Source organism: Xanthomonas euvesicatoria pv. euvesicatoria, from assembly GCF_020880415.1.
Taxonomy (GTDB): Bacteria; Pseudomonadota; Gammaproteobacteria; order Xanthomonadales; family Xanthomonadaceae; genus Xanthomonas; species Xanthomonas euvesicatoria.
On record NZ_JAJIUJ010000098.1, the window covers coordinates 1 to 47,852 of the forward strand.

At 64.9% G+C, this 47,852-nt stretch carries 38 protein-coding genes, 1 tRNA gene and 2 pseudogenes; 15 read left to right on the forward strand and 26 right to left on the reverse strand.

The window, feature by feature from the left end:
• Positions 1 to 272: 272 nt before the first annotated feature.
• From LN450_RS15925 to LN450_RS15965, 9 genes and pseudogenes are all read right to left on the reverse strand, one after another.
• The gene (locus LN450_RS15925) at positions 273 to 998 is read right to left on the reverse strand and encodes a YiaD family glycine zipper/OmpA-like lipoprotein (RefSeq protein WP_007966703.1); all 726 of its coding nucleotides are present in this window, start codon (positions 996 to 998) and stop codon (positions 273 to 275) included.
• A 272-nt stretch (positions 999 to 1,270) separates the two neighbouring features.
• A complete protein-coding gene (locus LN450_RS15930; RefSeq protein ID WP_041855040.1) occupies positions 1,271 to 2,689 on the reverse strand; it encodes a cryptochrome/photolyase family protein in 1,419 nt (472 codons plus the stop codon).
• Between the two features lie 105 nt (positions 2,690 to 2,794).
• Positions 2,795 to 4,225 carry a replicative DNA helicase gene (locus LN450_RS15935; RefSeq protein WP_003483586.1) on the reverse strand — a complete coding sequence of 477 codons (1,431 nt, stop codon included), beginning with the start codon at positions 4,223 to 4,225 and terminating at the stop codon, positions 2,795 to 2,797.
• 221 nt (positions 4,226 to 4,446) lie between these two features.
• The gene (locus LN450_RS15940) at positions 4,447 to 5,001 is read right to left on the reverse strand and encodes an NADPH-dependent FMN reductase (protein ID WP_011346938.1); all 555 of its coding nucleotides are present in this window, start codon (positions 4,999 to 5,001) and stop codon (positions 4,447 to 4,449) included.
• 170 nt (positions 5,002 to 5,171) lie between these two features.
• Positions 5,172 to 7,112, reverse strand: coding sequence for an asparagine synthase (glutamine-hydrolyzing) (gene asnB / locus LN450_RS15945; protein ID WP_011346937.1), 1,941 nt, complete (start codon positions 7,110 to 7,112; stop codon positions 5,172 to 5,174).
• A 184-nt stretch (positions 7,113 to 7,296) separates the two neighbouring features.
• Positions 7,297 to 7,935: a glutathione S-transferase family protein gene (locus LN450_RS15950; protein ID WP_011346936.1), complete on the reverse strand. Its 639-nt coding sequence runs from the start codon at positions 7,933 to 7,935 to the stop codon at positions 7,297 to 7,299.
• 126 nt (positions 7,936 to 8,061) lie between these two features.
• Positions 8,062 to 10,625 (reverse strand): annotated as a pseudogene (locus LN450_RS15955) (DUF3857 domain-containing protein).
• A gap of 61 nt (positions 10,626 to 10,686) precedes the next feature.
• Complete coding sequence (locus tag LN450_RS15960; RefSeq protein ID WP_011346933.1) at positions 10,687 to 11,862, reverse strand: acyl-CoA dehydrogenase family protein; 1,176 nt, start codon at positions 11,860 to 11,862, stop codon at positions 10,687 to 10,689.
• Positions 11,863 to 12,005: 143 nt separating this feature from the next.
• Positions 12,006 to 12,797 carry a glycine zipper 2TM domain-containing protein gene (locus LN450_RS15965; protein WP_011346932.1) on the reverse strand — a complete coding sequence of 264 codons (792 nt, stop codon included), beginning with the start codon at positions 12,795 to 12,797 and terminating at the stop codon, positions 12,006 to 12,008.
• Between the two features lie 145 nt (positions 12,798 to 12,942).
• Here LN450_RS15965 and LN450_RS15970 point away from each other — a divergent pair, with 145 nt between their 5' ends.
• Both LN450_RS15970 and LN450_RS15975 read left to right on the forward strand, forming a co-directional pair.
• Positions 12,943 to 13,158, forward strand: a complete 216-nt coding sequence (locus tag LN450_RS15970) for a DUF6116 family protein (RefSeq protein WP_011346931.1) — start codon at positions 12,943 to 12,945, stop codon at positions 13,156 to 13,158.
• Positions 13,158 to 13,925: a TatD family hydrolase gene (locus LN450_RS15975; protein WP_011346930.1), complete on the forward strand. Its 768-nt coding sequence runs from the start codon at positions 13,158 to 13,160 to the stop codon at positions 13,923 to 13,925. Before LN450_RS15970 ends, LN450_RS15975 begins: the two co-directional genes overlap by 1 nt.
• Before the next feature lie 56 nt (positions 13,926 to 13,981).
• On the opposite strand, the gene LN450_RS15980 is transcribed toward LN450_RS15975, so the two are convergent.
• Positions 13,982 to 14,812 (reverse strand): tRNA threonylcarbamoyladenosine dehydratase, encoded by an 831-nt coding sequence (locus LN450_RS15980; RefSeq protein ID WP_011346929.1) that lies wholly within the window; start codon positions 14,810 to 14,812, stop codon positions 13,982 to 13,984.
• Positions 14,813 to 14,886: 74 nt separating this feature from the next.
• On the opposite strand from LN450_RS15980, the gene LN450_RS15985 reads away from it, so the two are divergent.
• Together LN450_RS15985 and LN450_RS15990 are read left to right on the forward strand one after the other, a co-directional pair.
• Positions 14,887 to 15,315 (forward strand): cytochrome c, encoded by a 429-nt coding sequence (locus tag LN450_RS15985; protein WP_011346928.1) that lies wholly within the window; start codon positions 14,887 to 14,889, stop codon positions 15,313 to 15,315.
• Positions 15,316 to 15,447: 132 nt separating this feature from the next.
• Complete coding sequence (locus LN450_RS15990) at positions 15,448 to 15,927, forward strand: glycine zipper 2TM domain-containing protein (RefSeq protein WP_007966687.1); 480 nt, start codon at positions 15,448 to 15,450, stop codon at positions 15,925 to 15,927.
• Positions 15,928 to 16,065: 138 nt separating this feature from the next.
• Here LN450_RS15990 and LN450_RS15995 read toward each other — a convergent pair whose 3' ends face one another.
• The gene (locus LN450_RS15995) at positions 16,066 to 16,281 is read right to left on the reverse strand and encodes a cold-shock protein (protein ID WP_003483561.1); all 216 of its coding nucleotides are present in this window, start codon (positions 16,279 to 16,281) and stop codon (positions 16,066 to 16,068) included.
• 227 nt (positions 16,282 to 16,508) lie between these two features.
• On the opposite strand from LN450_RS15995, the gene LN450_RS16000 reads away from it, so the two are divergent.
• Together LN450_RS16000 and LN450_RS16005 are read left to right on the forward strand one after the other, a co-directional pair.
• Complete coding sequence (locus LN450_RS16000; protein ID WP_011346927.1) at positions 16,509 to 16,994, forward strand: DUF456 domain-containing protein; 486 nt, start codon at positions 16,509 to 16,511, stop codon at positions 16,992 to 16,994.
• Positions 16,995 to 17,252: 258 nt separating this feature from the next.
• Positions 17,253 to 18,386: a phospholipase A gene (locus LN450_RS16005; protein ID WP_039418084.1), complete on the forward strand. Its 1,134-nt coding sequence runs from the start codon at positions 17,253 to 17,255 to the stop codon at positions 18,384 to 18,386.
• Between the two features lie 381 nt (positions 18,387 to 18,767).
• On the opposite strand, the gene LN450_RS16010 is transcribed toward LN450_RS16005, so the two are convergent.
• The 3 genes from LN450_RS16010 to LN450_RS16025 all read right to left on the reverse strand — a co-directional run bounded on the left by LN450_RS16010 (position 18,768) and on the right by LN450_RS16025 (position 21,988).
• Positions 18,768 to 19,406 (reverse strand): carbonic anhydrase, encoded by a 639-nt coding sequence (locus tag LN450_RS16010; protein ID WP_029819060.1) that lies wholly within the window; start codon positions 19,404 to 19,406, stop codon positions 18,768 to 18,770.
• 187 nt (positions 19,407 to 19,593) lie between these two features.
• The gene (locus tag LN450_RS16015; RefSeq protein WP_011346924.1) at positions 19,594 to 20,229 is read right to left on the reverse strand and encodes a glutathione S-transferase family protein; all 636 of its coding nucleotides are present in this window, start codon (positions 20,227 to 20,229) and stop codon (positions 19,594 to 19,596) included.
• A 241-nt stretch (positions 20,230 to 20,470) separates the two neighbouring features.
• Positions 20,471 to 21,988: a fumarate hydratase gene (locus LN450_RS16025; RefSeq protein WP_008571413.1), complete on the reverse strand. Its 1,518-nt coding sequence runs from the start codon at positions 21,986 to 21,988 to the stop codon at positions 20,471 to 20,473.
• A gap of 298 nt (positions 21,989 to 22,286) precedes the next feature.
• Between LN450_RS16025 and LN450_RS16030 the strand changes: the two genes are divergently transcribed.
• Positions 22,287 to 24,167, forward strand: a complete 1,881-nt coding sequence (locus LN450_RS16030) for an ABC transporter ATP-binding protein (protein ID WP_011346923.1) — start codon at positions 22,287 to 22,289, stop codon at positions 24,165 to 24,167.
• A gap of 198 nt (positions 24,168 to 24,365) precedes the next feature.
• A complete protein-coding gene (locus LN450_RS16035; RefSeq protein WP_008571411.1) occupies positions 24,366 to 25,145 on the forward strand; it encodes a ferredoxin--NADP reductase in 780 nt (259 codons plus the stop codon).
• A gap of 147 nt (positions 25,146 to 25,292) precedes the next feature.
• On the opposite strand, the gene LN450_RS16040 is transcribed toward LN450_RS16035, so the two are convergent.
• Positions 25,293 to 25,778, reverse strand: coding sequence for a glutathione peroxidase (locus tag LN450_RS16040; protein WP_008571409.1), 486 nt, complete (start codon positions 25,776 to 25,778; stop codon positions 25,293 to 25,295).
• A gap of 373 nt (positions 25,779 to 26,151) precedes the next feature.
• On the opposite strand from LN450_RS16040, the gene LN450_RS16045 reads away from it, so the two are divergent.
• On the forward strand, positions 26,152 to 28,350 hold the full coding sequence (locus LN450_RS16045; protein ID WP_039417603.1) for a M3 family metallopeptidase: 2,199 nt from the start codon (positions 26,152 to 26,154) through the stop codon (positions 28,348 to 28,350).
• Positions 28,351 to 28,582: 232 nt separating this feature from the next.
• On the opposite strand, the gene LN450_RS16050 is transcribed toward LN450_RS16045, so the two are convergent.
• The 3 genes from LN450_RS16050 to LN450_RS16060 form a co-directional block, all read right to left on the reverse strand.
• Positions 28,583 to 29,083 (reverse strand): MarR family winged helix-turn-helix transcriptional regulator, encoded by a 501-nt coding sequence (locus LN450_RS16050; protein WP_008571407.1) that lies wholly within the window; start codon positions 29,081 to 29,083, stop codon positions 28,583 to 28,585.
• A 66-nt stretch (positions 29,084 to 29,149) separates the two neighbouring features.
• Positions 29,150 to 29,995: a DUF3298 and DUF4163 domain-containing protein gene (locus LN450_RS16055; RefSeq protein ID WP_011346921.1), complete on the reverse strand. Its 846-nt coding sequence runs from the start codon at positions 29,993 to 29,995 to the stop codon at positions 29,150 to 29,152.
• Positions 29,996 to 30,046: 51 nt separating this feature from the next.
• A complete protein-coding gene (locus LN450_RS16060) occupies positions 30,047 to 30,316 on the reverse strand; it encodes a GNAT family N-acetyltransferase (protein WP_011346920.1) in 270 nt (89 codons plus the stop codon).
• A 227-nt stretch (positions 30,317 to 30,543) separates the two neighbouring features.
• Between LN450_RS16060 and LN450_RS16065 the strand changes: the two genes are divergently transcribed.
• Positions 30,544 to 30,732, forward strand: a complete 189-nt coding sequence (locus LN450_RS16065; RefSeq protein WP_005911777.1) for a hypothetical protein — start codon at positions 30,544 to 30,546, stop codon at positions 30,730 to 30,732.
• A 308-nt stretch (positions 30,733 to 31,040) separates the two neighbouring features.
• Here the strand turns inward: LN450_RS16065 and LN450_RS16070 are convergent, their stop codons facing one another.
• Together LN450_RS16070 and LN450_RS16075 are read right to left on the reverse strand one after the other, a co-directional pair.
• Positions 31,041 to 31,649, reverse strand: coding sequence for a rhomboid family intramembrane serine protease (locus LN450_RS16070; protein ID WP_003483519.1), 609 nt, complete (start codon positions 31,647 to 31,649; stop codon positions 31,041 to 31,043).
• A 7-nt stretch (positions 31,650 to 31,656) separates the two neighbouring features.
• Positions 31,657 to 33,222, reverse strand: a complete 1,566-nt coding sequence (locus LN450_RS16075; RefSeq protein ID WP_039417601.1) for a POT-type proton-dependent oligopeptide transporter — start codon at positions 33,220 to 33,222, stop codon at positions 31,657 to 31,659.
• Between the two features lie 358 nt (positions 33,223 to 33,580).
• Between LN450_RS16075 and LN450_RS16080 the strand changes: the two genes are divergently transcribed.
• The 3 genes from LN450_RS16080 (at position 33,581) to LN450_RS16090 (ending at position 37,945) form a co-directional block, all read left to right on the forward strand.
• Positions 33,581 to 35,350 (forward strand): M14 family metallopeptidase, encoded by a 1,770-nt coding sequence (locus tag LN450_RS16080; protein WP_011346918.1) that lies wholly within the window; start codon positions 33,581 to 33,583, stop codon positions 35,348 to 35,350.
• A gap of 178 nt (positions 35,351 to 35,528) precedes the next feature.
• Positions 35,529 to 37,718: a beta-glucosidase family protein gene (locus tag LN450_RS16085; RefSeq protein ID WP_039417599.1), complete on the forward strand. Its 2,190-nt coding sequence runs from the start codon at positions 35,529 to 35,531 to the stop codon at positions 37,716 to 37,718.
• A gap of 140 nt (positions 37,719 to 37,858) precedes the next feature.
• Positions 37,859 to 37,945, forward strand: a tRNA-Leu gene (locus LN450_RS16090).
• Positions 37,946 to 38,075: 130 nt separating this feature from the next.
• Here the strand turns inward: LN450_RS16090 and LN450_RS16095 are convergent.
• The 6 genes and pseudogenes from LN450_RS16095 to LN450_RS16120 form a co-directional block, all read right to left on the reverse strand.
• Entirely contained in the window at positions 38,076 to 38,495 is a 420-nt protein-coding gene (locus tag LN450_RS16095) for an STY0301 family protein (RefSeq protein ID WP_309136597.1), read from the reverse strand.
• A 155-nt stretch (positions 38,496 to 38,650) separates the two neighbouring features.
• Positions 38,651 to 39,112: a hypothetical protein gene (locus LN450_RS16100; RefSeq protein WP_011346915.1), complete on the reverse strand. Its 462-nt coding sequence runs from the start codon at positions 39,110 to 39,112 to the stop codon at positions 38,651 to 38,653.
• A gap of 510 nt (positions 39,113 to 39,622) precedes the next feature.
• On the reverse strand, positions 39,623 to 41,203 hold the full coding sequence (locus tag LN450_RS16105) for a DHA2 family efflux MFS transporter permease subunit (RefSeq protein WP_011346914.1): 1,581 nt from the start codon (positions 41,201 to 41,203) through the stop codon (positions 39,623 to 39,625).
• A 6-nt stretch (positions 41,204 to 41,209) separates the two neighbouring features.
• On the reverse strand, positions 41,210 to 42,403 hold the full coding sequence (locus LN450_RS16110; protein WP_011346913.1) for an HlyD/EmrA/EmrK family protein: 1,194 nt from the start codon (positions 42,401 to 42,403) through the stop codon (positions 41,210 to 41,212).
• A 10-nt stretch (positions 42,404 to 42,413) separates the two neighbouring features.
• Positions 42,414 to 43,902: pseudogene (locus LN450_RS16115) on the reverse strand (AdeC/AdeK/OprM family multidrug efflux complex outer membrane factor).
• Between the two features lie 23 nt (positions 43,903 to 43,925).
• The gene (locus LN450_RS16120; protein ID WP_014089765.1) at positions 43,926 to 44,366 is read right to left on the reverse strand and encodes a MarR family winged helix-turn-helix transcriptional regulator; all 441 of its coding nucleotides are present in this window, start codon (positions 44,364 to 44,366) and stop codon (positions 43,926 to 43,928) included.
• A 122-nt stretch (positions 44,367 to 44,488) separates the two neighbouring features.
• On the opposite strand from LN450_RS16120, the gene LN450_RS16125 reads away from it, so the two are divergent.
• Positions 44,489 to 45,340 carry an AraC family transcriptional regulator gene (locus LN450_RS16125; protein WP_011346911.1) on the forward strand — a complete coding sequence of 284 codons (852 nt, stop codon included), beginning with the start codon at positions 44,489 to 44,491 and terminating at the stop codon, positions 45,338 to 45,340.
• 61 nt (positions 45,341 to 45,401) lie between these two features.
• Positions 45,402 to 47,645: a DNA topoisomerase IV subunit A gene (parC, locus tag LN450_RS16130; RefSeq protein ID WP_011346910.1), complete on the forward strand. Its 2,244-nt coding sequence runs from the start codon at positions 45,402 to 45,404 to the stop codon at positions 47,643 to 47,645.
• Positions 47,646 to 47,852 lie beyond the last annotated feature (207 nt).

Genomic DNA, 47,852 nt, shown 5'->3' on the forward strand with positions numbered 1-47,852 from the left:
TATCCCGCGATGGTGAGCGAGCAAGGGCCCTGCAGCAACGCTCAGATCCGCGCTTCGAAGTTCCACAGTTACGCCGACACATTCGCGCCGATGACGTGAGAAAGATCGAGACCTCAAAGCCGTGCAGACCAGCCGTTCTAGACCCAAGCGATTGGTTCGCTGGTCTTGATCACACCATGCAGCAAAAAAACAGGCCGCTTTCGCGGCCTGTGTTGCATACATCAGCACATCGCAGGTGAGTCATCCGACCCGCCACGATTCACTGCATCCCCTCAACGCATGCCGGTGTTGCTGGCCGCGCCTTCGGCACGCAACGGAATCAGGCGGATTTCGACGCGACGGTTCTTGGCGCGGCCGGCATCGGTGGTGTTGTCGGCAATCGGATAACGCTTGCCGGCGCCCATGGTTTCCATGCGCTCGCGCTGCACACCTTGTGCGGTCAGGTATTGCGCTACCGCGCTGGCGCGCTCTTCGGACAGGCGCTGATTCACCGCATCGCTACCGACGCTATCGGTATGCCCCACCACTTCCACCATGGTCTGGTTGTACTCGCGCAAGGTGGAGGCCACGCCGTTGAGCGCAGTGTAGAACTGCGGCTTCAATGCCGACTTGCCGAAGTCGAAGGTGATGCCATCGGGCAGGTTCAGGCTGATGTTGTCGCCCTGGCGTTGTACTTCGATACCGGTGTTGGCGGTGCGCTCACGCAGCGCGCGCTCCTGGCGGTCCTGGTACTGGCCGATTGCTGCGCCGCTCAGTGCACCGATGCCAGCGCCGACCATTGCGTGCTGACGACGCTCGGTGGCGCTGTCGCCGGTGAGCAGGCCTGCAGCCACACCAATGGCGGTACCGATCAGCGCATTGCGGCCGGTCCGATTCTGCTGTTGCGTCTGCTCGCCGTATTGGTCGCGCTGCACATACGAGCCGCCGGTGGCGCACGCGGACAGCGCAATGGCGCTGGCCAATGCAACGGCAAGACTCTTGGTGGCTGCTGGGGACATGGTGCTCTCCTATGGCCGGACCATCCGGCGCTCAATCGTGTGCGCGAGGATAAACAGGCCCACGCGACTGGCGCATGATGAAAACTGCCGCAACCCACGTGTAACGGGTGTGCCATTCAGGAAAACGTTTTCGGCGATGACGCGTACACGTGCGCCGCCACATCAGCCAGCGCACGCCAGTACACAGCGCGCATTCCATGCCCTGTTTCGCTCCTCAGACAGCGTTGCGTGCACCGTCCAGAAACAGGCACACGCGCATCGATCAGCAGCGACTAGGCGCGCGATTTCGCATACGCCGCCAACGCCGCATCGCGGCCCTCGGCCAAGCCGATGATCGGATTGCGCGGATACTCCGGTGCAAAGCGAGCCAGCGCCAATGGATGCAACCATGGCGCGAAGCGTTCCTTCACCGCGAGCTTGCCCAGCTCGGGCACCCAGCGCGTGATGTAGGTCGCATGCGGGTCGAATTTTTCTGCCTGCGTCACTGGATTGAACACGCGGAAATAGGGCGCCGCATCGGCGCCGGTACCGGCCACCCACTGCCAGCCCAGCGTGTTGTTGGCCAGGTCCGCATCGACCAGCGTGTCCCAGAACCAGCGCGCGCCTTCGATCCAGTGGATACGCAGATGCTTGCACAAAAAACTGGCGACGATCATGCGCACGCGGTTGTGCATCCAGCCGGTATGCCAGAGCTGACGCATGCCGGCATCGACGATCGGAATGCCGGTGCGGCCGCGTTGCCAGGCCTGCAATGCAACCGGATCGACCGTTGCCCAATCGAATCCTGCAAAGCGCGGGTTGAGATTCTGGTTGGTGGTGTCCGGGAAGTGATGCAGCAAGTGATACGCAAAGTCGCGCCAGCCCAGCTGCCGGATATAGCCATCGATTTCCGCGCCATTGCGCGCAGTGCGATGCGCCTCCAGGGTACTGGCAATCCGCCACGGCGCAATCTCGCCGAAGTGCAGATGCGGCGACAGTTGCGAGGTACCGACGCGATCGGGGCGATCGCGGTTTTCGCGATATCCCGACAACGCGCCGTCGATAAAGATCTCCAGCATTTCGTGCGCGCCGGCTTCGCCGGGCTGCCAGTGCTCCCAGAAGCCCTGGTCCCACTGCAGGCCCGGCACCAACTGCAGCGTGTCGAGCGCATCGGTCTTCAGGCTCGCAGGCAGCGGCGGCAGGCGACGCGGCGCATCCATGGCGGCGGGCAATTGCAGCTGCGTCAGCGCATTGCGCCAGAACGGGGTAAACACCTTGTAGGGGCCGCCCTGCTGCGTGGACAACTGCCATGGTTCGAATAGCAGCGCGGCATTGCAGCTCTGCACCTCGATGCCGCGCTCGCGCAGGTCGCGCTTGATCTGCGCGTCGCGCGGCTGCGTGGCCGGCTCGTATTTGCGGTTCCAGTACACCGCCACCGCACCGGTCTGCGCGATCACCTCATCGAGCACCTGCGCGCTGTCACCGGAGCGAATGACCAACCCACTGCCGAGCGCGCGCAGGGCACCGTCCAGCGCTGCAAGCGAGCGATGCCGCCAGGTGCGCGACGCGGCGCCAGGCGTCCATTCGCCCTCTTCGTGCGGCGCATCGATGTACAACGGAATCGGGTGATGCCCAGCATCGAGTGCGGCGCGCAAGGCCGGGTTGTCTTCCAGACGCAGATCGCGACGGAACCAGACGATGGCGTATGACATACGAGCTCGGCAGCAAACGGTGAGGCTGCGCAGCATAAGCCAGCGGGCGCAACGATGGCGCGATGCCGGGCGGTGGATGACCACCCGGCCGTTCCCCGGCAGCGCTTACTCGAAACTGCCCACCGAGTCGTGCGCCAGGTTGTCGAAGCGGGTGTACTCGCCGAAGAACTTCAGCTTGCACGAGCCGGTCGGTCCGCCGCGGTGCTTGCCGATGATGATTTCGGCCAGGCCCTTGTCCGGCGAATTTTCCTTGTTGTAGTAATCGTCGCGGTAGATGAAGACGATCATGTCCGCGTCCTGCTCGATAGCGCCCGACTCGCGCAAGTCCGCCATCACCGGGCGCTTGTCGGTGCGCGTTTCCAACGAGCGGTTGAGCTGCGACAACGCAATCACCGGCACGTTGAGCTCCTTGGCCAGGCCTTTCAGCGAGCGCGAGATTTCCGAAATTTCGGTCGCGCGGTTTTCGCTGTTGCCCGGCACCGACATCAGCTGCAGGTAGTCGATGACGATCAGGCCCAGGTCGTGTTCGCGCTTGAGCCGGCGGCACTTGGAACGCAGCACTTCCGGCGACACGCCCGGGGTGTCGTCGATGAAGATCTTGGTTTCCTTGAGCATCTTGATCGCGCCGGTCACGCGCGCCCAATCCTCGTCTTCCAGCGCACCGGTACGCAGGCGCTGCGCATTGATGCGGCCATTGGAGGAAATCAGGCGCATGGCCAACTGCGAGGCCGACATTTCCATCGAAAACACCGCCACGCCCTTCTTGGACTTGATCGCGGCGTATTCGGCAATGTTCAGCGCAAAGGTGGTCTTGCCCATCGCCGGACGCGCCGCCAGGATGATCAGGTCGGTCGGCTGCAGGCCGGCGGTCATCGCATCGAAATCGGTGTAGCCGGTCGGCAGGCCAGTGATGTTGCCGCCGTTTTCGAAGCGGTTGCGCAGCTCTTCGAAGGCATCCTTCAATGCCCCGGGCATGGCCACGAAGTCGGTGCGCCCACGCGCGCCTGCCTCGGCGATCTTGAACACGGCCTTCTCGGCCGAGGACAGCAACTCGACGCTGTCGCGCCCTTCCGGCTGAAAGCCGTCGTTGACGATGGTGGTGCCCACTTCGATCAACTGCCGCAGCACTGCCTTGTCGCGCACGATTTCCGCATACGCGGCGATGTTGGCCGCCGACGGTGTGGTGCTGGCCAGCTCGATCAGGTACGCACCATCGCCCACCTGCTCCAGCTTGCCCTGCGACTCGAACCATTCGCCCAGGGTCACTGCATCGAACGGGCGGTCCTTCTCGTTCAGTTCGCGAATCGCGCGGTAGATCAGCCGATGGTCGCGCCGGTAGAAGTCGTTTTCGGTGAGCTGGTCGTTGACGCGGTCGAACGCGTCCGGCGCCAGCATCAGGCCACCCAACACCGCCTGCTCGGCCTCGACCGAATGCGGCGGTACCCGCAACTGGTCCAGACGCGGCTCGGGACGATCGTAATCGTCGTCGTCGCGATCGCGACTGCGCTTGGAACGGAAACCAGGACGAGCGGACATGGACAAACAAACCTGACGCAGGGAGACGAGGGCAGGAAGCATAGTCATCGGCGCGGCCGGCGACCATGCACAACTCTGTGGATAACTGGTGTATAGCCGGTGCATCCACGTGCTACGCGCCGGCCGTCGCAGATGCCGAGACCCTTGCGCCGCTTGGGTTTCCGCCCTCGCCCAGGGCCCAACGGGGCGCCGCATTGACGTGCGGCGCCGCTGTGGTCAACTCAGCGCTTGAGGTGCCCGATCAGGCCCAGGAACTGGTCGATGAAGCCCTGCAGGAACTTGCGGCTGTCGGCGTTGGCGATCTGGTCGTCGGGCCCGAACAGGCCGTCCTTGTATTGCAGGAACACTTCCGGCTGGCCGAGCACCTGCATATCCAGATACGCCAGCACGTTACGCAAATGCTGCTGCGCGGTGGCAGTACCGATCGCGCCGACCGAGATGCCCACCACCGCCGCCGGCTTGCCGGCAAACGCGCTATCGCCGTAGGGACGCGAGCCGGTGTCGATGGCGTTCTTGAGCACGCCGGGAATGGAGCGGTTGTATTCGGGGGTGACAAACAGCACCGCATCGGCAGCGCGGATCTGCTGCTTCAGCCGCGTGCCTTCGGCGGGATAATCGCCGTCGCGGTCCTGGTTGTAGAGCGGGATATCGCCGATCTCCAGGTACTCGAACACGGCCTTGTCGCCGGCCAGGTGCTCCAGCGCGCGTGCCAGCTGGCGGTTATACGACTCGGCGCGCAGGCTGCCGACCAGCACGGCAATGGTGGGCTTGCTCATGGGGAATGCTCCGTGGAAACAGGGCCCCACCCTACCCAGCCGGATGCTCAGGGCCGGTGAAACGCCGCCGGCGTCTGTAGCGCAAGCGGCGGTGCGTGCACGCGAGCGCGGCACCGTCCAGAGGGGATTTCGCCCACGCCGGCCCGTGTGCAGACCACAACCTACAGGTGTCAGCGCACCACGGCCGCACGCTGTTCGCGCCAGTGTGCCTGCCATGCCTGGAACATCAGCACCGTCCATAGATGCGTATGCCATTTGCGCTCGCCACCGTTGAAGTCGCGCCACAGGCGGGCCACGCTGTCGGCGGCGAACACGCCTTCGCGCTGCAGGGCGCCGTGCGCCAGCAGATCGTCCGCCCAGCCGTGCAGGTCGCCACGCAGCCATGCGCTGACCGGGGCGCCGAAGCCGCGCTTGCCGCGGTACACCATTGCGTCCGGCAGGTAGCGGCACAGCACGCGCTTGAGCAGATACTTGCTCACTCCATCGCGATATTTCAGCGACAGCGGCAGCGACCACGCGAATTCGGCCACGCGCCAGTCCAGCAGCGGCGCGCGCGCTTCCAGCCCCACCGCCATGGTGGTGCGGTCCACCTTGCACAGCAGATCGTCCGGCAGGTAGGCGGCAAAATCGGCCAGCATCATCGCATCGGCCGGGGTGCCGGACCCATGCAGCGGGTCGGCCAGGCTGTAGAAACTGTCGGGCTCGGTGGCACCGAGCACCACCGCGGCCGGATCGCGCCAGCGCGAAATGCGGTTGCGGTAGATGTCGCCGATGCCACGTGCACCGGCCTCGGCCACCAGCGCGGCCAGGCCGCCAGTGCGCGAAGATTCGCCATTGCGACGCGCTGCCACCGCCATCAGGCGACGCAGCGGGCCCGGCACCAGGCCATGCATGCGCCAATTGCGCAGTGCGCGCTGATACCGTCCATAGCCGAAGAACAATTCGTCGCCACCATCGCCTGACAGCGCCACCGTGACCCCGCCGCGCGCCAGCCGTGCGACCAACGCCGTCGGCACTTGCGAGGCATCGGCGAAGGGTTCGTCGAACATGTCCGGCAGGCCCGGCACCACTGCCAGCGCATCGGCGCCGCTGACATACAGTTCGGTGTGGTCGGTGCGCAGATGCGTGGCCACTTCGCGCGCCAGCGGCGCTTCGTCGTGATGCGAACCTTCGAAGCCGATGCTGAAGGTGTGCACCGGCTGCGCGCTTTGTGCCTGCATCATCGCAGTGACGATGGACGAGTCGGTGCCGCCGGAGAGAAACACGCCCACCGGCACATCGGCCACCATGCGCAAGGCCACCGCATCGCGCAGTACGCTATCCAACTGCTCTTCGGCCTGCGCGTCGGTACCGGTGAACGGCGTCGCCAGCGCGCGCTGCATCGCCTCGCGGGCGTTCCAGAACGGTTGCTGCGCCTGATCGGGACGATGCGCGGCCGCGCCGGCTGCAACGGCTTGTGCATCCATGCGCAGCACGCGGCCGGGCATCAGCTTGAAGGTGTGCTCGTGGATGCAGGCCGGCGCCGGGATATAGCCCAGCCGCAGCAGCAGCGTGAGCGCATCGCGATCCACGCCGTTGTCGAAATCCGGATGCTGCCACAAGGCCTTGAGTTCGGAACCGAACACCAAGGTGTCGCCGGCCCACCCGTAGTACAGCGGCTTCTTGCCGACGCGGTCGCGGGCCAGGAACAGGCAGTTGTCGCGCTCGTCCCACAACGCAATGGCGAACATGCCGTTGCAGCGGGTCAACGTCTCGTCCAGGCCCCACTCCACCACGGCCGCCAGCAGCACTTCGGTATCGGAGTGGCCGCGGAAGCGATGCCCAAGCGCGGACAGCGCTGCGCGCAACTGCGCGAAGTTATAGACCTCGCCGTTGTAGGCCAGCACGTAGCGGCCGTCTGCCGAGCGCATCGGCTGATGGCCGAGCGGCGACAGGTCCAGAATGCTCAAGCGCTGATGCGCCAGCGCTACGCCGGCCTGTGCATCGCACCAGGTGCCGGCATCGTCGGGGCCGCGGTGGCGCAAGGCGGCCCCCATCGGCCGCACCAGCGCATCGAGCTGTTCGCCATGCAGGCGCGGCGAGGCCAGCAACATTCCTGCCAATCCGCACATCGTCAGCGCTCCTGCCGGCCGGCCACGGGTAAACGGGCGGCGCAGGCACGCGTGACGCCTTGGATCCGCGCAAGCAGGCGCACGGCGAATGGCGATGACGATGGCGATGCAAGAGAGCAGAGACAAGCGTCTGCCCGGCACGCAGCGGTATGGCCATCAGCCACGTGCAGATCGCGCAGACAGCTCATGCCGCCACCGATGCAGCTGCCGGCATCGGCACGAAACGCGGTAAGCCCTGCACGCGTTGTATCCACGCACCAATCGCGGGCAAGCGCTCCAGATCGAAACCGCCGTCTTCGGCGCAATGGGTGTAGGCAAACAGTGCGATATCGGCGATGCCGTAGTCGCTGCCGGTGAACCAGGTGTGCTGCTGCAGATGCTGCTCCATCACCGCCAGCGCCTGCTCGCCCCGCGCGCGCAGCTGCGGCAACTCGGCGCGGCGTGCGGCATCGCGCGGCGTCCACAGGCTGATGAACCGCGCCACTGCCACATATGGCTCATGGCTGTATTGCTCGAAGAACATCCAGCTCAATGCCTGCGCGCGCTGCCACGCATCGGTGGGCAGATACGGCGTGCCTTCGGCCAGCCAGAACAGGATCGCGTTGGATTCGGTCAACACGCGGCCATCGTCGCGCTCGACCATCGGCACCTTGCCGTTGGGGTTCTTGGCCAGATATTCGGGCGTGCGGGTCTGCCCGGCCACGCTGTCCACCTCGACCCAGTGATAGCGGCTACCCAACTGTTCCAGCAGCAGGCGCACCTTGTAGCAATTGCCGGAACTGGACATGCCATGGACGGTCAACGGGGGACGCACGCTCGACATCTGGCTGGCTCCGCGGCAGCAACGAGGGGGCTGGCAGTGTCACAGCCCCGCGTGCCTTTGCAAAGCCCTGCACGCAGCAGCGGCGCACCGATGCCAGGGTTGCGTGCACTGCCGCGCCGACCTGCGTCAGGTCAAGGCCACCACCGCCACCGGCACACTCAACACCGCGATCAGGACGCCCAGTGCCGCCACCGTCAGCGCCCAGGCGCCGAACGCACGCGTGCGCGCACAGCCGGCAGCGGCGGCAACGGCCTGCACCGAGCAGACCGACCACCACAGCGCCCCCAGCATCAGCAGCAAGATGCATGTCGCCAGTTGCGCCATGCCGGCCGGATCGGTCGCGCCGGTGCGCAGCAATGCAACCTGGCCCTTGAGCGCGACCACGGCCGCCAGCAGGCATACCAACCACGGCAAGGCGCAGCCGGCCATCGCCGGCAACACCTGCCCAAGCTGGGCGCCGCTGCCCATCCACCGCAGGATCTGCTTGAGCAGCACGCATCCCAGCAAGGCGATTGCAACCACGACAATGACCCCACCGGCCTTGGCCCATAGCGGCAGCGCGTGCAGCCACACCCATGCCGACAGCAGCGTGGTCGCCGCAAACACCGCCCAGGCGCTCCAGCGCAACCGCGCATGCTGCGGCATCCGGGCCACGGTGGCATGTGGATCGAACATGATTCCGCCCAGGCCACCGCCGCGCCACCAGAAAAAGCACGCCACCAGCAACGACACCAGGGCCACCAAGCCGGCCAGCGGGTAGCCGAGCGCGCGCCAATCGGGAGGCTGCGTGCGCCGCTGCGGCCTGAGATCGTGATTGAAGTACAGCAGGTCGCGCGCGCGTTCCATGTCGGCAGCCGCGCGCGTCACGCCGTTGGCCGGAATACGGTCGGTGAAGCGCTGCCACTCGCCCACGATGACCAGCTTTCCCTCGCGCATCGCGATGCTGCGCGAAAAGCGGAACCACGGATTGGCGACCACTTGGGTGTCTGCCTCCACCTGGGTCGCCGGGTCGCTGTGCACGCGCACGGTCTGCCGCGCCAGCCGCGGTCCGCCCAGTGCCAGCGGGCTCTTGCGCGCCTCTTTCGGTAACGCATCCATCCATTCGCCAAGCTGGAACAACGGGAAACCCAGCTCATCGCCCTCCTTCGCTGGCCACTCCAGCCGGTAGGCCTCGTGCGTGCGCACATTCAGCGGGTCGGCAGCGTCGATGCGCTTGGCACGCTCACCTGGGTCAGCGCGGTGTAGTACTGCTGCATGAATTCCAGATAGTGCTCGCCCACCGTCTGCGCACCATCGTCGTCGAAGCTACCGGCGACACGCTCGCCGCGGCCCTGGCGATAGATGGTGTCCACCGTGAAGCTTGCCCAGCGCTGCGGCTTGCGCAGCGAAATGGAGATTTCTTCGTTCACTTCGATCTGCGGCAACGCGGGCATCGGCGCAGGCACTTCAACCAATGTGTCCTGCCCTGCAATCACGGGCAATCCGCGCACGAACGGCAGTGGCCGCCGCTGTGCCAACGGGCCCTCTTCGCGATCGCGCGTGGCATCCACCCACACCTCGCCCTGCGGCAGATGCGCACGCACCACCACATGATCGAAGGCGTACGGACTGGGCAACCGCTTCTCCAGCCCATGCCCCTTGTCGCTGTTGACCAGCACCGGCTCGGCGCGGATGCCGGCCAGCTGCAATAGTGCGATCAGCAGCGTCGCCTTGTCTTTGCAGTCGCCGTAGCGGTTGCGCAGCGTTACTTCGGGCGCGTGCGGGGCGTGCGAGTTTTCGCCCATGTCCAGGCCGACGTAACGGATCTCGCCCTGCACAAACGCCACGGCGCGCAACAACGCGCCCTGCGGGTCGTCGCTGCGCAACCCCAGGCTCTGCGCCATCTTGGCGGCCACCTGCGTCTGGTTGAATGCACGCGGATACAGCTGCGCCGCCCAGGCCGCCACCGCACCCCAACTGCCGGCGGTGGACACTTCGATCACGCCATATGGGTCCACATCGTCGGGCGCGTCTTTTTCTTCCTGCACTGCGGCGATGTTGCTGGCCCCGATATCCAGTTGCGTCACCCCATCGAGCGTGCGCACGTTCCGGCCAAACCCCGGCGCGCTGATGCGCCACTGCAGCGGCATGTCGGCCCGATAGCGCACACGTACCCGGCGCTCGCCCAGCGGCACGCCGTAGCGCGCTTCGAACACGTCGTAATAGCCTTTGCCGAACACCGGATTGCTGCCACTGATGGTCACGCCATAGTCAACGCGATCGCCCACGCGCAGATCCGGCAAGGTGATCGACAGCGTCAGCGCACCATCGATCAGGCCGTTCTCCAGCCCGCTTTCGCGCCGCAATCTGGCGTAGTGCGCCTGCGTGCGCATATCGATACGCTTGCCGGCGCGCCAGACCTCCAGGCTGTTGAGTTCCAGCTGCTGGTACTGCGGCTGGTAGTCGATGGAAATCTGCCCGGCTTCCTCCAGGCTTTTGGCCCGTTGCACGGTGTAGCTGAGCCGGCGGTAAGCCTGCGGCACGCGGCCGGTCAGATTGATCTGGTCGGACACCAGTTCATAGCGCAGCCCGGCAGCGCCAGGCACGCTATCGGGAACGGCGTCGGCCACCACCCAGCCCGGCGTGGGCGCCATACGTGGCGCCTCATTGGCCCGTGCTGGCACGATCCCGGCGCCGGCCAACAACCACATCGTGCAGAAGACGCCGCACAGGCGTCGCATCACATCCCTGCTGATCAAGCCCCACTCCTCGTCAAAACGCATTGAGTCCTGTCAGCGCACGGCCCACCACCAGTTGATGCACGGTTTCGGTGCCTTCGTAGGTGATCACCGATTCCAGGTTCAGCGCATGCCGGATCGCCACATGCTCGGTGGTGATGCCGGCCGCGCCCAGCAGGTCGCGGCATTCGCGCGCCACATCCAGCGCCATGCGGCAATTATTCCATTTTGCCAGCGAGATCTGCTCCGGCTGCAGCGTCCCGGCGTCCTTCAAGCGCCCGAGCTGCAAGGCGAGCAGCTGGGCGGTGGCAATCCGCCGCGCCATGTCGGCCAGTTTGATCTGCGCGCTTTGCGTGGCGGCCAGCGGCCGGCCGAACAGGATGCGCTCGCCGGCATAGGCCAGCGCCTCGCGCAGGCAGGCCATCGCCGCCCCGATCGCGCCCCAGGCAATGCCGTAGCGTGCCTGGTTGAGGCAACTCAGTGGCGCCTTCAAACCGGCCGCCCGCGGCAACCGCATCTGCTCGGGCACGAACACATTGTCCAGGAACAGGCCCGAGGTGACCGACGCACGCAGGCTCATCTTGTGGCTGATGTCGTGCGCGCTGAAGCCGGCGCTGTCGGTCTTGACCAGAAAGCCGCGCACGCCATCGTCGGTATGCGCCCAGATGATTGCCAGCCCCGCGATGCTGCCGTTGGTGATCCACAGCTTGGCGCCATTCAAGCGCCAGCCATCGCCCTCGCGCACCGCGCGGGTGGTCATCGCAGCTGGGTCCGACCCGCCCTGCGCCTCACTGAGGCCGAAACAACCGATGACCCGGCCGGCGGCCATTTCCGGCAGCCAGCGCTGCCGCTGTTCGTCGCTGCCGTAGGCGTGGATGGGGTACATGCACAACGACGATTGCACGCTGACGAAGCTGCGCAGGCCGCTATCGCCGCGCTCCAGTTCCTGGCAGATCAGTCCGTAGCACACCGCGCCCAGGCCTGCACCGCCGTCGCGCGGCGGCAGGCTGGCACCCAGCAACCCCAGTTCCGCCAGTTCCGGGATCCACTCGCGCGGAAAGCGTCCGGCATCGAAGGCATCGCCGATGGCCGGCACCACCCGCGTATCGGTAAAGCGCGCGACAGCGTCCTGCACCGCCCGCTCTTCGTCGGTGAGCAGCGCGCGTACATCGAACAGGTCATCGGGGCGCACCGGCATGTTGGCTTCCATCGCAAGCTGAAAGCTCGATTATCTGCCAGTTGCCGGCCGAACATGGCAGTGCACCCGTGCGGCAATGGCGCAAACGAAAAGAGCCGGCATTGCCGGCTCTTTTCTCACTGCTGCGCTGACTGCGCGGCGCGGCGGCTTACACGTTACTGCCGGGTGCTCAAGCCGTCCTGGCGCACGTTGGAATCGCCCGCCGTCGATGCCATCTGGGTCACCAGTTGGCCATCGACCACCGGCAGCCGGTCGCTGGTGGGCTTATCGTTCATGCGCACGGTCTTTTCAAATCCGTCGTAGCGGTAGGTGACGTCATAGGCCACCACGTTGTCGGCGTCGCCCAGCGAGATGCGTTCGCCCGGCTTGCTGTCCATGCGCATGGTGCCGGTGGTGCCGTCGGCATTGCGATAGGTCACGTCGTAGCCCACCACGCGCGAGGACTGCGAGTTGGCATTTTCAGTATGGCATTGACGCTCGGTGCGATCGACGACCCGGCCACCGACGTGGTTGCGGTCGATGCGGTTACCGATGAAGCCGCCGCCCACCGCGCCTGCGGCAGTCGCCAGCTTGCGGCCGTTGCCGCCACCGACCTGGTTGCCGATCAGGCCGCCGATGACCGCACCGGCCACGGTGCCGCCGACGTTACCGTCGCGCTCGGGCAGACGCTCCTGCACCACGACATCGCGGCACACCTCACGTGGCGAGGTACTGGTGGTGGTTTCGCGGATGGCGTTGCTGTTGATCACCTGCGCGTATTGCGGCTCGCGCTGGGTGATGGGAGCAACCTTGACCACATCGGCATATTCCAGGCCGCGCGGCGCCGGCTGGCCGTTGGCGACAAAATCGCCGGACGATGGGCGGTTATTCATGAAGGCGGCAGTGGCGACGCCTCCGACCAGCAAGGCACCAGCAGCGACCAGTATAGTTGTCGTATTGCTCTTCATTACCAGCTCCCTGCGGACGCACCGCGTTGTTGACGGCCGTGATTCCAGCATGGGAACCCTGAACGAAAAGGCGCTCGCTCATGAACACGACGGTTAAGTTCAGCTAGCGGTTACTTCATGCATCTCTAACAGCCGGAGCATTCGCATGCGAAATCCCTTGACCGCACGCGCGCTGGACTGGGCCAGCACGCTGCGCTATCCCACCTTGTTCAAGTTGGCTGCGGCGCTGTTTCTGATCGACGTGGTGATGCCGGACCCGATCCCGTTCCTGGACGAAGTGCTGTTCGGCCTGACCACGCTGCTGCTGGCCAACTGGAAAACCCGCAAGGCGCCGATGCCGGCACCGGCGCGCCGCGACTGATGCAGTTGATCGACAGCCATTGCCATCTGGATGCAGGCGAATTCGACCACGACCGCGCGGCGGTGATCGCGCGCGCGCGCGCTGCGGGCGTCATGCAGCAAGTGGTACCGGCGATCACTGCTGCCAGCTGGCCGGGCCTGCGTGCGGTCTGCGATCAGGCACCTGGTCTCTACCCCGCTTATGGCCTGCACCCACTGTTTCTGGACCAGCACCGCCCCGAACACCTGGAGCTGCTGGCCGAGTGGATCGAACGCGAGCGGCCCTGCGCGATCGGCGAATGCGGCCTGGACTTTTTCGTCGACGGATTGGATGCGCAGGCGCAGCGCGCCTATTTCGATGCTCAGTTGCAGTTGGCCAAGCGCTTCGACCTGCCGCTGATCGTGCATGCCCGCCGCGCCACCGAAGAGGTCATCGCCCGTATCAAGGCGATAGGTGGCCTGCGCGGCGTAGTGCACAGCTTTGCCGGCAGCCCCGAGCAGGCGCAGCAGTTGTGGAAACTGGATTTCATGATCGGCCTGGGCGGCCCGGTGACCTACCCGCGTGCCAATCGCTTGCGAAGGCTGGTCGCCAGCATGCCGCTGCAGCACCTGCTGCTGGAAACCGACGCGCCGGATCAGCCTGACGCCGGCAACCGCGGCCAACGCAACGAGCCGGCGTATCTGCGCACGGTATTGGACTGCATCGCCCAGCTCCGCGGGCAAGACCCTGCGCACATTGCCGCGCTCACGTCGGCCAACGCACGCAACCTGTTCGGCCTACGGCGCTGAGCGCAGCGTACGCATCAGCGCGAGCGCCCGGTCAGCACGACAGCGCGCAGGCAACATCACGACGCCGCAACCGCCTCGGCTGCCGGCGCCGCGGCCTTAGGCTTGGGCTTGAGCAACATCTCCAGCGCCTTGCCCACTGCCACGAATGCAAAGGTGCCGGTGATATGCGTGGCCGCGCCCAGCCCTGCCCCGCAATCCAGCTTGAGCGTGGCATCGGCATCGAGCTGCGGGCGGATGCCGCAAACGCTGCCATCGGCCTGCGGGTATTTGACGTTTTCCAGCGAATACACCGCGGGCACGCCAAAGTAGCGCTGCGGGTTCTTGGGAAAATTGAATTCGCTGCGCAGCTTCTTGCGGATCAGCGCCAGCATCGCATCGTGCTCGGTGCGCGAGACATCGCGCACGCGCACCAGCGTTGGGTCGGTGCGCCCGCCCGCCGCGCCCACGGTCAGCAGCGGCAACTTGCGCCGACGGCACCAGGCGATGGTTTCCACCTTGACCCGAAAGCTGTCGCAGGCATCGATCACCAGGTCGAATTCCTCACCCAGCAAGGTCTCGATATTGCCCGAGGTCAGGAAAGCCTCGACCGCGTCGGCTTCGATGTCCGGGTTGATCGCCACGCAGCGTTCGGCCATCGCGCGGGCCTTGCTGCGACCGTACTGACCAGCCAGCGCCGGCAACTGCCGGTTGGTGTTGGACACGCACACGTCATCGGCATCGATCAGGCGAATGTGCCCCACCCCGGTGCGGGCCAGCGCCTCGACCACCCACGAGCCCACCCCACCCATGCCGACCACCGCCACGCGGCACGCCGACAGGCGCTCGACGGTGCCGACCCCATACAGCCGGTCGATACCGGCAAAGCGTTCACGCCATTGTGCTTTCATCGGCCTATTTTACGCGCCCCGTCCAGGGCGCGCCCACGCTGCCGCAACGAACGTTGCGTCCCAGGAGCCACCTCATGCACGCCCCGCCTCCCACCCAATCCCGCGCGGCCCGCTACGCCTTCATGCTGGTGCTGGGCCTGCTGATCGGCCTGGTCGCCACGGTCATGGTGGCCAACGCACTACAGGCGCGACGCGACCCGGTGCCCGACAGCCTGATGCAGATCATGGCCTACCAATTACGCGCATTGCGACCGGGCGAAGGCGTCGCCTGCGCGCCGGCGCAGCAACAGCGACGGCTGCAATCGTTGCGCCTGCTGGCCGACGAAGTCGAGCCGGCCTTCCCTGCAATTGGCGAGGACCGCCGCTTCGGCGAGCACGCACAGGCATTGCGTGCCGCGCTGGATCAGGCCCAGGGCGTAACGCTGACCGATTGCAGTCAGCTGGGCCAACTCCACACCCGCATCTCCGATGCCTGCGAGGCCTGCCATCGCGACTTTCGCTGAGGTTGGATGAATACGACGCTCGGGTTTCGTTAAGCCTGCAGTGTCGCAGTTGGCAGGCCGTTCACCTGGACCATCACAGGATGGCGTCGCCGCGGCCCCGGCCGCCTTTTCGAACCACCCCGGAGAGATCTCATGAAAACCCGACTGCTCGTCATTGGCCTGGCTGCAACCGCGACCCTGGTTGGCTGCGCCACCTCACAGCCCCAGTACGGCAGCTATCGCGGCGACCGCGGTTATGACCAGGGCTACTCGCAGACGCAGCGTTGCGTGGATTGCGGCATCGTCACCCGGATCGACGAAGTCGGCCCGACCCGCACCGCGCCGACCGGCACTGGCGCCGTGCTGGGCGGCATCGTGGGCGCGGTGGCCGGCCGCCAGATTTCCAAGGAAACCGGCGGCAGCACGGGCAACAAGAATGTTTCGGCCGTCGCCGGTGCCGCTGCCGGCGCGCTGGCAGGTAACGCCATCCAGAACAATGTCACCAGTTCCAGCTTCGACGTGCAGGTGCGCATGGACGACGGCCGCGTGATCGTGGTCAACCAGCGCGACCTGGCTGGCGTGCGCGAGAATGCGTACGTGCGCGTGGTCAACGGCAAGGTCGTGTTGCGCTGATCCATCGGCTCGGCGGCACAGACGCAGCGCCAATGCGTCGCCAGTTGGCAAGGGCCGCGGACAACACGGTTGCAGACAACAAAAAGGCCCGGTGACGGGCCTTTTTGTTGCGTGGCTGATGCGCTCCGCGCAACCGGCTCAGACCACCTGCACTGCATCGGCCTGCAAGCCCTTCTGGCCTTGCACGACCGTGAAGCTGACCTTCTGACCTTCCTTGAGACTCTTGAAGCCCTGGATCTGGATCGCGCGGAAATGCACGAAGACGTCTTCGCCATTTTCGCGGCTGATGAATCCAAAGCCCTTGGCATCGTTGAACCACTTCACGACACCATTTTCGCGTTCGATGTTGGACATCTCGACTGACTCCCTACGACACTGTGATGGACTAGCGGTGGTGGCTGTGATTGCAAGGAGGAAGCGAGGTACAAGGATGTAGCGGATCAGGCGATCTACCGCATCAGGCCACGATTCACGGTGACCTTTGCAAACAGCAGCGGCTGCAACTTAACCCGCACAAAATGAATTTTCAAGCACCTCTTGCGCCTTTTTGTCAAGCCTGAATTAGGACCTGCGTAACCATCATGGACACTGCCGTCGTTTACTACGTCTTGGCCACAGCGCTGGTGCTGATCGGCCTGGCTGGGGTCATCCTGCCGGCCCTGCCGGGCCTGCCCCTTGTGTTCGCCGGCCTGCTGGTCGCCGCCTGGGCCGACCATTTCACCCACATCGGCTGGGTGACGCTGGTCGTGCTGGGGTTGATCACCGCGCTGTCGTACCTGGTGGACTTCCTGGCCACGCTGTACGGGGCGCAGCGGGTAGGTGCCAGCAAACTGGCGTTGTGGGGTTCGGTCATCGGGGGCATTGCAGGCATTTTCTTCATGCCGATCGGGCTGTTCGTCGGTCCGTTCACTGGCGCCTGGCTTGGCGAGTATTACCAGACACGCAAGTCCGGCCAGGCCACCAAGGTCGGTCTCGGGACCTGGGTGGGCATCATGCTCGGCACCGCCACCAAACTGGCGCTTGGCCTGTGCATGCTGGGCGTGTTCGCTATCGGCTGGTTTTTCTAGGGCTCTGGAACGGCTCCACGGCGGTGACGCGCTCCTAGTCCAGGACGCGCGTAACAGCCACATGCGCTCACTCCGCTGACGCGTCGCAGCCACATTCCATGCGCATACCCGCTCCACGGCAACACGTCGCAGGCACAGACTGAGCGACCGAATTCGATCGAATGTTATGTCGCCGTGTACACACGGCGTATGCAGACGCGACCGTTAAGCTGCGCATCTCTGCGCCTGCCTGGCGCCTTTCCCTCGGCCAGACTGCCCATGTCCAAGCACCACACCCGCCCCCTGATGCTGATCGCACTGGCCGCCGCGCCATTGGCCCATGCGCAGGAAATCGCACCGCAGCCGGCCTCGCCGCAAGCCTGCACCTCGGTGACGTCCGATGCCGCTCGCCTGGCCTGCTACGACAAGGCACTGGGCTACACGCCGCAGCAAACTGCGGAGGCAGATGCCGCCGCGCAATTGGCCAAGCAAAAGGAGACCAAGCCCGACGATACGCGCACCATCAGCCGGGTCGGCGATTTCTTCCGCGCCGACGGCCAGGACCAGCCGAAAGAAGAAGCCGTGGCCAATGCCGGCCGTGGCTCCTTGCTGGACCGACGCTGGGAACTGGCCAAGGACTCCAAGCTGGGCACCTTCCAGCTGCGCGGTTACAAGCCGGTGTACCTGTTGCCGGCATTCTGGACCAGCGACACCAACCGCACCCCGCAGTCGCCCAATCCGGCCAACTCGGTCAACACGCCGCAGCAGCTGGATAGCACCGAGCTCAAGTTCCAGCTCAGCTTCAAGACCAAGGTGGTGGAAGACCTGTTCGGCGACAACGGCGATATCTGGATGGGCTACACCCAGAGCTCGCGCTGGCAGGCCTATAACGCCGATGCGTCGCGCCCGTTCCGCGAGACCAATTACGAGCCCGAAGCGATGCTGGTCTTTCGCAACAACTACAGCATCTTCGGCTGGAAGGGCCGCATGAGCGGCATCAGCCTCAATCACATGTCCAACGGGCGCGCCGACCCGCTGTCGCGCTCGTGGAATCGGGTGATCCTGAACTTCGGACTGGATCGGGAGAACTGGGCGCTGACACTGCGCCCGTGGTTCCGTATCAAGGAAGACCGCGCCGACGACAACAATCCTGATATCGAGGATTACATGGGCCGCGGCGATGCGACGCTGGTGTACAACAAGGATGGTCACGAATTCGCGCTGATCGCACGACATTCGCTGCGTGGCGGCGACCGCTCGCACGGTTCGGTGCAGCTGGACTACGGCTTCCCCATCACCAACCTGTTGCGCGGCCATGTGCAGGTATTCGATGGCTACGGCGAAAGCATGATCGACTACAACCACAAGGCAACCTACATCGGTGTGGGCGTGTCGTTGCTGGAGTGGTTCTAAGCGCAGCTCACAAAACCACTGCGCTCACCGCCGGCCGCATGCGGCCGGTGCGCGGAATGGCATGTACGACTCGTACACTGCCATTCCTGTGCGCCATCCTCGTGGCTGGCGACTCCACTACGTTTTGTGAGCCGCTGTCGGCGCGGCGCCTAGTTGCGGCAACCCACGACCGGCGCTGATGTCAGCTGAATTCGCGTACGCCGTGGTCCCGGCGCATCATGCGCCGGAGTTAATCGACACGCCGCACTGAGTCAATCCAATCAAAAAGCCGGCATGCGTGCATGCCGGCTTTCTTGTTCTTTTAAACCCTGTCTGCAAGACACTTGGGACTCCCCACAGCTGCGGCAACACCGCTGTTGCCGCGGCTTTCTTGCAATCGACTCAGACGTCGAAAAAGTCCACCTTGCCGTCCTGCAAGGTGTAGTACGCACCGACCACGCGCACGTTGCCGGCACGCAATGGTTCGAGCAACGCAGGCTCCGATGCCGCGCGCAAGCGATCGACGGTACGTTTGACGTTGGCCTTGACCGAGTCGGCCAGCAGGTCGGTACCGCCCTTGGCCTTGGCGGTCAGCACCGCCGGAACGATCGGCTCGATCATCGAGCCGATTGCGCCCGGGAAGAACGTGTTGTTCTCCACGACCGACACTGCCGCCGCCACCGCACCGCAGCTTTCGTGGCCCATCACCACCACCAGCGGCACGCCGAGCTGGCTGACCGCATATTCGATCGAACCGAGCGCGGTGGTGTCGACAGTATTGCCGGCGTTGCGGACGATGAACATTTCGCCCAGGCCGCGGCCGAACAGCAACTCCGGCGGCACGCGCGAATCCGAGCACGACACCAGGATGACGAACGGGGTCTGGCCCAGCGCAAGCTCCAGGCGGCGCTTGCTGTCGGAGATCACTTTCTTGGGGCGGTTTTCGACGAACGCGTTGTTGCCGTCACGCAGAATCTGCAGCGCCTGCTCGGCATTCAAATCGGTTTTCTTGGACGGCGCCGCGCGCAAGGCGAACGGCAGGGATGCGGCAGCGGCCGCGATCGGCGCGCAACAGGCGCACTGAAGCAATTTTCGACGCGATGCGGAATGCGACATGGACGAGCCCCCTGCTCTGTGGTTGGTGACGCGATCGTACTATGTGGCGGACGCGACCAAACGGGCCGGATGGAGCGTCTGCGATCAAAAGACGCAGTCCGCGGGCGCAGGTTCAGGTCCAGTCCGTCAGGCCCTCCCGGCGATAGGTTTCCTGGAACGCTGGGCGCGCCTTCATCCGCATTGCATGCGCCCGCAGCGCAGGCCAGGTATCGGTCGGCCGCGGCATGTTGCGCGACCAGCGCATCAGCATGGTCAGCATGAAGTCGGCCGCAGACACGGTTTTGCCGAGCAGATATGGGCCGTGGGCCTGCAGATGCGCATCGACCTGGGTCCAGGCCGCTTCGAGCTTGCGGCGGGCGTGCATCTGCGCCGCCTCGGCCTGCCCGGCCCCGGCCGGCTCGCTCGGGTAGAACCAGGCGCGGTACGCCGGCTGCAGGGTGTTGGCGCAGAAGAACATCCACTTGTAGTACGCCGCACGCTCCGGCGTGCCGACTGCCGGGGCCAGCCCGGCCTGCGGATGCAGATCGGCCAGCTGCAGCACGATGGCTGCGGCTTCCGTGAGCACTTGACCATCGAGCACCAGCGTGGGCACCACGCCGGCGGGGTTGAGCGCCAGATACTGCGGCGATTTGTGCTCGCCGCGTTCGAAATCCAGCGGGTGCAGTGCGTGCGGAATATCCAGTTCGATCAGCAGCCAATGCACCACCAACGCTGCGGTGCTGGGGGAGTGGTACAGCGTGGCGACCATGCGGGCTCCGGGATCCGTAGGAACAGGCGCGCGAGGCGGGCAAAGCCTGCGCGGCTCACGGCGATTGTGGTTGTTTTTACCGGGCTGTCGAAGACCTGTGTGGTGCAATCACCGCTGCGCCGGCGCGCGCACCGACATCACGACGCCCTCCACACGATGCCGCATGCGCGCATCGTCCCTGCAGCTCACCGGCACCGGCCACACCCGCGCAACGGCGGTGCAGCCGGCTCGATCGCCGCCGTTACTCCACCACCACCGGAATCTTGCCGATGCGCGACTGCCATTGCCGCGGGCCGGTCTTGTGCACCGACTCGCCGCTGGAATCCACCGCGACCGTCACTGGCATGTCCTTGACCTCGAATTCGTAGATCGCCTCCATGCCGAGGTCCTCGAACGCCAGCACGCGGGCGGCCTTGATCGCCTTGGACACCAGATACGCAGAACCACCGACCGCCATCAGGTAGACGGCCTTGTTGTCGCGGATCGCCTCGATCGCCGCATCGCCACGCTCGGACTTGCCGACCATGCCGAGCAGGCCGGTCTGCTCCAGCATCTGCCTGGTGAATTTGTCCATGCGCGTGGCGGTGGTCGGGCCAGCCGGGCCGACGACTTCGTCGCGCACCGGATCGACCGGGCCGACGTAGTAGATGAAGCGATTGGTGAAATCCACCGGCAGGGTTTCGCCGCGGTTGAGCATGTCGATCATGCGCTTGTGCGCGGCATCGCGGCCGGTCAGCAGCTTGCCGTTGAGCAGGATCACTTCGCCCGGCTTGAAGCTGGCCACTTCTTCCTTGCTGATGGTGTCCAGATTCACCCGGCGCGCATTGGTCGGGTTGTAGGTGAGTTTGGGCCAGTCTTCCAGCGACGGCGGATCCAGCATCACCGGGCCGCTGCCATCCAGGGTAAAATGCGCGTGGCGGGTGGCCGCGCAGTTGGGGATCAACGCCACCGGCAAGTTGGCGGCGTGGGTCGGATAATCCTTGACCTTGATATCCAGCACGGTGGTCAGGCCGCCCAGGCCCTGCGCGCCGATGCCCAGCGCGTTGACCTTTTCGTACAGCTCAAGCCGCAGCTCTTCGGCACGGTTGGAGGCGCCGCGCGCCTGCAGGTCGACGATGTCGATCGGTTCCATCAACGCTTCCTTGGCCAGCAGCATCGCCTTTTCGGCGGTGCCACCGATACCGATACCGAGCATGCCCGGCGGGCACCAGCCGGCGCCCATGGTCGGCACGGTCTTGAGCACCCAATCGACGATGGAATCGGACGGATTGAGCATGGCGAACTTGCTCTTGGCCTCCGAACCGCCGCCCTTGGCCGCGACGATCACTTCCACATGGTGGCCGGGCACGATCTTGGTGTTGACCACTGCCGGCGTGTTGTCGCGGGTGTTGGTGCGTTTGCCGGCCGGATCGGCCAGCACGCTGGCGCGCAGCTTGTTGTCGGGATGGTTGTAGGCACGGCGCACGCCTTCGTTGACCATGTCTTCCACACCCATGGTGGCGTCGTCCCAGCGCACGTGCATGCCGATTTCCAGGAACACGGTGACGATGCCGGTGTCCTGGCAGATCGGGCGGTGGCCCTCGGCGCACATGCGCGAATTGATCAGGATCTGCGCAATGGCGTCCTTGGCGGCCGGCGATTCTTCGCGCTCGTAGGCGGCGGACAAATTCTTGATGTAGTCGACCGGGTGGTAGTAGCTGATGTACTGCAGCGCATCGGCGACGGACTGGATGAGGTCTTCCTGCTTGATCGAGGTCACGGCTGGCTCTACGGCTGGCGGGGGTGCAATCCGGGCATTTTAGAGCAAACCGCAGGCGCGTCCGGCGGCGGCGTCTATCGCTACGATTGACTGATGCGGTCTTTGGCCGGTCGTCGTCGGCGCAGCGCTGCGGCCGTGCTGCGGTGATGGCAAGCGACGAGTCCACGGACCGTTGCCGGCGCACCGGCTGGCGGTGAGCCCTGTGCGCCAAGGCGAGCCCGCGCCTGCGCGCGGGCCCTGGCCTTTCCTGCCGCCAGCCAACACCCCGCGCCCACGCCGGGCGCGGCACACTAGCGCGATGTCAGCTTCCCGTTCCGGCGCCACTGCGCCTGCCGCTCCCCGTACCGGCCCTACCCTGCGCGAGCGCCTGGATGCGCTGCGCAATCTACCGCCGTTCCTGCAGCAGATCTGGCAGACCAGCCGCTGGCTGAGTGCCAGCAGCATCGGCTTGCGCGTGCTGCGCGCGCTGATGCCGGTGGCGACGCTGTACATCGGCAAATTGATCATCGACGAGGCGATCCACCTGGTCGGCCAGCCGTCGGCATTCGACTCGTTTGCGCAGGCCCTGGGCAGCGGCCGCCTGAACCGGCTACTGGAACTGCTGGCGCTGGAACTGGCGTTGGCGATCGGCTCGGACCTGCTCGGCCGGCTGGTCGGCTATGCCGATGCGCTGCTGTCGGAGTTGTTCAACAACGCTGCCAGCGTGCGTCTGATGGAACATGCCGCGCAGCTGGATCTGGAGGATTTCGAAGACCCGGACCGGCAGGACAAGCTGGATCGCGCGCGACGCCAGACCATGAACCGCATGAACCTGATGAGCCAGCTGTTCGGCCAGGTGCAGGACGCCATTACCGTGATCAGCCTGGCGGTGGGCCTGGTGGTCTATGCACCCTGGTTGATCGTGCTGCTGGCAGTCGCGTTGATTCCAGCCTTCATCGGCGAGGCGCATTTCAATGCGCTCGGCTATTCGCTCAACTTCCAGTGGACGCCGGAACGGCGCCAGCTCGATTACCTGCGCCAGGTCGGCGCCAGCGTGGAGACGGCCAAGGAAGTCAAGATCCTCAACCTGCACCGCTTCCTGATTGCGCGCTACCGCCGGCTGGCCGACAAATTCTTCCAGGCCAACCGTGCGCTGGCACGCAAGCGTGCCATGTGGGGGGCGCTGCTGGCCGCGCTCGGCACCTTGGGCTACTACATGGCCTACGGCTACATCGCCTGGCGCACCGTGCGCGGCGACTTCAGCATCGGCGACCTGACCTTCCTGGCCGGCAGTTTCCTGCGCCTGCGGCAATTACTGGAAGGCTTGCTGATCGGCTTTTCGCAGGTCGCAGGCCAGGCGCTGTATCTGGACGATCTGTATTCGTTTTTCAACATCGTGCCGGAAATCCGCTCGCGCCCGAACGCACTGCCGGTACCACGCCCGATCCGCCAGGGCTTCGTGTTCGAAGACGTCGGCTTCCGCTACCCGGACGCGGAACAGTGGACGGTGCGGCACCTGGATTTCGAACTGCGCGCCGGTGAAGTGCTGGCGCTGGTCGGCGAAAACGGCGCCGGCAAGACCACCCTGGTCAAGCTGCTGGCCCGGCTCTACGACCCCGACGAAGGCCGCATCCTGCTCGATGGTCAGGACTTGCGCGCCTACGACCTGGACGACCTGCGCGCCAACCTCGGCGTGATCTTCCAGGACTTCGTGCGCTATCACCTGAGCGTTGGCGAAAACATCGGCGTGGGCCAGGTGGACGCGATGGACGACACGCCACGTATCCGCGCCGCCGCGCAACGCGCGATGGCCGGCGAGCTGATCGACAGCCTGCCCGACGGTTACAACCAGTTGATCGGGCGGCGTTTCAAGAACAGCGTGGATCTGTCCGGCGGGCAATGGCAGAAGATCGCCATCGCCCGCGCCTACATGCGCGATGCGCAGCTGATGATCCTGGACGAACCCACTGCCGCGCTGGATGCGCGCAGCGAATTCGAGGTGTTCCAGCGCTTCAAGGAGCTGTCGGACAACCGCACCGCCGTGCTGATCTCGCACCGCTTCTCCAGCGTGCGCATGGCCGACCGCATTCTGGTGCTGGCTGCTGGCCGCATCGAGGCCAACGGCACCCACGAAGAGCTGATGGCGCAGGGCGGCCGGTATGCGGAATTGTTCGAATTGCAGGCGGCGGGGTATCGGTGAGGCAGGGATTCGGGATTGGGGATTGGTAAAAGCTGCCGGCTCATCCGCGAGCCCGGCGCGCTCAGGATCCAGGATCTGCTCTTGCGAATTGCGAATCCCCAATCCCGACTCCCGAATCCCCGCACCCAAATGAGAGTTCATCTCATTTGGCCAGCTTGAGGTAGAATTGGCGCGTACTCCTCCCACGACACGACCGGTATGTCTTCCGCTTTTGGCGCCGAAACGGTGCTTGAGGTCCGTCATTGGACCGATGCCTACTTCAGCTTCACCACGACCCGTGATGCCGGCTTCCGTTTCGAAAACGGGCAGTTCGTGATGATCGGGCTGGAAACCGAAACGCGTCCGTTGCTGCGTGCGTATTCGATCGCCAGCGCCAATTGGGAAGAACATCTGGAGTTCTTCAGCATCAAGGTGCCGGACGGCCCGCTGACCTCGCGGCTGCAGCACATCCAGCCCGGCGACAAGGTGCTGGTCGGCAAGAAACCCACCGGCACGCTGCTGATCAGCGACCTGCACCCCGGGCGCAACCTGTATCTGCTGGGCACCGGTACCGGCCTGGCGCCGTGGCTGTCGATCATCAAGGACCCGGAAACCTACGAGCGTTTCGACAAGGTGATCCTCACCCAGGGCGTGCGGTTCGTGCAGGATCTGGCCTACCGCGATTACTTCGAACGCGAATTGCCGCAGCATGAATTCCTCGGCGACCTGCTGCGCGAGAAATTGCTGTACTACCCGGCGGTCACGCGCGAAGCCTTCGCCAACCAAGGCCGTTTGACCGAGCTGATGGCCGATGGGCGCATGCAGCAGACGCTCGGGTTGCCGACACTGGATCCGGCCAACGACCGCTTCATGATCTGCGGCAGCCCGCAGATGCTGGCCGACCTGCGCACCCTGCTCGATAGCCGCGGTTTCCAGACCTCGCCGCGCATCGGCACGCCGGGGCATTACGTGTTTGAGCGCGCATTTGTCGAAAAGTGATGCGACGCGTGCAAGACCCGCGCGGCGCGGCGTTTCATCTGAAGAACCCGAGATCGTAGAGCGCCCCCGGGCGCGACCAGGCGTTACCGGGAAAGCTTCGTCGCGCCCGGGTGCGCTGCTACGGTTTCATTCCCATGCCCTGCCGGATCACGCGCCCAGCGCGCGCTCGATGTCGGCGGCCAACGCTTCCGGCTTGGTGGTGGGCGCATAACGTTCCAGTACGCGGCCGTCGCGGCCGACCAGGAACTTGGTGAAGTTCCACTTGATCGCTTCGGATCCGAGCACACCGCGTTGTTCGTGCTTGAGCCATTGCCACAGCGGATGCGCTCCGTTGCCGTTGACCTCGATTTTTGCTGCCAGCGGAAAATCCACCGCATAGTCGAGCGAGCAGAACTGGCGGATCTGCGCCGCATCGCCCGGCTCCTGATGGCCGAACTGATCGCAGGGAAAGCCGATCACCACCAGCCCACGTTCGCGATAACGCTGCCACAGCGCCTGCAGCCCCGCGTATTGCGGCGTAAACCCGCACTTGGATGCAACATTGACCACCAGCAGGACGTTGCCGGCGTAATCGCGCATCGACTGGGTGCGACCTTCCAGGTCGGTGAAGGCGAAGGTGGAGATGTCGCTCATGGTTGCCCTGCAGTGTGCGAGACGGGCAGCGTACCGTAGCCGCCTGCACGACGGCCATGCGGCGGGGAAAGATTGCCAAGGGCAGTCGTGCGGCAGATCGCCTGCCGCGCGACACGCCAGGATCGTCAAGCAGACGCCCCGGCAGCTCGCCGAGGTCGCCCGAAGACCGCTAGCGCGTACTGCCACAAAGTGCGACGGGCACACTGCCGGCGGCGGTACAGGCCCAGCTTGCATCGACTCGCGCAATTGCAGGGCGAGCAACGGTTGTGCCCGCCTGATCGCGTCGCCTTGGCTTGGCAGCCATGCCTTTTGTCACACGCCTGTCCCGACGGGCTGGGTTAGCCTCGGCGGTTCGAACTTTGGAGCAACTCTCTTGACCACCCGTCTCGCTTTTGCCCTGGCCGCCTCCCTGGGACTTGCCATGCCGTCCTACAGCATCGCCGCCCCCGCTGCCACGCAGGCCGCCACCCAAGCCAATCCCTTTTTTGCCGACAGCACGCTGCCGCTGCATTACCCGCAGTTCGACAAAATTAAGGACAGCGATTTCGCACCTGCCTTCGATGCCGGCATGGCCGAACAGTTGAAGGAAGTGGAAAAAATCGCCAACCAGAAAGCCAAGCCCAGCTTCGACAACACCATCATCGCGCTGGAAAAGAGCGGCGCCACGCTCGACCGCGCCACCACGGTGTTCTTCAATCTGGTGGGCGCAGACACCAACGACGCACGCAAGAAGTTGCAGGCCGACTATTCGGCGAAGTTCGCAGCGCACCGCGATGCGATTTCGCTCAACGGCAAGCTGTTCGCACGCATCCAGACCTTGTACGACCAACGCGCCACGCTGGGGCTGGATGCGCAAGGCGTGCGCCTGGTCGAGAAGTACTACAGCGACTTCGTGCGCGACGGCGCCAAGCTCTCCGACGTCGACAAGACCACGCTCAAGGCCATGAATGCCGAGCTGGCCAACCTGGGCACCACCTTCAGCCAGAACGTGCTGGCCGAAGTGAATGCTGCCGCTGTGGTCGTGGACGACGTCAGGCAGCTGGACGGTTTGTCGCAGGAGCAGATTGCCGCCGCCGCCGAAGCGGCCAAGGCGCGCAAGCTCGATGGCAAGTACGTCATTGCCTTGCTCAACACCACCGGCCAGCCGCCGCTGACCCAGCTGAAGAATCGCGAGCTGCGCAAGAGGATCTACGACGCCTCGGTGTCGCGCGGCAGCCACGGCGGCCAGTACGACAACACCGCGCTGGTGTCGCGCATCATGAAGCTGCGCGCCGACAAGGCCAAGCTGCTGGGCTTCCCCACCTATGCCGCCTACTCGCTGGAAAACCAGACCGCCAAGACGCCCGAAGCGGTCAACGCGATGCTGGGCAAACTGGCGCCGGCCGCGGTGGCCAATGCCAAGCGCGAAGCCGCCGATCTGCAGGCCATGATCGACAAGGAACAAAAGGCTGCGCGCAAGCCGACGTTCAAGCTGGAAGCCTGGGATTGGGCCTACTACAGCGAGAAGGTGCGCCAGGCCAAGTACAACTTCGACGAATCCCAGCTCAAGCCGTACTTCGAACTGAAGAACGTGCTGGAAAATGGCGTGTTCTATGCGGCCAATCAGGAATATGGCCTGACCTTCAAACAGCGCACCGACCTGCCGACCTACCGCGACGACATCACCGTCTACGACGTGTTCGACGCGGACGGCAAGCAGCTGGCGATCTTCATTGCCGACATGTATGCGCGCGAATCCAAGCGCGGTGGCGCATGGATGAACTCCTATGTGTCGCAGTCGGAGCTGACCGGCTTCAAGCCGGTGGTGGCCAATCACCTCAACATTCCCAAGCCGCCGGCCGGCCAGCCGACGCTGCTGACCTGGGATGAGGTGACCACCATGTTCCATGAGTTCGGGCATGCGCTGCACGGCATGTTCTCCGACGTCAAATACCCGTATTTCTCCGGTACCAGCGTACCGCGCGACTTCGTCGAGTTCCCCTCGCAGGTCAACGAAATGTGGGCCGACGAACCATCCATCCTGAAGAACTACGCCAAGCATTACCAGAACGGCACCCCGATGCCGCAGGCATTGCTGGACAAGGTGATTGCCGCATCCAAGTTCAACCAGGGCTTTGCCACCACTGAATACCTGGGTGCGGCGATGCTGGATCAGAACTGGCACCAGGTCAGCGCCAGCCAGGTACCGGACGCCGCCGGCGTGATGGCATTCGAAGCCAAGGCGCTGCAGCAGGACGGCATTGCCTACGCGCCGGTGCCGCCGCGCTACAAGACCCCGTATTTCAGCCACATCATGGGCGGTTACGCGGCAGGCTACTACGCCTACATCTGGTCGGAAGTGCTGGACGCCAACACCCAGCAGTGGTTCAAGCAGCACGGTGGCCTGAGCCGCGCCAATGGCGATCGTTTCCGCAAGACCCTGCTTTCGCGCGGCGGTAGCGTGGATGCGATGGAGCTGTTCCAGAACTTTGCCGGGCATGCGCCGCAGATCGAGCCGCTGCTCGAAAAGCGCGGTCTCAGCGCGCAAGGCGGCGATGGTGCCACTCCGGAATCGCCGCAGTCCAAGCCGTAGATCGGCTGCACGACCTGCGCGCGATCATCGGGCCGCGTGCTTGGCAACAGGATCGGCATGTCCCCTGCGGGCATGCCGATCTCGAACACCAGACGCGACATCCAGCTGCTCGCGATGGTATCGGCAAGTGCTTGTTTGAGGACCGATGAGCCGACACGCCGCCCTGAGCGATCAGGGCGGCTTTTTGCTGGCTGCGTTTGCAACGCCTTATCGCACGCGCAACGCGCAGTGCTTAGAGTTCCACCGCGTCCACGCCATCCAGCAGCTTTTTCAGCAGCTTCTCCAGACGCAGCTGCTCGGCCTCGCTCATGCTGGCGGTCTCTGCATGCAACAGCGTGCAGGCATCGGGCAACAGGCTTTCGATCAAGGCCGAGCCTGCGGGCTGCAGCGTCAGTACGATCTTGCGCCGATCCTCGGGGCTGCTGGTGCGCGAGATCAGGCCTTTCTCGCACAGTTGATCGGTCAGCCGGGTGATGTTGGCCGGCTTTTCGCTGGCGGCTTCGGCTACCTCGGTCGGAGTGATCGATTGCTCCGGTGTGCCATAGAGCATCATCAAGATCTCGTATTCCGGCGGACTGAGGCCATAAGGCTTGAGTCGCACGCACCCGAGCGTATGCAGGCGCTTGTAGAGATGCTTGATCAGTCTCACCAATATTGCCGGCTCCCGCGGGAACGCCGGATAACGCACGCAGGTGTGGTCCACGCGACTTGCGGTTGGATCGAAACTACTCATATCACCCGTTGGAGTACGTTGCTGAATGGCCGGGCCATTCAATCACATCATGCGCGATGCGACACCTCAGCGCACGAAGAGATGTACATATTCCGGTGCGACCGAAGGCAATAATGTGGAGGCAGCGACCTCTGCCATCTGCGTGCCATCCGAGTAGGGACCAACCTGATAGGGCGCAAATACAAAGCGCACGGCAGTGATCTGCCCATTTGCATTCAATACCGGTACGAACTGCGCAAAATTCTCCGCCTGCGCGGCGGTGCCTTCGGCAATCATGCGATCGGCCGAAGCCACCTGCTCAGCCTGCTCTTCTACCGGCACGCGATCTTGCTGGACACGCTGGGTCGCTGCTGCATGCAATTGCGCCGCGACCTCCCGGCCGATCTTTTCCCAGCCTGCCGGATCCGGAATCAGCGCTTGTGCGGTCAATTGCTTGCGCTCCTTGACCAACCAGACGAAGCGCGCCACCAGAGGCTCGCCATGCGCACCGCCGGTGTACCTGCTGCCGTCGGCGGAAATCACGATCAGGTCCGGGGTTTGCAACACGGTTTCGAATGCCAACGACAGCTCATACGGCGCCGGCGGCTTGTCGTTGCCCAGGCCGGAGACCGCCTGCATCAGTTCGGCATGCGCATCCTGCGCATAGCCGCGAATGAGCGCAGTGAGTTCCGGATATGCATCCAGCCCGCGCGGATAGCTGATGCCCACCATGTAGGCCGGTGCATGTTCGATCACATCTTCCAGCGGGCCGCTCTGTACGACAGTCGGCTCTGCAGGCGGCGCCGCCGCGGGCGCCGCATCGGCTGCTGGCGCACTTGGCTCTGCCGTTGTCGGTGCGCGCTGCGTACACCCTGCCAACACGGCCAGCACCAGCAAGCCCTGCACTGCCTTGAATCCAAGCAACCGCCCCATTACCACCCGCTCCCCTGATATGCATCGTGTTACGAAAAGAACCGCTGCTGGTCAGGCCAGCAGATCGTGATATTGCGGATGTCGCCGCAGATATGCATCGGCATAGCTGCACGCCGGAATCACCTTCAAACCGTGCTGCCGTGCGAATGTCAAAGCGTCCTCGACTAATGCCGCGGCAACGCCGTGTCCGCTGATCGCGTCCGGCACCTGCGTGTGCGTGATGGTCATGATCTCACCCTCGCGCCGATAGGCCAGCTCGGCGTGATGTCCATCGGTGTCTATGTTGAAACGCTGCCGGTCCGGATCGTGTTCTGCGTGCACTGTCGACGCCTCTCTCAAGTTCTGCGCCAGCAAGAAGTAAGGCGCAGTGTGACCAGCGCGATGCCGCGCCTGCGTGAAAGTGAATCGATGGTGTGATCGGCTGTGCAGCTTGCGCAACGCGCCCTCAAGTTCGCCCGGGGAGCGCCGATAGCTGACCCGAAGGCAATCGCGGCAACCGGTGTGCGGAAGCAGCGACGTCTTCGCCTTACCTACGAGGGAGCCACCGCATGAACAACGATTCGGCAGGACACAGCGCAGACAGCGACAGCTCGTTGCTAGAGGGCTTGTTCCAGTTCGCTCTCAAGGGCGACACCCACAATCCGGATTTCACGCAGCTCAACGATACGGTGTACGAGCGCCTGCAGCAGGCCTACGGCGTGGCATCCAGCGCCGATCAGGAACGCAACGCGGCCTGAGCTGGCGCATCGCTGCGCAGCGGCCTCATCCGCTGTGCAGTCGCTGATCCCATCCAATACGTCTGTCCAGACCGTGCCATCGCGCGTGTCTGACATGGCTCGGCCGTATCGGGCCGGCTTCTGACCCGCTTCCCGCAACGCTCCGGTCCGTACACGCCGGCAGTCGTCGGGCATCCCATCGCGCCAGCTGGCAACCACGCGTTCGGCCTGCAGAAGGGACACGCTGGCCGCGCACAAAAGTTCACTTTCTAACCGCGGCAGCGTCCAGCGCGTTGAGCTTGGGCGAGCGTCACCATCGCCGGCCGCGCTCAGCCGAAGCGCGGGTTGGACAGCTGCTCCAGGAACACCTGCCACACGCGCGGTTCCATGATCAGCATGAACATCACGCCGAACGCAGCGCCAGCCAGATGCGCGCTGTGGTTGATGCGATCGCCGCCGCGGCGGTCCATCCACAGGCTGTAGCCCACATAGAACACCGCGTAGAGAATCGCCGGGGCCGGAATGAACAGCACCAGGATGATCGTCCACGGTTGCAGCAGGATGAAGGCAAACAGCACAGCCGACACCGCACCGGATGCGCCCAGGCTGAGGTAATTCGGATTCTTCTGGTTCTTCAGGTAGCTCGGCAGGATCGAGACCACCAGTGCGGCCAGATAGAACAGCGGATAGGTCAGCACGCTGCCGGTGAGCTGGGCCATCACGTTCTCGATCACCCGGCCGAAGAAGAACAGCGTGATCATGTTGAAGATCAGGTGCCCCAGATCGGCGTGGATGAAGCCATAGGTCACCAGGCGATCGTATTGCTTGTGCTTGTCTACCGCCGGCGGCCACAGGATCAGCCGGTCGCTCAACTTGCGATTGTTGAACGCCATCCACGAGACGATGCCGGTGATGGCGATCAGGATCAGGGTAATCATGCAGACCTCAGGCAGTACGGTAATTGTCGACCATGCGATACCGGCGTGCGTACAAGCCGAAGGCAAGTGCCGCCAGGAACGCGAAGGCCGCGAAGAAGAACATCAAGAAGGCCGCTTCACTGAGCCCAGTATCGGCGATATGCGCAGTCACCGTCGCATTGCGCACCGCCACGTTGGACAGCAGCACCCATAGATTGCCGACGGTGGTAGTGAGATACCAGAAACTCATCACCACGCCCTTCATCGACGTCGGCGCCTGGCTGTAGGCGAACTCGATGCCGGTGGCCGACACCAGCACCTCGCCGAAGGTGAGCAGTGCGTACGGCAGGATCTGCCAGGCGATGTGCATCGGCTCGCCACCGTCCATCACCATCTGGATCGCGCCTACCGCCACCCAAGCCACGCCACTCAAGGCGATGCCGCTGGTCATGCGGCGCAGCGGAGTCGGCTCCCAGCCGCCACGGCGTAACAGCGGGTACAGCACCAGGTTGTTGAAGGGGATCAGCAGCATCACCAGCAGCGGATTGAGCGCCTGCATCTGGGAAGCGGTGAACCAGGCTGGCATGGTCATTTCGCGCCCCTGCAGCACCCAGGTCGAGGCCTTCTGGTCGAACAACGAAAAGAACGGCGTCACCAGCGCAAAGATCACCAACACCCGCAACAGCGCACGCACGCCTTCCACCGCAACATCCGGATGGGTGCCACGCGCACGTTCTAGCTGCCACCAGGTCCCGCCGCCGATCCCGGCCAGCAACAACACCAGCGCAATGCACAGGCACACGACGATGCCCAATTGCTCGACCAGCGCGAAGCCGGCCAGCGCCAGCAACACCGAGACGACCGCCAGCATCAAGCCCGGACGGCCCTGCCCGGGCGCGTGCGTCAATAGCGCAGTGCGCACCACCGCACCGAACCCATGCGGGTCCTTCGGCGGCAGCGGCACCAGGACATAGCGCTTGCGCCCCAGCCAGAACACCAGCGTCGCCACGAACATCAGGATCCCTGGAATGCCGAATGCCCAGGCCGGGCCAAGATTCTTCAGCGCCAGCGGAATCAGCAGCGAGGCGAACAGCGAGCCGAAGTTGATGATCCAGTAGAAGGCGTCGAACACCACCTTGGCCAGGTGCTTGTTGGACTGGTCGAACTGGTCGCCCATGAACGAGGCCACCAGCGGCTTGATGCCACCTGCGCCCAGCGCGATCAGGCCCAGACCCAGAAAAAATCCGTCGCGGCTGCCCTCAAACAGCGCAAGGCAGGCATGCCCGGCGCAATACACCAGGCTGAACCACAGGATGGTGTTGTACTTGCCGAAAAAGCGGTCGGCCAGCCAACCGCCCAGCAACGGGAAGAAATACACCCCGATCATGAAACTGTGCAGGATGTGCTTGGCCTCGGCTTCGCGCCCTGGCCCGCTAATTTCCTGCAGCAACAGCGAGGTGATCAGGAACTGCACCAGGATGTTGCGCATGCCGTAGAAGCTGAAACGCTCGCAGGCCTCGTTGCCGATGATGAAAGGAATCTGGCGCGGCAGCCGCGCGCCGGCAGAAGCGCCTGGCGAGATGGAGGTGGTCAAAGGCAGTCCGGTCGTGCTGAAAACAGGCCCTATCGTACCGGCGCCCGCCCGCCGGCCGCCATTGCCCGCCCGAACATGTCGGACGCAGGAGCTCAGCGGACGCAGCTGGCGGACCTCGCCCAGCGTGATCGGTGTCGTCCAGGTTGGCCGACAACGCCATGGCGCCAAGCGTTGCACGGCAGCCGCGTAGCCTGCGCCTCCTCGAATGTTGCTCGCCCGATCAAGGGAAAGCCGCAGCGTGTCCGGGTGAAACCCACGCTTGGCACCGATCACAGCAAGACCATGACGCAGTGCAGATTGGCCTTGCACGCCGGCTCGGCTACATTGCAAACGTTTTCCTGGAACACTGGACCGCTGGATGCCCCGCTTCACTCGCCTTGCCCTGAGCCTGTTGCTGCTGACTTCCGCCCCCGCCGCGCTGGCTGCCGCGCCGCTGACCACCCAGGCAGAGCGCAGCGGTTTCATCCAGACCGGCCGCTACGACGAAGTCATTGCACTGTGCGATGCGTTTGCGCAGCGCTACCCGCAGGCGGTGCGTTGCATCCAGTTCGGCACCACGCCCGAGGGCAGGCCGATGAAGGCCTTGATCGTCTCCACCAGTGGCGCACTCGACGCGCAATCGGCCGCGCAACGCAAGCTGCCGGTGGTTTTGGTCCAGGGCGGCATCCATGCCGGCGAGATCGATGGCAAGGATGCGGGCTTTCTGGCCCTGCGCGAGTTGCTCGATGGCAAGGCCGGCCATGGCGTGCTGGACAAGCTGGTGTGGGTGTTCGTGCCGGTATTCAACGTCGATGGGCATGAGCGCTTCGGTGCCTGGAACCGCCCCAACCAGCGCGGTCCCGAACAGATGGGCTGGCGCACCACCGCGCAGAACCTCAATCTCAACCGCGATTACGTCAAGGCCGACGCGCCGGAAATGCAGGCCATGCTGCAACTGGTGCAGCAATGGGACCCGTTGATGTATGTAGACCTGCACGTCACCGACGGCGCCAAGTTCGAGCACGACGTCTCGGTGCAGGTGGAACCGGTGCATGCCGGCGATGCGGGCTTGCAGCGCGATGGCACACGCTGGCGCGACGCAGTGCTCGCCGATCTGAAAAAACAGGGCTCGTTGCCGCTGCCGTACTACCCGTCCTTCGTGCACGAAGACGACCCCAGTTCCGGCTTTGCCGATGATGTGTCGCCGCCACGCTTTTCGCACGGCTATTTCCTGCTACGCAACCGCTTCGGCATGCTGGTGGAAACGCATTCGTGGAAGGATTACCCCACCCGTGTGCGGATCACCCGCAATGCCATCGTCTCGGTGTTGCAGCAGGCCGCACGCCATGGCACGCAGTGGCGCGCCGATGCATTGGCTGCCGATCAGCGCGCCACGCGTCTGGCCGGCACGACCGAACCGTTGAGCTTCGCTGCTAGCCCAGACGCACGCACCGTCGCGTTCCGTGGCTATGCGTATACGCGCACACCGTCGCCGATTTCCGGGGCACTGATGACGCACTACGACGAAAGCAAGCCGCAAGTCTGGAAGGTGCCGCTGCGCGACCAGATCAAGCCCGATGTGGTGGTGGATGCGCCACGCGGCGGCTACCTGGTCCCGCCTGCGCAAGCGGCCTTGGTGGGCGAAAAACTGCGCCTGCATGGCATCCAATTCACGACCATCGGCACTGCGGCGCAGCGGCCGGTGCAAACCTTCCGCGCCGACGCGGTCAAGTTCGCAGCACGCTCCAACGAAAGCCACCAGACAGTGGAACTCAGCGGGCAGTGGCGCAATGAAACCCGCAGCGTGCCGGCCGGCTCGTTGTTCGTGCCGATCGCCCAACCCAAGGCGCGCCTGGTGATGGCGATCCTGGAACCGCAGGCGCCGGATTCGCTGCTGCAGTGGGGCTTTTTCAATACCGCGTTCGAGCGCAAGGAATACATGGAAGCCTACGTCGCCGAAGAGGTGGCGCGCGACATGCTCGCCAACGATGCCGCGTTGAAGGCGCAGTTCGAACAGCGCATCGCCAGCGATCCGGACTTTTCCAACAACCCGCAGGCGCGGCTGGAATTTTTTGCCAAGCGCCACACATCCTGGGATGAGCGCTACCAGCTCTACCCGGTACTCCGCACCGCGCAGACCGACTTCTAACCGCCTGCCGATTCTGCACGCGTCGGCGCGGCATCACCGCGCCTTCCAGACGTGGGCACTTAGTGCCCCTCTCATATGTTTTGACCCAGCACCACAAGGATATCCCGTGCCACAGCTCGATATGAAACCGTTTACATCCCGTCATCACCGTCCACGGCCCCTGGTCCTGGCGGTCGTGATGGGCTTGGGCATCGCCCTGGCCGCGCCGCTGGCAGTTGCGCAAGGCGCGCCCGCTTCGCAGCCGTGGATGGACACCGCGTTGACCCCGGACCAGCGCGCCGACCGCTTGCTGGCGCAAATGACCGAAGACGAAAAATTCCAGATGTTGCGCAGCTATTTCGGCCTGGGCACCGACAAGATTCCCAAGCCCGAAGGCGCGCTCGGTTCGGCCGGCTACGTTCCCGGTATTGCGCGCCTGGGCATTCCCGCCCAGCAACTGGCCGATGCCGGCGTGGGCGTGACCAACCCCGGCGGCATCCGCAAGGGCGACTACGCCACCGCGATGCCATCCGGACCGTCGACCGCATCGAGCTGGAACAGGCAACTGGCGTATACCGGCGGCAAGATCATGGGGCGCGAATCCTGGCAGCAAGGCTTCAACGTGTTGCTCGCCGGCAGCGTCAATCTGCAGCGCGACCCGCGTAATGGGCGCAATTTCGAATATGCGGGTGAAGACCCGTTGCTGGCCGGCACCATGGTCGGCGAATCGATTCGCGGCGTGCAAAGCGAGCATGTGCTGTCCACGATGAAGCACTTCGCACTCAACGATATGGAAACGCGGCGCAACTTTCATAGCGCGCAGATCGGCGAGCAGGCGATGCACGAATCGGACCTGCTGGCCTTCGAGATTGCGCTGAAGATCGGCGACCCGGCCTCGGTGATGTGTTCGTACAACAAGATCAACGGCACCTATGGTTGCGAGCACGATTACCTGCTCAACCAGGTGCTCAAGCAGGAATGGAAATACCCCGGTTACGTGATGTCCGATTGGGGCGGCGTGCATAGCGGCTCCAAGGCGGCGTTGGCCGGGCTGGATCAACAGTCGGCTGGCGAAGTGTTCGACGCGGCGGTGTTTTTCGATACGCCGCTGCGCATGGCGGTGTCTGCCGGCGTGGTGCCGCGCGCGCGCTTCGACGACATGGTCAGGCGCGTGTTGCGCAGCCTGTTCGCGCATGGCGCCTTCGATTACCCGACCCAGCGCCAACCCATCGACGGCAAGGCCGGTCTGTTGGCTGCGCAACATGTGGCCGAAGAAGGCAGCGTGTTGCTGCGTAACGAGCAAGCCACATTGCCGTTGTCCCAGGAGGTGCGCCGCATTGCCGTGATCGGCGGCTACGCCGACAAGGGCGTGATGTCCGGTGGCGGCTCCTCGCGCGTGGACTACACCATCAACGGCGGCAACGCGGTACCGGGCATCACGCCGACCACCTGGCCCGGCCCGGTGATCATCCACCCATCCTCGCCGCTGCAGGCGCTACGCGCCGCGTTGCCGAACGCGCAGATCGATTATGTAGACGGCACCGACCGCGCCGCTGCCGCACGCGCCGCCAAGGCGGCCGATGTGGCGATCGTGTTCGCCACCCAGTGGGCGGCCGAATCGGTGGATCTGCCGGACATGCGCTTGCCCGACAACCAGGACGCGTTGATCGAAGCGGTGGCCAAAGCCAACCCGAAGACCACCGTGGTGCTGGAAACCAACGGACCGGTGCGCATGCCGTGGGCCGAACGCGTGCCGGCGGTGTTGCAGGCGTGGTATCCGGGCATCGGTGGCGGTGAGGCGATCGCCAACCTGCTGACCGGCGCGGTGAATCCCTCCGGCCACCTGCCGGTGACCTGGCCGGTGGACGAATCGCAGCTGCCGCGTCCGTCGATTCCGGGGCTGGGCTTCAAGCCGGCCAAGCCTGGCGAAGACACCATTGACTACGCCATCGAAGGCGCTAACGTCGGTTACAAGTGGTTCGCCGCGCGCAAGCTGACACCACGCTACCCATTCGGCCACGGCCTGTCGTACACGCAGTTCCGCATGGGCGGGCTGCAGGTGGAGGCAAGCGGCAGCCAGCTCACCGCCAGCTTCGAGGTGGAAAACACCGGCTCGCGCGAAGGCGCCGCCGTGCCGCAGCTCTACGTCACCCTGCCCGACGGCCACGCCACCCCGCTGCGCCTGATCGGCTGGCAGAAGCTCACGCTAAAGCCCGGCGAAAAACGCAGCGTGCAGGTGGTGGCAGAGCCCAGGACCCTGGCCGACTTCGATGCCCAGGCACGTCGCTGGACGATCGCCGCAGGCACGTACCGCGTACAACTGGCGCGCTCGGCGAGCGAGCCGGTGCAAACTGCCCAGGTCACGCTGCAGGCGGCACAGTTGCCGTGAGCGCACGTGGCGCATGCACTAACCCGTGCGTGCGCCACCATCGGGCCGGTTCGGTTGCCAGACTGCGTACGGGCGACGAAAAAATGTGTCGGTTGCGTTGACAGCCTCGCGCGCAGCTTGCACAATTCGCCCCCTGAGTCGCCCAGGTGGCGGAATTGGTAGACGCACTAGCTTCAGGTGCTAGCGGGGGCAACTTCGTGGAGGTTCGAGTCCTCTCCTGGGCACCACGACTCACGGTAGATCTTAAAAAACCTCGCTTCGGCGGGGTTTTTTGCGTTTGGGCGATCGCCTGGGTGGGCAGCGCGATGCACTGATCGACAGTGCGCTGCCGCCTGCTCGGCTATCGGGTCGGGCGCGCTACTGGCAGTCGAAGGATGCGCTCCGCTCGGCTGCGGGCATGGGGTCGCTACGCAAGGTGCCTGTGCAGGTGCGTGCGGCATCGCTGATGCGCAGGGACACCTGCACTGCCTCACCGTACGCGCAAACCACATAGGTGCCGTGCGGGTCTGCATCATCGAAACGCCAGACCCAGTGCGCCACGCCACGCGGCTGCGCTGCTTCCGCGTTGCGCGGCACCAGTGCGGCACGCTCGCGGGGGTGGCCCGAATACACGCCAATCGACGCTAACCGCAGCGCCTGGTGCGGGTCGACGCCGAGCTGCGCGCCCTCCGGCAGGTCCGGGCTCTGCAAGGTGCCATCGGTGATGTGCAAGGCTGCCGGGCACTGCAATGTGGGTTCGGCCAAGGCAGGCAAGGCAAGCACCGGTGCGAGAAGCACCGTTATGCACCGCAATGATCCGACGAACGACGTCCCTGCCATGATCGCAAACCCCTCGCGTGCAACTGCACCGTACGAAGCGGCAACATTGCCGCGTTTTGAAACCAGACCGCGCTGCAGACCTGGCCACGCTGGCCTGCAGCGCGTCGCGTGGCTTACTTGCTGCCGGCCATCTGCTCAAGATAATCGGTCAGATAATGCTCGGGATTGATCTGCTCCGAGACACCGGCGTCATAGCCGACGCGCGCCGGCTTCGCCGCACCTGGCAGGTACAACTCGCCGCCGCCTTCGTCGAGGATGAGCAGCACATACGGACGGCCTTTCAGCTGAACCGTGTAGCGGGTGTCCTTTTGCGTGGCAGCCGTCGTTGCCAGCAGGATCTTGTCGTCGATCTCGCTGTCGGCACCGGTCACCTGCATCAGCGCCTGATTCTTTTCGCGCGGGCCGTAACGCAAGGTCGACACCTTGACGCCATCGCTGGAGCTATACGCCTTGGCTTGCTTGGCCACCTCCGGACGTGCGGCCGCGGCCTGCGTCTGCGCAACGGCAGCGATGCCAAGGAGTGGAATGAGCAATGTCGTCGCACAGACGCGACGCCATGAGGATCGAAACATCATCGAAGCTTCCTTGTGTGATGAAAAACGCAGGCGGCATGCCCGCGCACGACGCCGCGCGTGGCCCTCGCGGAAAAAACAGGACCGCGCTAGCGGCAGCGACGCATGCTACCCCAACCCCTGCGAGATCGCCTGGCGCCTTATCTGCGCAAGCGGCCCATCGCGCGCGCATGAGAGCCGCCCTCACGCTGCCAACCAATGGTGGATTCGGCCGTGTTGACGCCCCGCCCTAAGCTGGTCGGCAGCACCGGCGTTTTCGGTGCGTAGCGCATGGGCAAATGCCCGCATGTCGCCATCAGCCGGCGAGTGCAGCGGAAAGGCGATGCGTGTTTTTCGAGATGGCACCGACGCCAAACGAACCGCTTGCCCACCCAAAACGCGGCAAAGAGCTGCTCCGGCGTCGCTGGCTGTGTGGTGTCAGATCGGCAAGCCCGTCGACGACGCGAAATAGCGGCTTGCCGTTAGGCACCACAGACACCGCCGACGATGCCGTAACGCTCTGGACAGAAGGGCTCAGTGCCCCCCTGCTGCTGCCGCGCTCCCGGCGCCGGCGCCGAACGGCGGCTTTGCCAGCCACAGGAAGAAGATGATCGCCAGAAAGGTCCATCCAAGCAGATAGAAGATGTCGTTGAAGCCCATCTGCGAAGCCTGGTGGTTGATCATGTTATTGAGCGATGCCGCGCCGCGTTGCAGGTCGCCCTGCCCCATCGCGGTCACCTGCTCCTGCATGCCCGGCGTGTACACCGAAATGTGCTCGGTGATGTGCGCGTGGTGCACCTGGGTACGGCGTGCCCACAGGTAGGTCGTCAACGACGCGGCGAAACTCCCGCCCAGCGTGCGCAGGAAAGTGGCCAGGCCCGAACCCGCCGCGATCTCGCGGCCATCCAGATCCGACAACAGAATCTGCAACACCGGCATGAAGAACAATGCCACGCCTACGCCCATCACCAACTGGATCGTGGCCACATGGCCGAAGTCCACCTGCAGGTTGAAATTGGAGCGGAAGAAGCTGGTGAAGGACATGAAGATAAAGGCGATGGTGGCCAGCATGCGCAGGTCGAAGCGCAGCGCGTATTTGCCCACGAACGGCGTCATCAGCACCGGCAGGATGCCGATCGGCGCAGTCGCAAGGCCGGCCCAAATCGCGGTGTAACCCATATCGCGCTGCAGCCATTGCGGGATCAGCAGGCTCACGCTGAAGAACGCGGCATATGCGACCACCATGGCCAGCGTGCCGGCGCGGAAATTGCGATGCCGGAACAGCTTGAGATCGACGATGGGATCCTTGTCGGTCAACTCCCAGATCACGAACACCACCAGCGCCACTGCCGCGATGCAGGCCAGCAACACGATCTTGTCCGAAGAGAACCAGTCTTCGTCGTTTCCCAGATCCAGCACCAACTGCAGGGCGCCCACGCCAACCACCAGCAGGATCAGGCCGATGTAGTCCATGCGCGGCTTTTCGAGCTGTTCGGGGCGATGCCGCAATTGCGAACCCACGATACTGCTGGCGATCACGCCCAGCGGCACGTTGATCAGGAAGATCCATTCCCAGCTGTAGTTGTCGGTGATCCAGCCGCCGAGAATCGGCCCGGCGATCGGGGCCACCACGGTAATCATCGCCAGCAACGCCAGCGCCTGTCCGCGTTTTTCGCGCGGATAGATCGACACCAGCAGACTCTGGGTGATGGGATACATCGGGCCGGCAACGAATCCTTGCAGCGCGCGCGCCACCACCAGCATCCCCATGCTCTGCGCCAGGCCGCACAGCAGCGAGGCGATGGTGAACGCCAGCGTGGACCACACGAACAACTTGGTTTCGCCAAACCGGCGACTCAACCAACCGGTCAGCGGCAGCGCAATGGCAGTGCTGACGGCGAACGAGGTGATCACCCAGGTGGCCTGCTGCGAACTGGCGCCGAGGTTACCGGCGATGGTCGGCAGCGAGACGTTGGCGATGGTGGTGTCCAGCACCTGCATGAACGAGGCCATGGCCAGGCCCACGGTGCACAACGCCACGCTGGCCGGGCGAAAACCGGCGGCAGGCGCCGGTGCCGCCGGGCCGCCGGGCGCGGTGGAAGCTTGCGAAGACATGGTGGCTTAGCCCGCCTTGCTGGCAGCCTGCGAGGGCAGGTTGTCCTGGATGATGCGTTGGATGTCGGCGTCGGCAGCCTTGAGCTGCTGCGCATACACGTCGGTGGAAAACACCGCGCCGTTGGCGACCTGGGTCGGCAGCACGCTGCCCTGCTGATCGTGCAGGTTCACATCGACCTTCATCGACAGGCCGATCCGCAGCGGATTGCTGGCCAGCTGCTTGGAATCCACTGCAATGCGCACCGGCACGCGCTGCACGATCTTGATCCAGTTACCGCTGGCGTTTTGCGCCGGCAACAGCGAGAACGCGCTGCCGGTGCCCAGGCCCAGGCTCTGGATACGGCCGGTGTAGCTCACGCCGCCGCCGTACAGATCAGAATGCAGTTCCACCTCCTGGCCCAGGCGCATGTGCTTGAGCTGGGTTTCCTTGAAATTGGCTTCCACCCACACCTGCTCCAGCGGCACCACCGCCATCAACACGCTGCCCGGCTGCACGCGCTGACCCACCTGCGCCGAACGCCGTGCGACATAGCCGGACACCGGCGCCACCACGCCGGTGCGCGCATGATTCAAATACGCCTGACGCAGTTGTGCGGCGGCGGTCTGCACGTCCGGCTGGTTGGCCACCGCGCTGTCGTCCACCAACGCTCGGTTACGCTCCAAGCTCTCGCGCGAGCCGCTTACGGCCGCTTCGGCGGCGGCCAGTTCGTCGCGGGCATGCGCCAGTTCTTCGTTGGAGATCGCGCCGGTGGCGGCCAGATTCTTACGCCGTGCGAAGTCCGAGCGCGCACTGCGCAGCGTGACTTCGCGAGCGGACAACTCCGCTTGCGCACCTTCCACGGTGCGATACAGACCGCGCACCTGACGCACGGTCTTGGCCAGGTTGGCTTCGGCCTGCTGCAAGGCGACCTCGGTGTCGGCCGGATCCAGCTGCACCAGCAACTGGCCGCGCTCCACACGCATGCCGTCTTCGGCGCCGATGCTGACCACCGTACCGCCCACCATCGGGGTGATCTGCACCTGGTTGCCCTGCACATACGCATCGTCGGTGTCTTCGTGCCAACGGCCGACCAGGAAGTACCACACCACCAGACCGATGATCGCCAGGATCACTACAATGGCCACGATGCGCAGCGCAGCGCGGCGCTTGCTGGGCGCGGCCGGTGCGGGTTGAGGAGAAGTTGAAGTCGTCTGGCTCATCGTCGATGTCTCAGGAATTCGGTTGTGCGCAAGTGGGCGCGGCGTGGGCGGTGTCGCGTGCGGGTTCCGGCGTGAATCCGCCGCCCAGCGCACGCTGCAACCTCACCGAGGCCAGAAGTTGTTGCGACTGCAGCCCGGCCATGCGTTGGCGTGCGAGCAGCAACTGCTCCTGTACGCTGAGCACTTCCAGATAGCTGCCGATGCCGGCGCGGTAACGCTGCTGAGCCAGATCGAAGGCGGCCGTGGCGGTCTGCACGGCATCGTTCTGCGCTTGCGCGCGCTGCTCCAGCGAACGCACGGCGGTGACCTGGTCGGCCACCTCGCGCAGCGCAGCGATCACTTTCTGGTTGTAGTCGGCCACGGCCAGGTCGTATTGCGCGTCGCTGCCGGCCAGATTGGCGCGCAGCTTGCCGCCGTCGAAGATCGGCAGGCTCAGCGCCGGCGCGACCAGCCCGAACACCGAGCCGCTTTCCAGCAGCTTGCCGACATCCGGGTTGATCACACCGCCCAGCGCGGTGAGGTTGAGGCTGGGATAGAAGCGGGTCTTGGCGACTGCGATGTCCTTGTCGGCCGCCTCCACGCGCCAGCGTGCCGCCACCACGTCGGGGCGACGACCCAGCAGGTCGGCCGGCAGCATGCTCGGCAACTGCGTGGCGATGCCCCCGCCGAGTACGGGACGGGCGATGTCCAAACCGCGATCCGGGCCCTGCCCGACCAAGGCCGCCAGCGCGGTGCGGGCTTCGTCGATCTGCTGCTGCGCCGATTGCAGCTGCTGCTGCGCGGCCGGCACGCGCGCTTGCGCCTGGCGCACCTGCAACTCGCTGTCGATGCCGGCGCTGCGGCGTTGCCGGGTCAGCTCCAGGGTCTTCTGCGCACGGCTCAATTCGTCGTTGGCCAGGTCGTGCAGGCTCCACGCGTACGCGAGCTGTGCATAGCCTTCGGCAATCGCCGACGACAGATTCAATCGTGCCGCCTGCGCATCCACTTCGGCCGCATGCGCCTGGTCGACCGCCGCTTCCCACGCGCTGCGCTTGCCGCCCCACAGATCGATGCCGTAGCGGAAATCCAGCACGACCTGCGCGCTGCCGCCGTAGCTGCCGCCGAGCTCTTCGCCGACCATCGATTCAGGTAGCTGCAGGCCGGTGTAGCCGCCGGACACCGACAGGCTGGGGCCGCGCTCGGCCTGCGCAGTGCCGATACGCGCCTGCGCCTGATGCAGGCGCGCATCCGCCGCAGCGAGGCTGGGGCTGTGCTGCAGGCCTTCGGCGATCAGCGCGTCCAGCTGCGCATCGCCCAGCGCGCGCCACCAATCGCTGGCCGGCCACGCGGCCGGACTCAACGTGGTTTGCTGCGCCAGGGTGCGCTCTGCATGCAGCGTGCTCGGATCCAGCACGGCGCCTTGCGGATTCAGCCCACGGCTGCTGGCGCAGGCGGCCAACGCCAATGCCAGGGCGGTGATAACGAGCGGCCGCCAGGCGCATCGAGCGCGGGCGCAGCATCTGGGTCGGGGAACTAGCGACGTTCATGAGTTGAGTGCATCGCGGACACGGATAAGAAGTGAGGTGAGAAGTTCGCGCTCGGCCGCGGACAGGTCGCGCAGGCCGTGCTCGATGGCGCGTTCGCCGCGCAGGCGCAGCCGCTCCCACAGCGCCACGCCCTGCTCGGTCATGACGATCTGCAGCGCGCGCCGGTCTTGCGCATGCGGCTCACGCCGCACCGCGCCCAGCGCTTCAAGCTTGTCGAGCAGGCGGGTCACCGCGCTCGGGGTCTGGTCCAGCGCCAGCGCCAGTTCGTTGGCCGTGCACGGGGAGCGCACCGCCAGGATCTTCAGGCCCACGTAGTGGCTGAAACCGAAATCGGGCAGTTCGCCCTTCATCTCGGCATCGAGCTGGCGCATCAGCGCATCGCGCACCTGACGCAACAACAGGCCGAACGACGGTGTGGCGGAAGACGAAACATTCATGCCACACATTTTGTTCCGAAAAATATATTTGTCAACGCAATTATCCCGCAAGGGATTAAACCGCCCGCAAGGATCGCCACCTTACGCGGCGCGTGCGCCGGCTCGGTAATACAATTCGGCCAATGAGTATCGAAAACCCGCCAACCCAGATCGATGCCCTGCCGCCAGGCGTACGCGCCAGCTTTGAAAGGGCCGATGGGCCGGTGCTGATCGCGTTCCTGGCGGAGCTGCGCGAGGTGTGGGCGCCGGAAACTGCCTGGCACGCGCATGTCCGCGGCCAGCTGATGTATGTGGAGCATGGCGTGCTCACCGTACATACAGAACAGGGTGCCCTGTCGCTGCCGCCGGGCTGCGCCGGCTGGATGCCACCCGGGCAGCAGCACACCGTGGAGCTGGCCGGGCCGATGCGCGGGTGGGGCGTGATTGTGCGGCCGGATGCCTGCGCCGCCCTGCCTGCGCAAGGCGGGGTGATCCGGCTGACCGGGCTGGCCCGCGAGGCCATCATGCGGGCCGCCGACTGGCCACTGGATCAGCCGCTGGATGCCGCCCAGCAACGCCTGGCCGCGGTGCTGCTGGACGAGCTATGCCAGGTGCAGATCGACCACCTGCACCTGCCGATGCCGGCCGACCGCCGGCTGCTGCGGATCACCCGCCAGTTGCTCGATACGCCCGCCGACCCGCGCCCGCTCGACGCCTGGGCCGACTGGGGCGGATTGTCGCCGCGCAGCCTGAGCCGGCATTTTCGCGAGGAGACCGGCCTGAGTTTTGCGCAGTGGCGGCAGCAGGCGCGGCTGACCGAAGGCCTGCGGCGGCTGAGCCGGGGCCACGCGGTGGCGCAGGTGGCCGACCAGCTTGGCTACAGCAGCCCCAGCGCCTTCGTCAGCGTGTTCCATCGCCATTTCGGCGCCCCGCCCACCCGTTATCTGGCCGGCCCTCATGCGCGCGGCTTGGCATCCCCCGCCGCATCCGGATAATCGGCGCTCTTCGAGCCCGCGCCCCGGCGCGGGTTCCTCTTCACGCAGGACCTGGCTTTACATGACCGATCTGACCCGCCCCACCTTCCACGGCTTTGAACAGCTGCCGCTGCGCGAATACGCCGAACGCGCCTATCTCGACTACTCGATGTATGTGGTGCTCGACCGCGCCCTGCCGTTCCTGGGTGACGGCCTGAAGCCGGTGCAGCGCCGCATCGTCTACGCGATGAGCGAGCTGGGCCTGAACGCCGCCGCCAAGCCGAAGAAATCCGCGCGTACCGTGGGCGATGTGATCGGTAAGTACCACCCGCATGGCGACAGTGCCTGCTATGAGGCGCTGGTACTGATGGCGCAGCCGTTCTCGTACCGTTATCCGCTGATCGAAGGCCAGGGCAACTTCGGCTCCACCGACGACCCCAAGTCGTTTGCAGCGATGCGCTACACCGAGTCCAAGCTGACCCCGATCGCCGAAGTGCTGCTGGGCGAGCTTGGCCAGGGCACCACCGATTGGGCGCCCAACTTCGACGGCACCCTGGAAGAGCCCACCTGGTTGCCGGCACGCCTGCCGCACCTGCTGCTCAACGGCACCACCGGGATTGCGGTGGGCATGGCCACCGACGTGCCGCCGCACAATCTCAACGAGATCGTCAGCGCACTGCTGCGGCTGCTCGATGACCCTGACGCCACGGTCGCGCAGCTGTGCGAGCACGTGCTGGGCCCGGATTACCCGACCACCGCCGAGATCATCACCCCGGCTGCGGACCTGCGGAACATCTACGAGACCGGTCACGGCAGCGTGCGCGCGCGCGCCACCTACAAGAAAGAGCACGCCAACATCGTCATCGATGCGCTGCCCTACCAGGTCTCCCCGTCCAAGGTGATCGAGCAGATCGCCCAGCAGATGCGCGCCAAGAAGCTGCCGTGGCTGGAAGACATCCGCGACGAGTCCGACCACACCAGCCCGGTGCGGGTGGTGCTGGTGCCGCGCTCCAATCGCGTCGATGCCGAACAGCTGATGGGCCACCTGTTCGTTACTACCGATCTTGAGCGCAGCTACCGCGTCAACCTCAACGTGATCGGTCTGGATGGCCGCCCGCAGGTCAAGAACCTCAAGCACCTGCTGAGCGAATGGCTGAGCTTCCGCAGCGATACGGTGACCCGCCGCCTCAACCATCGCCTGCAGAAGGTCGAGCGCCGCCTGCACCTGTTGGAAGGCTTGTTGATCGCCTTCCTCAACCTGGACGAAGTGATCCGCATCGTCCGCAGCGAAGACGAACCCAAGCCGGTGCTGATCTCGCGCTTCGCGCTGAGCGAAGAACAGGCCGAATACATCCTGGAAACCAAGCTGCGCCAACTGGCGCGCCTGGAGGAAATGAAGATCCGCGGCGAACAGGAAGCACTCGCCAAGGAACGCGCGCAGATCATCGCGATCCTGGAAAGCAAGACCAAGCTGAAGAAGCTGATCAAGGACGAACTGACTGCCGACGCCAAGAAGTTCGGCGATGCGCGGCGTTCGCCGCTGGTGCAGCGTGGCGCCGCGCAGGCCATCGACGAAACCGAAATGGTGGCCAGCGAACCGATGACCGTGGTGCTATCGGAGAAGGGCTGGGTGCGGGCAGCCAAGGGCCACGAGGTGGATCCTGCCGGCATGTCCTACCGCGAAGGCGATGGCCTGCTGGCGGCAGTGCGCAGCCGCAGCACGCATCAGGTGGCGTTCCTGGATTCGGACGGCCGCGCCTATTCCACCGCCGTGCACACCCTGCCCTCGGCGCGTGGCAATGGCGAACCGTTGACCGGACGTTTCTCGCCGGCCTCGGGCGCGGCGTTCCAGGTCATGGCCAGCGCCGACAACGCCACCCGCTTCGTGCTGGCATCCTCGCACGGCTACGGCTTCGTCACCCGTTTCGAAAACCTCACCGGCCGCAACAAGGCCGGCAAGGCGATGCTCAATCTCACCACCGGCTCGCATGTGCTGACGCCGGCCCAGGTAAGCAACCCGCAAACCGACCGCATCGTCGCCGTGACCAGTGCCGGCAATCTGCTGGCGGTGCCGGCCACCGACGTGCCCGAGCTGGACAAGGGCAAAGGCAACAAGATCATCGAGATCCCCAAGGCCAAGCTCGGCACCGAACGCGTGGTGGCCGTGGTGGCGGTCGCACCAGGCAACACGCTGCTGGTGCGCAGCGGCGCACGCACCATGAGCCTGTCGTTCAAGGACCTGGATACGTATGTGGGTGCGCGTGCGAGCCGTGGATCGTTGTTGCCACGTGGGTGGCAGAAGGTGGACGGGTTGGAGGTGCAGTAATGGACGGCAATTCACTCGTCCGGCGCGCAGCGGCGCGGTTGGGACTGCGGTCGCCTCAGGCTGCTGGGGCGCGGCAGAAGGTGGATGGGTTGGAGGTGCAGTAGGAGACGGCAATTCAGTCGCCCGGCGCGCAGCGGCGCGGTGGGGACTGCGGTCGCCTCAGGCTGCTGGGGCGCGGCAGAAGGTGGACGGGTTGGAGGTGCAGTA

Coding starts and splice junctions, on each gene's coding strand:
- LN450_RS16015 (WP_011346924.1), bottom strand. CDS start 20,229: ATGGTCGCCACGCTGTACCACTCCCCCAGCACCGCAGCGTTGGTGGTG.
- LN450_RS16110 (WP_011346913.1), bottom strand. CDS start 42,403: ATGAGCCAGACGACTTCAACTTCTCCTCAACCCGCACCGGCCGCGCCC.
- LN450_RS16085 (WP_039417599.1), top strand. CDS start 35,529: ATGGGCTTGGGCATCGCCCTGGCCGCGCCGCTGGCAGTTGCGCAAGGC.
- parC (WP_011346910.1), top strand. CDS start 45,402: ATGACCGATCTGACCCGCCCCACCTTCCACGGCTTTGAACAGCTGCCG.
- LN450_RS16080 (WP_011346918.1), top strand. CDS start 33,581: ATGCCCCGCTTCACTCGCCTTGCCCTGAGCCTGTTGCTGCTGACTTCC.
- LN450_RS16050 (WP_008571407.1), bottom strand. CDS start 29,083: ATGAGTAGTTTCGATCCAACCGCAAGTCGCGTGGACCACACCTGCGTG.
- LN450_RS16000 (WP_011346927.1), top strand. CDS start 16,509: ATGGACACTGCCGTCGTTTACTACGTCTTGGCCACAGCGCTGGTGCTG.
- LN450_RS15940 (WP_011346938.1), bottom strand. CDS start 5,001: ATGAGCAAGCCCACCATTGCCGTGCTGGTCGGCAGCCTGCGCGCCGAG.
- LN450_RS15930 (WP_041855040.1), bottom strand. CDS start 2,689: ATGTCATACGCCATCGTCTGGTTCCGTCGCGATCTGCGTCTGGAAGAC.
- LN450_RS16100 (WP_011346915.1), bottom strand. CDS start 39,112: ATGATGTTTCGATCCTCATGGCGTCGCGTCTGTGCGACGACATTGCTC.
- LN450_RS16040 (WP_008571409.1), bottom strand. CDS start 25,778: ATGAGCGACATCTCCACCTTCGCCTTCACCGACCTGGAAGGTCGCACC.
- LN450_RS15980 (WP_011346929.1), bottom strand. CDS start 14,812: ATGAAAGCACAATGGCGTGAACGCTTTGCCGGTATCGACCGGCTGTAT.
- LN450_RS16055 (WP_011346921.1), bottom strand. CDS start 29,995: ATGGGGCGGTTGCTTGGATTCAAGGCAGTGCAGGGCTTGCTGGTGCTG.
- LN450_RS15990 (WP_007966687.1), top strand. CDS start 15,448: ATGAAAACCCGACTGCTCGTCATTGGCCTGGCTGCAACCGCGACCCTG.
- LN450_RS16005 (WP_039418084.1), top strand. CDS start 17,253: ATGTCCAAGCACCACACCCGCCCCCTGATGCTGATCGCACTGGCCGCC.
- LN450_RS16120 (WP_014089765.1), bottom strand. CDS start 44,366: ATGAATGTTTCGTCTTCCGCCACACCGTCGTTCGGCCTGTTGTTGCGT.
- asnB (WP_011346937.1), bottom strand. CDS start 7,112: ATGTGCGGATTGGCAGGAATGTTGCTGGCCTCGCCGCGCCTGCATGGC.
- LN450_RS15935 (WP_003483586.1), bottom strand. CDS start 4,225: ATGTCCGCTCGTCCTGGTTTCCGTTCCAAGCGCAGTCGCGATCGCGAC.
- LN450_RS15925 (WP_007966703.1), bottom strand. CDS start 998: ATGTCCCCAGCAGCCACCAAGAGTCTTGCCGTTGCATTGGCCAGCGCC.
- LN450_RS16070 (WP_003483519.1), bottom strand. CDS start 31,649: ATGATTACCCTGATCCTGATCGCCATCACCGGCATCGTCTCGTGGATG.
- LN450_RS15975 (WP_011346930.1), top strand. CDS start 13,158: ATGCAGTTGATCGACAGCCATTGCCATCTGGATGCAGGCGAATTCGAC.
- LN450_RS16065 (WP_005911777.1), top strand. CDS start 30,544: ATGAACAACGATTCGGCAGGACACAGCGCAGACAGCGACAGCTCGTTG.
- LN450_RS16035 (WP_008571411.1), top strand. CDS start 24,366: ATGTCTTCCGCTTTTGGCGCCGAAACGGTGCTTGAGGTCCGTCATTGG.
- LN450_RS15965 (WP_011346932.1), bottom strand. CDS start 12,797: ATGAAGAGCAATACGACAACTATACTGGTCGCTGCTGGTGCCTTGCTG.
- LN450_RS16105 (WP_011346914.1), bottom strand. CDS start 41,203: ATGTCTTCGCAAGCTTCCACCGCGCCCGGCGGCCCGGCGGCACCGGCG.
- LN450_RS15970 (WP_011346931.1), top strand. CDS start 12,943: ATGCGAAATCCCTTGACCGCACGCGCGCTGGACTGGGCCAGCACGCTG.
- LN450_RS15995 (WP_003483561.1), bottom strand. CDS start 16,281: ATGTCCAACATCGAACGCGAAAATGGTGTCGTGAAGTGGTTCAACGAT.
- LN450_RS15985 (WP_011346928.1), top strand. CDS start 14,887: ATGCACGCCCCGCCTCCCACCCAATCCCGCGCGGCCCGCTACGCCTTC.
- LN450_RS15950 (WP_011346936.1), bottom strand. CDS start 7,935: ATGTCGAGCGTGCGTCCCCCGTTGACCGTCCATGGCATGTCCAGTTCC.
- LN450_RS16125 (WP_011346911.1), top strand. CDS start 44,489: ATGAGTATCGAAAACCCGCCAACCCAGATCGATGCCCTGCCGCCAGGC.
- LN450_RS15960 (WP_011346933.1), bottom strand. CDS start 11,862: ATGGAAGCCAACATGCCGGTGCGCCCCGATGACCTGTTCGATGTACGC.
- LN450_RS16030 (WP_011346923.1), top strand. CDS start 22,287: ATGTCAGCTTCCCGTTCCGGCGCCACTGCGCCTGCCGCTCCCCGTACC.